Source organism: Pseudomonas helmanticensis, assembly GCF_900182985.1.
GTDB lineage: Bacteria > Pseudomonadota > Gammaproteobacteria > Pseudomonadales > Pseudomonadaceae > Aquipseudomonas > Aquipseudomonas helmanticensis.
Genome location: NZ_FXUY01000002.1, coordinates 288,360 through 344,900 on the forward strand (window position 1 = coordinate 288,360; position 56,541 = coordinate 344,900).

61 protein-coding genes, 6 tRNA genes and 3 rRNA genes (2 of these 70 running past the window's edge) are annotated in these 56,541 nt (G+C 55.3%); 11 read left to right on the forward strand and 59 right to left on the reverse strand.

The features are described from left to right. The 6 genes from QOL84_RS23960 to QOL84_RS23985 all read left to right on the forward strand — a co-directional run. Positions 1-553: the 3' portion of a YjfI family protein gene (locus QOL84_RS23960; RefSeq protein ID WP_227698851.1), read on the forward strand. The gene continues 29 nt to the left of window position 1, outside the view; only the last 553 of its 582 coding nucleotides appear in the window; the start codon falls outside the window, past its left edge; it ends in the stop codon at positions 551-553. Between the two features lie 17 nt (positions 554-570). Further along, entirely contained in the window at positions 571-1,269 is a 699-nt protein-coding gene (locus tag QOL84_RS23965) for a PspA/IM30 family protein (RefSeq protein ID WP_129395724.1), read from the forward strand. Between the two features lie 174 nt (positions 1,270-1,443). After that, on the forward strand, positions 1,444-2,094 hold the full coding sequence (locus QOL84_RS23970; RefSeq protein ID WP_129395725.1) for a DUF2491 family protein: 651 nt from the start codon (positions 1,444-1,446) through the stop codon (positions 2,092-2,094). 14 nt (positions 2,095-2,108) lie between these two features. Beyond that, the gene (locus QOL84_RS23975) at positions 2,109-2,534 is read left to right on the forward strand and encodes a DUF350 domain-containing protein (protein ID WP_283438838.1); all 426 of its coding nucleotides are present in this window, start codon (positions 2,109-2,111) and stop codon (positions 2,532-2,534) included. A gap of 17 nt (positions 2,535-2,551) precedes the next feature. Further along, complete coding sequence (locus QOL84_RS23980; protein ID WP_283438839.1) at positions 2,552-3,256, forward strand: DUF1190 domain-containing protein; 705 nt, start codon at positions 2,552-2,554, stop codon at positions 3,254-3,256. 2 nt (positions 3,257-3,258) lie between these two features. Continuing rightward, complete coding sequence (locus QOL84_RS23985) at positions 3,259-4,416, forward strand: glutathionylspermidine synthase family protein (protein ID WP_283438840.1); 1,158 nt, start codon at positions 3,259-3,261, stop codon at positions 4,414-4,416. Between the two features lie 174 nt (positions 4,417-4,590). Here the strand turns inward: QOL84_RS23985 and QOL84_RS23990 are convergent, their stop codons facing one another. Together QOL84_RS23990 and QOL84_RS23995 are read right to left on the reverse strand one after the other, a co-directional pair. Next, positions 4,591-5,115, reverse strand: a complete 525-nt coding sequence (locus QOL84_RS23990) for a single-stranded DNA-binding protein (protein ID WP_008081898.1) — start codon at positions 5,113-5,115, stop codon at positions 4,591-4,593. A 9-nt stretch (positions 5,116-5,124) separates the two neighbouring features. Continuing rightward, on the reverse strand, positions 5,125-6,522 hold the full coding sequence (locus QOL84_RS23995) for an MFS transporter (protein WP_129395729.1): 1,398 nt from the start codon (positions 6,520-6,522) through the stop codon (positions 5,125-5,127). A 191-nt stretch (positions 6,523-6,713) separates the two neighbouring features. Here QOL84_RS23995 and uvrA point away from each other — a divergent pair, with 191 nt between their 5' ends. Continuing rightward, positions 6,714-9,548 (forward strand): excinuclease ABC subunit UvrA, encoded by a 2,835-nt coding sequence (gene uvrA, locus QOL84_RS24000; RefSeq protein ID WP_283438841.1) that lies wholly within the window; start codon positions 6,714-6,716, stop codon positions 9,546-9,548. Between the two features lie 65 nt (positions 9,549-9,613). Here uvrA and bfr read toward each other — a convergent pair whose 3' ends face one another. From bfr to QOL84_RS24275, 55 genes are all read right to left on the reverse strand, one after another. Further along, complete coding sequence (bfr, locus tag QOL84_RS24005; protein WP_007918444.1) at positions 9,614-10,081, reverse strand: bacterioferritin; 468 nt, start codon at positions 10,079-10,081, stop codon at positions 9,614-9,616. A 149-nt stretch (positions 10,082-10,230) separates the two neighbouring features. Then, the gene (locus tag QOL84_RS24010) at positions 10,231-11,685 is read right to left on the reverse strand and encodes a catalase (RefSeq protein ID WP_283438842.1); all 1,455 of its coding nucleotides are present in this window, start codon (positions 11,683-11,685) and stop codon (positions 10,231-10,233) included. Between the two features lie 240 nt (positions 11,686-11,925). Further along, positions 11,926-12,312: a 50S ribosomal protein L17 gene (rplQ, locus tag QOL84_RS24015; RefSeq protein WP_007918448.1), complete on the reverse strand. Its 387-nt coding sequence runs from the start codon at positions 12,310-12,312 to the stop codon at positions 11,926-11,928. Between the two features lie 42 nt (positions 12,313-12,354). Next, complete coding sequence (locus tag QOL84_RS24020) at positions 12,355-13,356, reverse strand: DNA-directed RNA polymerase subunit alpha (protein WP_003186012.1); 1,002 nt, start codon at positions 13,354-13,356, stop codon at positions 12,355-12,357. 22 nt (positions 13,357-13,378) lie between these two features. Continuing rightward, positions 13,379-13,999 (reverse strand): 30S ribosomal protein S4, encoded by a 621-nt coding sequence (gene rpsD, locus QOL84_RS24025; RefSeq protein ID WP_003176404.1) that lies wholly within the window; start codon positions 13,997-13,999, stop codon positions 13,379-13,381. A gap of 18 nt (positions 14,000-14,017) precedes the next feature. Then, positions 14,018-14,407 carry a 30S ribosomal protein S11 gene (gene rpsK, locus QOL84_RS24030; protein ID WP_002555466.1) on the reverse strand — a complete coding sequence of 130 codons (390 nt, stop codon included), beginning with the start codon at positions 14,405-14,407 and terminating at the stop codon, positions 14,018-14,020. Positions 14,408-14,437: 30 nt separating this feature from the next. Further along, complete coding sequence (gene rpsM, locus QOL84_RS24035) at positions 14,438-14,794, reverse strand: 30S ribosomal protein S13 (protein WP_009045849.1); 357 nt, start codon at positions 14,792-14,794, stop codon at positions 14,438-14,440. Positions 14,795-14,923: 129 nt separating this feature from the next. Next, on the reverse strand, positions 14,924-15,040 hold the full coding sequence (gene rpmJ, locus QOL84_RS24040) for a 50S ribosomal protein L36 (RefSeq protein WP_002555468.1): 117 nt from the start codon (positions 15,038-15,040) through the stop codon (positions 14,924-14,926). Positions 15,041-15,067: 27 nt separating this feature from the next. Next, complete coding sequence (gene secY, locus QOL84_RS24045; RefSeq protein WP_003228718.1) at positions 15,068-16,396, reverse strand: preprotein translocase subunit SecY; 1,329 nt, start codon at positions 16,394-16,396, stop codon at positions 15,068-15,070. After that, on the reverse strand, positions 16,397-16,834 hold the full coding sequence (rplO, locus tag QOL84_RS24050) for a 50S ribosomal protein L15 (protein ID WP_003228720.1): 438 nt from the start codon (positions 16,832-16,834) through the stop codon (positions 16,397-16,399). Positions 16,835-16,837: 3 nt separating this feature from the next. Further along, a complete protein-coding gene (gene rpmD, locus QOL84_RS24055) occupies positions 16,838-17,014 on the reverse strand; it encodes a 50S ribosomal protein L30 (protein ID WP_003176408.1) in 177 nt (58 codons plus the stop codon). A gap of 2 nt (positions 17,015-17,016) precedes the next feature. Next, entirely contained in the window at positions 17,017-17,517 is a 501-nt protein-coding gene (rpsE, locus tag QOL84_RS24060) for a 30S ribosomal protein S5 (RefSeq protein WP_064392263.1), read from the reverse strand. Positions 17,518-17,520: 3 nt separating this feature from the next. Continuing rightward, positions 17,521-17,871: a 50S ribosomal protein L18 gene (gene rplR / locus QOL84_RS24065; protein ID WP_003186037.1), complete on the reverse strand. Its 351-nt coding sequence runs from the start codon at positions 17,869-17,871 to the stop codon at positions 17,521-17,523. Between the two features lie 10 nt (positions 17,872-17,881). After that, a complete protein-coding gene (gene rplF / locus QOL84_RS24070; RefSeq protein ID WP_003176412.1) occupies positions 17,882-18,415 on the reverse strand; it encodes a 50S ribosomal protein L6 in 534 nt (177 codons plus the stop codon). Positions 18,416-18,427: 12 nt separating this feature from the next. Further along, positions 18,428-18,820: a 30S ribosomal protein S8 gene (gene rpsH / locus QOL84_RS24075; RefSeq protein WP_007918458.1), complete on the reverse strand. Its 393-nt coding sequence runs from the start codon at positions 18,818-18,820 to the stop codon at positions 18,428-18,430. Positions 18,821-19,029: 209 nt separating this feature from the next. Continuing rightward, complete coding sequence (gene rpsN, locus QOL84_RS24080) at positions 19,030-19,335, reverse strand: 30S ribosomal protein S14 (protein WP_007918460.1); 306 nt, start codon at positions 19,333-19,335, stop codon at positions 19,030-19,032. Positions 19,336-19,348: 13 nt separating this feature from the next. Beyond that, positions 19,349-19,888, reverse strand: a complete 540-nt coding sequence (gene rplE / locus QOL84_RS24085) for a 50S ribosomal protein L5 (protein ID WP_003176415.1) — start codon at positions 19,886-19,888, stop codon at positions 19,349-19,351. 20 nt (positions 19,889-19,908) lie between these two features. Further along, positions 19,909-20,223 carry a 50S ribosomal protein L24 gene (gene rplX, locus QOL84_RS24090; protein ID WP_003176416.1) on the reverse strand — a complete coding sequence of 105 codons (315 nt, stop codon included), beginning with the start codon at positions 20,221-20,223 and terminating at the stop codon, positions 19,909-19,911. Between the two features lie 11 nt (positions 20,224-20,234). Beyond that, the gene (gene rplN, locus QOL84_RS24095; RefSeq protein WP_002555479.1) at positions 20,235-20,603 is read right to left on the reverse strand and encodes a 50S ribosomal protein L14; all 369 of its coding nucleotides are present in this window, start codon (positions 20,601-20,603) and stop codon (positions 20,235-20,237) included. A gap of 23 nt (positions 20,604-20,626) precedes the next feature. Further along, positions 20,627-20,893 carry a 30S ribosomal protein S17 gene (rpsQ, locus tag QOL84_RS24100; protein WP_003176419.1) on the reverse strand — a complete coding sequence of 89 codons (267 nt, stop codon included), beginning with the start codon at positions 20,891-20,893 and terminating at the stop codon, positions 20,627-20,629. Between the two features lie 2 nt (positions 20,894-20,895). Then, on the reverse strand, positions 20,896-21,087 hold the full coding sequence (rpmC, locus tag QOL84_RS24105; RefSeq protein ID WP_002555481.1) for a 50S ribosomal protein L29: 192 nt from the start codon (positions 21,085-21,087) through the stop codon (positions 20,896-20,898). Continuing rightward, the gene (rplP, locus tag QOL84_RS24110; RefSeq protein ID WP_007896757.1) at positions 21,087-21,500 is read right to left on the reverse strand and encodes a 50S ribosomal protein L16; all 414 of its coding nucleotides are present in this window, start codon (positions 21,498-21,500) and stop codon (positions 21,087-21,089) included. The genes rpmC and rplP overlap by 1 nt, the downstream gene beginning before the upstream one ends. A 12-nt stretch (positions 21,501-21,512) precedes the next feature. Continuing rightward, the gene (rpsC, locus tag QOL84_RS24115; RefSeq protein WP_003176422.1) at positions 21,513-22,199 is read right to left on the reverse strand and encodes a 30S ribosomal protein S3; all 687 of its coding nucleotides are present in this window, start codon (positions 22,197-22,199) and stop codon (positions 21,513-21,515) included. A gap of 13 nt (positions 22,200-22,212) precedes the next feature. Continuing rightward, a complete protein-coding gene (rplV, locus tag QOL84_RS24120) occupies positions 22,213-22,545 on the reverse strand; it encodes a 50S ribosomal protein L22 (RefSeq protein WP_003103908.1) in 333 nt (110 codons plus the stop codon). Between the two features lie 11 nt (positions 22,546-22,556). After that, positions 22,557-22,832: a 30S ribosomal protein S19 gene (rpsS, locus tag QOL84_RS24125; RefSeq protein ID WP_003228731.1), complete on the reverse strand. Its 276-nt coding sequence runs from the start codon at positions 22,830-22,832 to the stop codon at positions 22,557-22,559. Positions 22,833-22,848: 16 nt separating this feature from the next. Further along, positions 22,849-23,673 (reverse strand): 50S ribosomal protein L2, encoded by an 825-nt coding sequence (gene rplB / locus QOL84_RS24130; protein WP_003228734.1) that lies wholly within the window; start codon positions 23,671-23,673, stop codon positions 22,849-22,851. Positions 23,674-23,687: 14 nt separating this feature from the next. Then, on the reverse strand, positions 23,688-23,987 hold the full coding sequence (rplW, locus tag QOL84_RS24135) for a 50S ribosomal protein L23 (RefSeq protein ID WP_002555488.1): 300 nt from the start codon (positions 23,985-23,987) through the stop codon (positions 23,688-23,690). After that, the gene (gene rplD, locus QOL84_RS24140) at positions 23,984-24,586 is read right to left on the reverse strand and encodes a 50S ribosomal protein L4 (RefSeq protein ID WP_007918468.1); all 603 of its coding nucleotides are present in this window, start codon (positions 24,584-24,586) and stop codon (positions 23,984-23,986) included. The genes rplW and rplD overlap by 4 nt, the downstream gene beginning before the upstream one ends. Before the next feature lie 12 nt (positions 24,587-24,598). Then, a complete protein-coding gene (gene rplC / locus QOL84_RS24145; RefSeq protein WP_003228738.1) occupies positions 24,599-25,234 on the reverse strand; it encodes a 50S ribosomal protein L3 in 636 nt (211 codons plus the stop codon). 80 nt (positions 25,235-25,314) lie between these two features. Then, positions 25,315-25,626 carry a 30S ribosomal protein S10 gene (gene rpsJ, locus QOL84_RS24150; protein WP_003186070.1) on the reverse strand — a complete coding sequence of 104 codons (312 nt, stop codon included), beginning with the start codon at positions 25,624-25,626 and terminating at the stop codon, positions 25,315-25,317. Between the two features lie 158 nt (positions 25,627-25,784). Then, complete coding sequence (gene tuf / locus QOL84_RS24155; RefSeq protein ID WP_007918472.1) at positions 25,785-26,978, reverse strand: elongation factor Tu; 1,194 nt, start codon at positions 26,976-26,978, stop codon at positions 25,785-25,787. A 31-nt stretch (positions 26,979-27,009) separates the two neighbouring features. Further along, a complete protein-coding gene (gene fusA, locus QOL84_RS24160) occupies positions 27,010-29,115 on the reverse strand; it encodes an elongation factor G (protein WP_129395732.1) in 2,106 nt (701 codons plus the stop codon). 30 nt (positions 29,116-29,145) lie between these two features. After that, entirely contained in the window at positions 29,146-29,619 is a 474-nt protein-coding gene (gene rpsG / locus QOL84_RS24165; protein WP_007916467.1) for a 30S ribosomal protein S7, read from the reverse strand. A 107-nt stretch (positions 29,620-29,726) separates the two neighbouring features. After that, positions 29,727-30,098: a 30S ribosomal protein S12 gene (rpsL, locus tag QOL84_RS24170; protein ID WP_003186084.1), complete on the reverse strand. Its 372-nt coding sequence runs from the start codon at positions 30,096-30,098 to the stop codon at positions 29,727-29,729. A gap of 216 nt (positions 30,099-30,314) precedes the next feature. Then, positions 30,315-34,514 carry a DNA-directed RNA polymerase subunit beta' gene (gene rpoC / locus QOL84_RS24175; protein ID WP_007916472.1) on the reverse strand — a complete coding sequence of 1,400 codons (4,200 nt, stop codon included), beginning with the start codon at positions 34,512-34,514 and terminating at the stop codon, positions 30,315-30,317. Between the two features lie 64 nt (positions 34,515-34,578). Then, positions 34,579-38,652, reverse strand: a complete 4,074-nt coding sequence (rpoB, locus tag QOL84_RS24180) for a DNA-directed RNA polymerase subunit beta (RefSeq protein ID WP_129395733.1) — start codon at positions 38,650-38,652, stop codon at positions 34,579-34,581. A gap of 221 nt (positions 38,653-38,873) precedes the next feature. Then, on the reverse strand, positions 38,874-39,239 hold the full coding sequence (gene rplL, locus QOL84_RS24185; protein ID WP_053124318.1) for a 50S ribosomal protein L7/L12: 366 nt from the start codon (positions 39,237-39,239) through the stop codon (positions 38,874-38,876). Positions 39,240-39,317: 78 nt separating this feature from the next. Further along, positions 39,318-39,818 (reverse strand): 50S ribosomal protein L10, encoded by a 501-nt coding sequence (gene rplJ, locus QOL84_RS24190; RefSeq protein WP_007916479.1) that lies wholly within the window; start codon positions 39,816-39,818, stop codon positions 39,318-39,320. Between the two features lie 198 nt (positions 39,819-40,016). Beyond that, complete coding sequence (gene rplA / locus QOL84_RS24195; protein ID WP_007916481.1) at positions 40,017-40,712, reverse strand: 50S ribosomal protein L1; 696 nt, start codon at positions 40,710-40,712, stop codon at positions 40,017-40,019. Continuing rightward, positions 40,712-41,143, reverse strand: a complete 432-nt coding sequence (gene rplK / locus QOL84_RS24200) for a 50S ribosomal protein L11 (RefSeq protein WP_003228756.1) — start codon at positions 41,141-41,143, stop codon at positions 40,712-40,714. Before rplK ends, rplA begins: the two co-directional genes overlap by 1 nt. A 117-nt stretch (positions 41,144-41,260) precedes the next feature. Then, positions 41,261-41,794, reverse strand: a complete 534-nt coding sequence (gene nusG / locus QOL84_RS24205) for a transcription termination/antitermination protein NusG (RefSeq protein ID WP_007916492.1) — start codon at positions 41,792-41,794, stop codon at positions 41,261-41,263. 9 nt (positions 41,795-41,803) lie between these two features. Beyond that, positions 41,804-42,172: a preprotein translocase subunit SecE gene (gene secE / locus QOL84_RS24210; RefSeq protein WP_009045851.1), complete on the reverse strand. Its 369-nt coding sequence runs from the start codon at positions 42,170-42,172 to the stop codon at positions 41,804-41,806. A gap of 45 nt (positions 42,173-42,217) precedes the next feature. Further along, positions 42,218-42,293 (reverse strand) — tRNA-Trp (locus tag QOL84_RS24215). Positions 42,294-42,346: 53 nt separating this feature from the next. Next, a complete protein-coding gene (tuf, locus tag QOL84_RS24220; RefSeq protein ID WP_053124324.1) occupies positions 42,347-43,540 on the reverse strand; it encodes an elongation factor Tu in 1,194 nt (397 codons plus the stop codon). 84 nt (positions 43,541-43,624) lie between these two features. Continuing rightward, positions 43,625-43,700, reverse strand: a tRNA-Thr gene (locus QOL84_RS24225). Positions 43,701-43,726: 26 nt separating this feature from the next. Then, a tRNA-Gly gene (locus tag QOL84_RS24230) sits at positions 43,727-43,800 on the reverse strand. A gap of 25 nt (positions 43,801-43,825) precedes the next feature. Next, positions 43,826-43,910, reverse strand: a tRNA-Tyr gene (locus QOL84_RS24235). A 143-nt stretch (positions 43,911-44,053) separates the two neighbouring features. Continuing rightward, a complete protein-coding gene (locus QOL84_RS24240; protein WP_283438604.1) occupies positions 44,054-44,485 on the reverse strand; it encodes a hypothetical protein in 432 nt (143 codons plus the stop codon). Between the two features lie 7 nt (positions 44,486-44,492). Beyond that, the gene (locus QOL84_RS24245; RefSeq protein WP_283438603.1) at positions 44,493-45,245 is read right to left on the reverse strand and encodes a pantothenate kinase; all 753 of its coding nucleotides are present in this window, start codon (positions 45,243-45,245) and stop codon (positions 44,493-44,495) included. After that, a complete protein-coding gene (gene birA, locus QOL84_RS24250) occupies positions 45,235-46,188 on the reverse strand; it encodes a bifunctional biotin--[acetyl-CoA-carboxylase] ligase/biotin operon repressor BirA (RefSeq protein ID WP_283438843.1) in 954 nt (317 codons plus the stop codon). The genes QOL84_RS24245 and birA overlap by 11 nt, the downstream gene beginning before the upstream one ends. Positions 46,189-46,319: 131 nt before the next feature. Next, positions 46,320-46,435, reverse strand: a 5S ribosomal RNA gene (rrf, locus tag QOL84_RS24255). Positions 46,436-46,603: 168 nt separating this feature from the next. After that, positions 46,604-49,495, reverse strand: a 23S ribosomal RNA gene (locus QOL84_RS24260). A 234-nt stretch (positions 49,496-49,729) separates the two neighbouring features. Next, positions 49,730-49,805 (reverse strand) — tRNA-Ala (locus tag QOL84_RS24265). Positions 49,806-49,815: 10 nt separating this feature from the next. Beyond that, positions 49,816-49,892, reverse strand: a tRNA-Ile gene (locus tag QOL84_RS24270). 123 nt (positions 49,893-50,015) lie between these two features. Then, positions 50,016-51,552, reverse strand: a 16S ribosomal RNA gene (locus tag QOL84_RS24275). Together the 16S, 23S and 5S rRNA genes with 2 tRNA genes alongside form the textbook arrangement of a ribosomal RNA operon. A gap of 667 nt (positions 51,553-52,219) precedes the next feature. Between QOL84_RS24275 and rhtA the strand changes: the two genes are divergently transcribed. Together rhtA and QOL84_RS24285 are read left to right on the forward strand one after the other, a co-directional pair. Beyond that, positions 52,220-53,107 (forward strand): threonine/homoserine exporter RhtA, encoded by an 888-nt coding sequence (rhtA, locus tag QOL84_RS24280; RefSeq protein WP_283438844.1) that lies wholly within the window; start codon positions 52,220-52,222, stop codon positions 53,105-53,107. Between the two features lie 170 nt (positions 53,108-53,277). Beyond that, positions 53,278-53,559: a hypothetical protein gene (locus tag QOL84_RS24285; protein ID WP_129394828.1), complete on the forward strand. Its 282-nt coding sequence runs from the start codon at positions 53,278-53,280 to the stop codon at positions 53,557-53,559. Positions 53,560-53,568: 9 nt separating this feature from the next. Here QOL84_RS24285 and QOL84_RS24290 read toward each other — a convergent pair whose 3' ends face one another. After that, a complete protein-coding gene (locus QOL84_RS24290) occupies positions 53,569-54,138 on the reverse strand; it encodes a TetR/AcrR family transcriptional regulator (protein ID WP_129394829.1) in 570 nt (189 codons plus the stop codon). Positions 54,139-54,228: 90 nt separating this feature from the next. On the opposite strand from QOL84_RS24290, the gene QOL84_RS24295 reads away from it, so the two are divergent. Together QOL84_RS24295 and QOL84_RS24300 are read left to right on the forward strand one after the other, a co-directional pair. Continuing rightward, positions 54,229-54,957, forward strand: coding sequence for an SDR family oxidoreductase (locus QOL84_RS24295; protein ID WP_283438845.1), 729 nt, complete (start codon positions 54,229-54,231; stop codon positions 54,955-54,957). A gap of 36 nt (positions 54,958-54,993) precedes the next feature. Beyond that, a complete protein-coding gene (locus QOL84_RS24300) occupies positions 54,994-55,584 on the forward strand; it encodes a 2-hydroxychromene-2-carboxylate isomerase (protein WP_129394831.1) in 591 nt (196 codons plus the stop codon). A 65-nt stretch (positions 55,585-55,649) separates the two neighbouring features. Here QOL84_RS24300 and QOL84_RS24305 read toward each other — a convergent pair whose 3' ends face one another. After that, positions 55,650-56,541, reverse strand: the 3' portion of a protein-coding gene (locus QOL84_RS24305) for an aminopeptidase P family protein (RefSeq protein ID WP_283438846.1). It continues 917 nt past the right edge of the window; 892 of the gene's 1,809 nt are visible here — the last part of the coding sequence; its start codon lies off the right edge, out of view; it ends in the stop codon at positions 55,650-55,652.

The following is a 56,541-nucleotide window of genomic DNA, read 5'->3' on the forward strand; positions in this document are numbered from 1 at the left end:
CGCCGGTTATGTGAAACACGAGACTTGGGTGCTTCCCGAAAACCGAAGCTTGCTCAAGCAAATGGAGCAACAGCTACGCCAACCGATTCTGGCTGGCTCTTTCATGTCGGAGAATTACATGAGCGCAGGCAACAACTGGAATATCGATAGCCTCTTCAACGCCCTCAAGGCCCTGGACGAGGTGGCTTCGCAAGAAATCACGCTGTCGCTGATCCAGAGCTCCGAACCCAGCATCAAGCTGGAAATGAATGAATTCGGCGGTCTGCCGATTCACATCGCCGTGGCCGGCCAGCAGATCATCGTCGACACCGTGCTGGTGGACATCGATTCGATCACTGACGTGCGCGCCTTCAACGACGCCGTGCTGCGCAGCCGGGAAATGTTCCCGCTGTCGTCGATCGGTATCGAGTCGATGCCGAACGGGCAGACCGTTTACAACATGTTTGGCGCCCTCAGCGCCGACTCGAGCCTGACCAACGTGGTGACCGAGGTGAAAACCCTGGTCGACAACGTGCAGCGCGCGAGTGAAGCCTTCGAACACTTCTTCAAGTAATCAACAGGGAATATCCAATGACTCAGTCCATCTGGAGCAAGTTGTTCACCGCACTGCGCGGCGGCGCCAATGAAGTCGGCGAAGCCATCGTCGACCAGCAGGCCCTGCGTATCCTCGATCAGGAAATTCGCGACGCCGACACCGCGCTGTCGAATGCCCGTCGCGAACTGGTCACGATCATGGCCAAGCACAAACTGGCCGCCGACCGCGTGAGCGAGTACGACGCCAAGATCAAGGATCTCGAAGCCAAGGCTGTCGCAGCCCTGAGTGCCGGTCGCGAAGACCTGGCGCTGGAAGTGGCCGAAGCGATCTCGACGCTGACCAACGACCTCGATGCCGAGAAAAAACAAAGCGATGAGTTCGGCACCTACGCCGAGAACATGCGCAAAGACATCAACAAGGCCGAAGCCCGTATCAAGAGCCTGCGCCAGCAAGTGGACATGGCCAAGGCGCGTGAAAGCGTGCAGAAAGCCCAGGTCAGTGCATCGATTGCCAGCGGCGGCGCCAACGGCAAACTGGAAACCGCGGTGGGCACCCTCAACCGCCTGCAAGCCAAGCAGCAGCAACGCGCTGCCGAGCTGAGTGCGGCCGACGAGCTGGCGGATGCATCGTCCGGCAACGACCTCGATCGCAAACTGCGCGACGCCGGCATCACGCCGAACGAAGGCAGCGCCAACGCGATTCTTGAGCGCCTGAAGCAGAAGTCCGCTCAGTAACACCGCAACCTACCCTGTGTAGGAGCCGCCGAAGGCTGCGATCTTTTGATCTTGTCTTTAAAAACAAAATCAAAAGATCGCAGCCTTCGGCAGCTCCTACATGGGATCCCGGCCCGGTACACTAGCGACGTTTTTTGCCGACGAACACCTCCACCCGCTTCAAGGAACGTACCCATGGGATGGTTTAAAGATTTGCTGGGCACCAGTAACTGGCAGACCGCTGCGCCAACGCCAACCGTTGCCAGTGGCCCACTCGGGATGGCCCAGGGCAAAGCCGTCAGGTTCGATACGACTCTGGCGCTGCTGCTCGACGGTTCGACCTCGGTGCGCGTGCCCTTCGACCAAGCGATCTGGAGCGCCGGCTGGGTCGACCTTGGCCAGTCCAACAAACTGCACCGCTATTACATGAACGACGAGGATTTCTGGGTTCAGATCCACGTCACCGGTGACGACCAGATCGAGTCGGTCACCCTGTTCAACTACCTCAGCTACGTGACAGTCAACAGTGACGCCGAACTGCAGCGCCTCGCCGGCCCAAGCAGCCCGATCGGCCTGCCGACCTACAGCCACGAAGGTGTCGAGTACACCCGTGAATGGGGCACTGAACAAGACCAGACAGAACTCGTACCGATGACCGAACAAGTGATCAATCCGGACGAGAGCTACACCATCGAACATCATTCGATGCTTTACGCCCGCGACACCGGCCTGACCGATCGCCGCGAATTGCTGCTGTTCTCCGTCGAACAGGACGAAGAAGGCACCGTCAGCCTGAGCACCTCACTGGGCATCTCGCTGTACACGACTGATATCGGCACCATTTAAAAAGGAAGTTTTTCATGCTGGAAGTGCTGGCCGTTTCCCTCAACAAGACCGCATTGGTCGGTTTCGTCGTCTACCTGATCGGCGCCGTCTTGCTGTTCATGCTGTTTCAATTCGTCTACACGCGCATCACCCCGCACAAGGAATTCGAGCTGATCCGCGCCGGCAACAGCGCCGCCGCAATTGCTTTATCTGGTGCGATCATCGGTTTTGCGATTCCGGCCAGTAACGTGATCGCCTTTTCGGTCAACGTCGTCGACTTCGTGCTTTGGGCGGTGATCGCGGCGGTTGTACAACTGCTGGCGTTTCTCGCCACAGGCCTGGTCCTCAAAGGCACTTCGCAACGCATCGCCAACGGTGAAGTGGCTTCCGGCATTTACGTCGCTGCGGTGGCGATCAGCGTCGGCATGCTCAATGCCGCGTGCATGACACCGTCCAACTGACCGGCAGGAAGCCCTCGATGAAACGCAGTAAATACGTTCAGTTGTCCCTCGCCGCTTCGGTGGCCCTGGCCATTTCCGGCGAAGCGGCAGCAATCGATCAGCCACGCAGCTTCCAGAGTGTCGAGCAGTGTGTCGATGCCGAAGTCGCCGCCGATGTCTGCTCGAACGCCTACGTCGCCGCCCTGACCGAACACCGGCGCATCGCCCCGGCGTACGATGACAAGGCCGAGTGCGACGCCGACTTTGCCGCCGACTGGTGCCAGAAAAACTCGTCCGGCAAATTCGTGCCGAAACTGGGCGGCTTCAAGATCCGCCAGAACGCTGAAGCGCCGCAGAATCTTGATGCGCTTGCCGATGCGCAAATGCCCGCCGGTGACGCCAACGCCGCCCAGGCTGCACAGGCTGCACAGGCCACGAGCCACTCTTCCGGCAGTTCGACCAGCGGCCTGCTCACCGGATGGCTGATCGGCAATGCGATGAGTAACAATTCCAATCGCACGGTTTATCGCGATCGCGACACACGCCAGACCTACAACACCTCGACGCAGTACCGCAAAGTCGAATCGGCACCGGTCACGCGCAGCCAGCCTGACTACGAGAGCAGCAAGAGCAAGCCGGTGAACGTCGCGTCCTCGACTTCCCGTGGTGGTTTCGGCAGTCAGTCCAGTGCCCGTAGCGGTTGGGGTGGCTGGGGCAGCAGTTCCGGTCGTTCGAGCAGCTGATCATGAAAAAGATCCACTGCGCCGAGCGCCCCGACTGGAAACAGACCGCCGAGAGCCTCGGCTTCATGTTCCATACCATCGACGACGAACCGTACTGGGACGAAAGCGCCTACTACCAGTTCTCGCTGGCGCAGATCGAAAACGATCTCGAGGATCCGACCACCGAACTGCACGAGATGTGCATGGACCTGGTCGACCGCGTCGTGCGCAGCGAAGAGTTGCTCGACCGCTTGAGCATCCCGCCGTCGTACTACGACATGATCCGCACCTCCTGGCTGGAAGGTCATCCGCATCTGTACGGGCGCATGGACTTTTCCTATAGCGGTAACGGCCCGGCGAAACTGCTGGAGCTCAACTACGACACGCCGACCAGCCTCTACGAAGCGGCGGCGTTCCAGTGGGGCTGGCTTGAGCAAAGTATCGAACGCGGTACGCTGCCGCGCCATGCCGACCAGTTCAACAGCATCGACACCAAACTGCATCAGGCTTTTGCCGAGTTGCAACTGAAGCGGCCGTTCTACTTTGCGTCGATGCGGGACTCGGTCGAGGACAAAGGCACCACCGATTACCTGCGATTGATCGCCGAGAAAGTCGGTATCGAATCGCGGCACATCGACATCGAAGACATCGGCCTGACGGCTGAAGGTCGCTTTGTTGATCTGCAAGATCGCTGGATCCCGCACCTGTTCAAGCTGCACGCCTGGGAATTCATCTTCCAGGAGCCGTTCGGTGCGGCGATTGCCGAGTGCGACACGCAGTTTTTCGAACCGGCATGGAAGGCGATCCTGTCGAACAAAGGCGTATTGCCGTTGCTGTGGGAAATGCACAAGGGCCATCCGAACCTGCTGGCCGCGCATCTTGATCCAGATCCGGCCAGTGCTGTGCCCAAGGGCTGGGTACGCAAGCCGTACTTTTCCCGCGAAGGCGCCAACATTGAACTGCAGACGGCTGACGGTCTGATCGTCAAAGAGGACGGGCCGTACACCGATGCGCCATTTATCCTGCAGGAGTTTGCGCCGCTGCCAAAGTTTGGCGACAGCTACACGCTGATCGGCTCGTGGGTGATTGGCGATCAGGCGGCGGGGATTGGTGTGCGGGAAGACAACAGTTTGATCACCAAGGACTCCAGCCGCTTCCTGCCGCACCTGATTCTTGACTGAAACGCCCTCCGTGTAGGAGCTGCGGCACGCTGCGATCTTTTGATCTTTTAAAAACAACATCAAATGATCGCAGCGTGCCGCAGCTCCTACAGGGCGCGTGTTTTATGCAGGCACAAAAAAGGCCCGTCGCTTGATGCGACGGGCCTTTTTATTTGCAGCGGTTACAACATCGGATCAGAACGGAATATCGTCATCAAAGCTGTCGAAATCCGGAGCTGGCTGCGGTGCGGCCTGCTGTGGAGCCGGGGCCGAACGCTGTTGCGGAGCCGACTGCTGCGGACGCGGAGCCTGCTGGCGTGGAGCCGGTGCGGACTGCTGGTAGTTGTTGCCGCCACCTTGTTGGTCGCCCTGTTGTGGACGGCCGCCGAGCAGTTGCATGGTGCCTTGCATGTCGACCACGATTTCGGTGGTGTAACGCTTGATACCGTCTTTTTCCCACTCGCGGGTCTGCAACTTGCCTTCGATGTAGACCTGCGAACCTTTACGCAGGTATTCGCCGGCGATTTCCGCAACCTTGCCGAACATCGAAACACGGTGCCACTCGGTCTTCTCGACCTTCTGACCGGTTTGCTTGTCGGTCCACTGTTCGCTGGTTGCCAGACTCAGGTTGGTCACGGCGTTACCGTTAGGCAGGTAGCGAACTTCGGGATCCTGGCCGCAAGTGCCGACCAATATGACTTTGTTAACCCCACGGGCCATAACGTTCTCCTAGGCTTCGCAAGCAGCCTCGGCCGGGTTGTTCACCAGGCGTTCGAGGGTGTCGCGATCCACTAATTCTTTGTCCAGTTTGATGTAAACAGCCGCTTCGTCAGCAACTATCACTGCATCGGTTACCCCTACAAGGGCCTTGAGGCGCTCGACCAGACCCGCTTCGCGGATCGCCTCGGGCGACAACGGCAAGCGCAGGCTCGTCACGTAGGGAGGTTCACGCATGGTAACAGCAAAGGCCAGCCAGATGGCAGCCAGACCCGCGCATCCAAGGAACACAACCGACAGACCGCCATGCTGAAACAACCAGCCGCCGAGTATCCCGCCGAGTGCCGAACCGAGGAACTGACTGGTGGAATACACGCCCATGGCCGTGCCCTTGCCACCCGCCGGTGAAACCTTGCTGATCAGCGACGGCAATGAAGCCTCCAGCAGATTGAACGCGGTGAAAAACACCACCGTGCCGATCACCAGAGCCCGCAGGCTGTCGCCGAACTGCCAGAAGAATAGCTCAGTCAGCATCAGCGTCAGGACGGCGCCGAGCAAAACTCGTTTCATTTTGCGTTTCTTCTCGCCATAGATGATGAACGGGATCATGGCGAAGAACGAAATCAGCAACGCGGTGAGGTAGACCCACCAGTGCTGCTCCTTGGGCAAACCGGCTTTTTCCACCAGCGCCAAAGGCAGTGCGACGAAGCTCGACATCAACATGGCATGTAACACAAAGATGCCCAGATCGAGTCGCAGCAGGTCTGGATGCTTGAGTGTCGGCATCAGCGCCTGACGCGCCACACCGGACTCGCGATGCGTCAGCGGCCCTGTGGATTTCGGCACCATGAACATGACGATGACGATTCCCACCAATGCCATGCCACCGGTGGCCAGGAACAACCCGGACAAGCCGAACGCACGGGTCAGCAAAGGCCCGACGACCATGGCCACGGCGAACGACAGACCAATCGTCATGCCGATCATCGCCATGGCTTTGGTGCGGTGTTGCTCGCGGGTAAGGTCGGAAAGCAAGGCCATCACCGCAGCAGAAATGGCGCCGGCACCTTGCAGGATTCGTCCGGCAATCACGCCCCAGATCGAATCGGCTTGCGACGCGAGGACGCTACCGAGGGCGAAGACGATCAGCCCGAGGTAAATCACCGGTCGACGGCCAATGCGGTCAGAAATGATCCCGAACGGAATCTGGAAAATTGCCTGGGTCAGGCCGTAGGCGCCGATGGCCAAACCGATCAGGGCCGGGGTCGCACCCGCCAGATCCATGCCGTAGGTCGCCAGTACCGGCAACACCATGAACATGCCAAGCATACGGAAGGCGAACACCAGGGCCAGACCGCTCGCCGCGCGGGTCTCGCTGCCACTCATGCGTTCGCTGTGGGGATCGTGCATGGAAAAACCTCGTGTGAACCGGCGGCGATTCTACCAGTCCCATCGAAAGACGGGGTAGATCGCGACGCTTTGACGCGTATAGATGAAACTCTCTTCATCCAGGGTAAAAAACCCTTCGTTTGATAGTGTGCATCCATCCAGTATTTGGCCGTATACTCCTACGTTTTCGACGCCCGCCGAGCGAGGCCACTTTGGACAAGATCCTGATACGTGGGGCCCGTACCCACAACCTGAAGAACATCGACCTGACCCTGCCACGGGACAAGCTGATCGTCATCACCGGCCTGTCTGGATCCGGCAAGTCGTCCCTGGCCTTCGACACACTGTACGCCGAAGGTCAGCGCCGCTATGTCGAATCGCTGTCGGCCTACGCCCGCCAGTTCCTGTCGATGATGGAAAAACCCGACGTCGATACCATCGAAGGCCTGTCGCCGGCGATCTCCATCGAACAGAAGTCGACCTCGCACAACCCGCGCTCCACGGTCGGCACCATCACCGAAATCTACGACTACCTGCGCCTGCTCTATGCACGCGTTGGTACGCCGCGCTGCCCGGATCACGACATTCCGCTGGAGGCGCAAACCGTCAGCCAGATGGTCGACCTGGTGCTGGCTCAGCCCGAAGGCAGCAAATTGATGCTGCTGGCGCCGGTGATCCGCGAGCGCAAAGGTGAACACCTGTCGGTCTTCGAAGAGCTGCGCGCGCAAGGTTTCGTCCGCGCACGGGTCAACGGCCGGATCTGCGAACTCGACGAACTGCCGAAACTGGATAAGCAAAAGAAGCATTCGATCGATGTGATCGTCGACCGCTTCAAGGTGCGCGCAGACCTGCAGCAACGTCTGGCCGAGTCTTTCGAGACCGCGCTGAAACTGGCGGACGGCATCGCCCTGGTCGCACCGATGGACGATGAACCGGGCGAAGAGATGATCTTCTCCGCGCGCTTCGCCTGCCCGATCTGCGGCCACGCGATCAGCGAACTGGAACCCAAGCTATTTTCCTTCAACAACCCGGCCGGCGCCTGCCCGACGTGCGATGGCCTGGGGGTGAAGCAATTCTTCGACATCAAACGACTGGTCAACGGCGAGCTGACGCTGGCCGAAGGCGCGATTCGCGGCTGGGACCGGCGCAACGTCTATTACTTCCAGATGTTGGGGTCACTGGCTTCGCATTATGGTTTTAGCCTGGAAGTGCCGTTCAACGATCTGCCGGCCGATCAGCAGAAGTCCATCCTGCACGGCAGCGGCTCGCAGAACGTCGACTTCAAATACCTGAACGACCGTGGCGATATCGTCAAACGCTCGCACCCGTTCGAAGGCATCGTGCCAAACCTGGAGCGTCGCTACCGCGAGACCGAGTCGGCGAGCGTGCGCGAAGAGCTCGCCAAGTTCCTCAGCACTCAGTCGTGCCCGGATTGCCGTGGTACCCGTTTGCGTCGTGAAGCGCGGCATGTGTGGGTTGGCGAGAAGACACTGCCAGCAGTGACCAACCTGCCGATCGGTGACGCTTGCGAGTATTTCGGCCAGCTGAAGATGACCGGTCGACGCGGCGAAATCGCCGACAAGATCCTCAAGGAAATCCGCGAGCGTCTGCAGTTTCTGGTTAACGTCGGTCTCGACTACCTGTCGCTGGATCGCAGTGCTGACACGCTGTCCGGTGGCGAGGCGCAGCGGATTCGTCTGGCCAGTCAGATCGGCGCGGGTCTGGTCGGCGTTCTGTACATTCTCGATGAACCGTCGATTGGTTTGCACCAACGCGACAACGACCGACTTCTCGGCACGCTCAAGCATCTTCGCGATATCGGCAACACGGTAATCGTGGTCGAGCACGACGAGGATGCAATTCGCCTGGCCGATTACGTTGTGGATATCGGCCCGGGCGCAGGCGTGCATGGTGGGCAAATCGTTGCCGAAGGTACCCCGGCCGAAGTCATGGCGCACCCGGATTCCCTGACCGGCAAATACCTGTCGGGCCGGGTGAAGATTGAAGTGCCGGCCAAACGCACGCCACGTAACAAGAAGCTCAATCTGTCGCTTAAAGGCGCGCGCGGCAATAACCTGCGCAATGTTGATCTGGACATTCCTATCGGCTTGCTGACTTGCGTGACCGGCGTGTCCGGCTCAGGCAAATCGACGCTGATCAACAACACGCTGTTCCCGCTGAGCGCCACAGCACTCAACGGCGCAACCACTCTGGAAGCGGCAGCTCACGACAGCATCAAAGGCCTTGAGCATCTGGACAAAGTCGTCGACATCGACCAGAGCCCGATCGGTCGTACACCGCGCTCCAACCCGGCAACTTATACCGGTTTGTTTACACCGATCCGCGAGCTGTTCGCTGGCGTGCCCGAGTCGCGCTCCCGTGGTTATGGCCCGGGGCGTTTCTCGTTCAACGTCAAGGGCGGTCGCTGCGAAGCGTGCCAGGGCGATGGCCTGATCAAGGTGGAAATGCACTTCCTACCGGACATCTACGTGCCGTGCGACGTGTGCAAGAGCAAGCGCTACAACCGTGAAACCCTCGAGATCAAATACAAGGGCAAGAGCATCCACGAAACCCTCGAGATGACCATCGAGGAAGCCCGGGTGTTCTTCGACGCGGTGCCGGCACTGGCGCGCAAACTGCAGACTTTGATGGATGTTGGTCTGTCGTACATCAAGCTCGGTCAGTCGGCGACCACGTTGTCGGGTGGTGAGGCACAGCGGGTCAAGCTGTCTCGCGAGCTGTCCAAGCGTGACACCGGCAAGACCCTGTACATCCTCGATGAGCCGACCACCGGTTTGCACTTCGCGGATATCCAGCAGTTGCTCGATGTACTGCATCGTCTGCGTGACCACGGCAACACGGTGGTGGTGATCGAGCACAATCTCGACGTTATCAAGACGGCCGACTGGCTGGTCGACCTCGGGCCGGAGGGTGGCTCCAAGGGTGGCCAGATCATTGCCACCGGTACGCCGGAAGAAGTGGCCGAGATGAAGCAATCTCACACCGGCCACTACCTCAAGCCACTGCTGATCCGTGATCGGGCTTAAACGACGAGCATGAAAAAGCCCCTGTCACTTCAACAGTGACAGGGGCTTTTTTGTATCTGCTGCAATCAGGACGTGTGGGATTGCAGGTAGTTCTCGAGACCTATCAGCTTGATCAGGCCCAACTGCTTTTCCAGCCAGTAGGTGTGATCTTCTTCGGTATCATTGAGCTGAACCCGCAGGATCTCGCGGCTGACGTAGTCTTTGTGCTGCTCGCACAACTCAATGCCTTTGCACAGCGCGGCGCGAACTTTGTACTCGAGGCGCAGATCTGCTTCGAGCATCTCCGGCACCGTGGTGCCGACGTCGAGGTCATCCGGACGCATGCGTGGCGTGCCTTCAAGCATCAGAATCCGGCGCATCAACGCATCAGCGTGACCCGCTTCTTCTTCCATCTCGTGGTTGATTCGCTCGTAGAGCTTGGTGAACCCCCAGTCCTCATACATCCGCGAATGAACGAAATATTGGTCACGCGCGGCCAGTTCGCCGGTCAGCAACGTGTTGAGGTAATCGATTACGTCTGGGTGGCCTTGCATCGCCCTACATCTCCCTACTTGAAAGTCTGTAGTTTGAACCAAGCTGACTGGAAGGTCACCCGTTACGCGCAATAAAAGCGAAGATATTCTTAGAAAAGCAGCCTAAATAACGCAAAAACCGCCCAAATGAGGGCGGTTCTGCTTCTCGTTTAGACTTCGTTAAGCTGTACGTTGAGCAGCTTTGCGATTGCTTCTCCATACGCCGGATCGGCTTTGTAGAAATGCTGCAATTGGCGGTCGACTACATCACTGGAAACGCCTGCCATTGCACCGGCGATGTTGCTCACCAGCAAAGCTTTCTGTTCGTCGCTCATCAACCGAAACAGCGCACCGGCATGGCTGTAGTAATCGGTGTCTTCGCGGTGATCGTAGCGATCGGCCGCACCGCTTAGAGCCAGCGCAGGCTCAGCGTAGTGCGGAGCTTGTTTCGGCGTTTCTATGTAGCTGTTCGGCTCATAGTTCGGTGCTGCGCCGCCATTACTGCCGAATGCCATTGAACCGTCGCGCTGGTAAGTGTTTACCGGGCTACGTGGCGCGTTCACCGGCAATTGCTGGTGATTGGTGCCGACGCGGTAGCGATGGGCGTCAGCGTAAGCGAATACGCGACCTTGCAGCATGCGGTCTGGCGACAGACCTACACCTGGCACCATGTTGCTCGGGCCAAACGCTGCCTGCTCGACTTCAGCGAAGTAGTTCTGCGGGTTGCGGTTCAGTTCCAGTTCGCCGACTTCGATCAACGGGAATTCTTTCTGCGACCAGGTTTTGGTTACGTCGAAAGGGTTCTCGTAGTGTGCCGCCGCTTGAGCCTCGGTCATGATCTGGATGCACACGCGCCATTTCGGGAAATCACCGCGCTCGACCGCTTCAAACAGGTCACGTTGGGCGTAATCCGGATCGGTGCCAGCAATACGAGCAGCATCCGCTGGTGCGAGGTTCTTGATGCCCTGTTTGGTCTTGTAGTGCCACTTCACCCAGTGACGCTCGCCTTGAGCGCTGATCAGGCTGTAAGTGTGGCTGCCAAAGCCGTGCATGTGACGGTAACCGTCAGGAATGCCACGATCGGAGAAGAGGATGGTCACCTGATGCAGCGCTTCAGGCGAATGCGACCAGAAGTCCCACATCATTTGCGCACTTTTCAGGTTGCTCTGCGGCAGACGCTTTTGCGTGTGGATGAAATCAGGGAATTTCAGCGGATCACGAATGAAGAAGACCGGCGTGTTGTTGCCAACAATGTCCCAGTTACCTTCCTCGGTGTAGAACTTGAGGGCAAAACCGCGAGGGTCGCGCTCGGTATCGGCCGAACCACGCTCGCCACCCACGGTGGAAAAGCGCAGGAACGTCGGGGTTTGCTTGCCAACCGATTCGAACAGCTTGGCGCTGGTGTAATCGGTGATATCACGAGTGACGGTAAACGTGCCGTAAGCGCCCGAGCCTTTGGCGTGTACGCGACGCTCTGGAATATTTTCACGGTTGAAGTGTGCGAGCTTCTCAAGCAGATGGAAATCGTCGAGAAGCAACGGGCCACGCGGGCCGGCGGAGCGAGAATTCTGATTATCAGCGACAGGTGCGCCACTGGCGGTCGTAAGCGTTTTGATCTGGCTCATACGGTCTTCTTCCTCTGTCAGTCTTGAAACTGCCGGCTAATCGGCTTGATGGGAAGTATTGATCATCAATGTGACAGCCACAAATTCATTAACTTGTGCGTATCGATAGAAAATTACTAATTATGTTTCCCAGCACATAGTGACAACAGAGCAGGGTCAGAAGCTTGTACGAACAGCGCATTTTCTTGCAGACACAAAAAACCGGGCACTAGGCCCGGTTCTTTGTTTCAGACTGACGTCTTACTCGGCGGATACAGCTTCGCCAGCAGTAGCACGATCAACCAACTCGACGTACGCCATAGGCGCGTTGTCGCCAGTGCGGAAACCGCACTTGAGGATGCGCAGGTAGCCACCCTCACGGGTAGCGTAACGCTTGCCCAGGTCGTTGAAGAGCTTACCAACGATAGCTTTCGAACGAGTACGGTCGAAAGCCAGACGGCGGTTAGCCAGGCTGTCTGTCTTGGCCAGAGTGATCAGCGGCTCAGCAACGCGACGCAGTTCTTTGGCTTTTGGCAGAGTAGTTTTGATCAGCTCGTGCTCGAACAGCGACACCGCCATGTTTTGAAACATGGCCTTGCGGTGCGAGCTGGTGCGGCTCAGGTGACGACCACTTTTACGATGACGCATGGTTCATTCCTTACCAAACACTACGTTCGGTGATTACGACGATCAGGCAGTCGCCTTGTCGTCCTTCTTAAGACTTGCAGGCGGCCAGTTGTCGAGGCGCATGCCGAGGGACAGACCGCGGGAGGCCAGAACGTCCTTGATTTCAGTCAAGGATTTCTTGCCCAGGTTCGGAGTCTTCAACAGCTCCACTTCGGTGCGCTGAATCAGGTCACCGATGTAGTAGATGTTTTCCGCCTTAAGGCAGTTAGCCGAACGTACAGTCAGTTCCAGATCGTCAACCGGGCGAAGCAGGATCGGATCGATCTCGTCTTCCTGCTCGACAACCACTGGCTCACTGTCACCTTTGAGGTCGACGAACGCAGCCAACTGCTGTTGCAGAATGGTTGCAGCGCGGCGAATAGCCTCTTCAGGATCCAGAGTACCGTTGGTTTCCAGATCAATAACCAGCTTGTCCAGGTTGGTACGCTGCTCGACACGGGCGTTTTCCACCACGTATGCGATACGGCGAACCGGGCTGAACGAAGAGTCAAGCTGCAAGCGACCGATGCTGCGGCTTTCGTCTTCATCGCTCTGACGCGAGTCTGCTGGTTCATAACCACGACCACGAGCTACGGTGAGCTTCATGTTCAGGGCGCCGTTAGACGCCAGGTTAGCGATTACGTGATCGGGATTAACGATCTCGACATCATGATCCAGCTGAATATCGGCAGCGGTAACCACCCCCGAACCCTTCTTCGACAAGGTCAGCGTAACTTCGTCACGACCGTGCAGCTTGATGGCCAGACCTTTAAGGTTCAACAGGATTTCAATTACGTCTTCCTGTACACCTTCGATGGCGCTGTACTCGTGGAGCACACCGTCAATCTCGGCCTCGACTACTGCGCAGCCGGGCATTGAGGACAACAGGATGCGTCGCAGCGCGTTGCCCAGGGTGTGGCCAAAACCACGCTCGAGAGGCTCGAGAGTGATCTTGGCGCGGGTTGGACTGACAACCTGCACATCAATATGGCGGGGTGTCAGGAACTCATTTACCGAAATCTGCATGGATGCACCTATTTTCTAGCCCTTACTTGGAGTAGAGCTCGACAATCAGGCTTTCGTTGATGTCGGCGGACAGATCACTGCGAGCAGGAACGTTCTTGAAAACGCCCGACTTCTTCTCAGTGTCTACTTCTACCCATTCTACGCGGCCACGTTGGGCACACAGATCGAGAGCTTGGACAATGCGAAGTTGGTTTTTTGCTTTCTCGCGAACTGCAACCACGTCACCAGCACGAACCTGATACGACGGAACGTTTACGGTCTGGCCGTTAACGCTGATCGACTTGTGCGATACCAGTTGACGGGATTCGGCACGAGTCGAACCAAAGCCCATACGATATACAACGTTGTCCAGACGGCATTCGAGCAGTTGCAGCAGGTTTTCACCGGTTGCACCTTTCTTGCCAGCAGCTTCTTTGTAGTAGCCGCTGAACTGACGCTCGAGAACGCCGTAGATACGACGGACCTTCTGCTTTTCACGCAGTTGGGTGCCGTAGTCGGACTGGCGACCGCGGCGTTGGCCGTGGATACCAGGTGCTGCTTCAATGTTGCACTTCGATTCGATCGCGCGCACGCCGCTCTTCAGGAAGAGATCGGTGCCTTCGCGACGAGCGAGTTTGCATTTTGGACCAATGTAACGAGCCATTCTTTACAATCTCCTGGATTACACGCGGCGCTTCTTCGGCGGACGGCACCCGTTGTGCGGGATTGGCGTCACGTCGGTGATGCTGGCGATCTTGTAGCCACAGCCGTTCAAAGCGCGGACTGCGGATTCACGACCTGGACCTGGACCTTTGACGTTGACGTCGAGGTTTTTCAGGCCATATTCCAGCGCAGCTTGACCAGCACGTTCAGCAGCTACTTGAGCAGCAAACGGGGTGGACTTGCGGGAACCGCGGAAACCCGAACCACCAGAGGTAGCCCAAGAAAGCGCGTTACCTTGACGGTCGGTGATGGTCACGATTGTGTTGTTAAAAGAAGCATGGATGTGGGCGATGCCATCAACCACTGTCTTTTTAACTTTTTTACGAGGACGAGCAGCAGGTTTTGCCATGATTAATTTCCTGTCGATTCGCGTGGGCGATTACTTGCGGATCGGCTTACGCGGACCTTTACGGGTACGCGCGTTAGTCTTGGTACGCTGACCGCGTACTGGAAGACCACGACGATGACGCAGACCACGGTAGCAACCGAGGTCCATCAAACGCTTGATTTTCATGTTGATTTCGCGACGCAGGTCACCTTCAGTGGTGAACTTCGCCACTTCGCCACGCAATTGCTCAATCTGCTCGTCGCTCAGATCTTTGATCTTTGCGGCTGGGTTTACCCCAGTCTCTGCGCAAATTTTCTGCGCAGTAGTGCGACCAACACCATAGATGTAGGTCAGCGAGATAACAGTGTGCTTGTTATCTGGAATGTTAACGCCTGCAATACGGGCCATTCAGTGGGACTCCAATTGACAGCTACCTACGCCCCGGAAGCCAAGAAATAGGGCGCGAGATAATATCGCTGTAATAACAAATAATCAACCCGGCAGCGCACTAGCTGCCGGGCTTCAAGCGGATCACACTCAGCCTTGGCGCTGTTTGTGACGCGGTTCCGCGCTGCAAATTACTCGAACAACACCTTCGCGGCGAATAATCTTGCAGTTACGGCACAGCTTTTTCACCGATGCACGAACTTTCATCACCAACTCCTCGAACCTTATGGGTACTCAGCGCAACATGCCGCTGCCGTAACCCTTCAGGTTGGCTTTCTTCATCAGGGATTCGTACTGGTGCGAAACGAGGTGCGATTGTACTTGGGACATGAAGTCCATCACAACCACGACCACGATCAGCAACGAGGTCCCGCCAAGGTAGAACGGAACGTTTGCTGCAACCACCAGGAACTGGGGCAACAGGCACACGGCCGTCATGTAAAGAGCACCGAACATGGTCAAGCGAGTCAGAACGCCATCAATGTAGCGCGCAGACTGCTCACCTGGACGGATGCCCGGAATAAAGGCACCGGACTTCTTCAGGTTTTCCGCTACGTCTTTCGGATTGAACATCAACGCCGTATAGAAGAAGCAGAAGAAAATAATCCCTGCACTAAACAGCAGAATATTCAACGGCTGACCAGGAGCGATCGACTGCGAGATGTCCTGCAACCAGCCCATACCTTCAGACTGACCAAACCAGGCACCCAGCGAAGCCGGGAACAGCAAAATGCTGCTCGCGAAAATAGCTGGAATAACACCAGCCATGTTCACTTTCAGCGGCAAGTGGCTTGTCTGCGCAGCAAAAACCTTACGGCCCTGCTGACGCTTGGCGTAGTGAACAGCGATACGACGCTGACCACGCTCAATGAACACCACAAAACCGATAATCGCTACTGCCAGCAAACCGATGGCAACCAGGGCGAAGATGTTGATATCACCCTGACGTGCAGACTCGAAAGACTGCCCGATTGCTCTCGGAAGACCGGCGACGATACCCGAAAAAATCAACATCGAGATACCGTTACCTACACCACGCTCAGTAATCTGCTCACCCAGCCACATCATGAACATCGCACCAGCCACAAAAGTGGATACTGCGACGAAATGGAAGCCAAAGTCACCAGTGAACGCAACGCCCTGCCCCGCCAGACCAATGGACATGCCAATAGCCTGAACGAGAGCGAGGACGACGGTGCCGTAGCGGGTGTACTGGCTGATCTTGCGACGGCCAGCTTCACCTTCCTTCTTCAACTGCTCCAACTGCGGGCTGACGGCGGTCATCAGTTGCATGATGATCGATGCCGAAATGTACGGCATGATCCCCAGTGCAAAGATGCTCATCCGTTCCAGCGCGCCGCCGGAGAACATGTTGAACAAGCTAAGAATGGTCCCCTCATTCTGTCGAAACAGGTCTGCGAGTCGGTCCGGGTTGATACCTGGAACCGGGATGTGTGCGCCTATTCGGTAGACGATAATCGCCAGGAACAGAAAACGCAGACGAGCCCAGAGTTCAGACATACCGCCTTTGCCGAGCGCAGAGAGAGCACCTTGCTTAGCCATTTATTCCTCGAACTTGCCGCCAGCTGCTTCGATAGCCGCACGCGCACCTTTGGTGGCGCCGATTCCCTTGCCGATAGTGACAGCGCGAGTCACTTCACCGGACAGCATGATTTTCACACGCTGTACGTTGACGTTGATCACGTTGGCATCTTTCAGGGACTGCACGGTGACGATGTCGCCTTCCACTTTAGCCAGTTCGGACAAACGCACTTCTGCGCGATCCATGGCCTTCAGGGAAACGAAACCGAACTTCGGCAGGCGACGATGCAGCGGCTGTTGACCGCCTTCAAAGCCTGGAGCAATGGTGCCACCGGAGCGGGAGGTTTGACCTTTGTGGCCACGGCCACCAGTCTTACCCAAACCGCTACCGATACCACGGCCCGGACGATGCTTTTCGCGACGGGAACCCGGCGCTGGACTCAGATCATTGAGTTTCATCGATTAACCCTCGACACGCAGCATGTAGTAAGCCTTGTTGATCATCCCGCGATTCTCGGGAGTATCCTGGACTTCTACAGTGTGACCGATGCGACGCAGACCCAGACCCTTAACGCACAATTTGTGGTTAGGGATGCGGCCGGTCATGCTTTTGATCAGCGTTACTTTAACGGTAGCCATGATCAGAAGATCTCCTTGACAGTCAGACCACGCTTCGCAGCGATGGACTCAGGAGATTGCATGGCTTTCAGACCCTTGAAAGTGGCGTGAACCACGTTTACCGGGTTAGTCGAGCCGTAGCACTTGGCCAGAACGTTCTGAACGCCAGCAACTTCGAGGACAGCACGCATAGCGCCGCCAGCGATGATACCGGTACCTTCAGAAGCAGGCTGCATGTACACCTTCGAAGCGCCGTGACCGGACTTCATTGCGTACTGCAGAGTTGTGCCGTTCAGGTCAACTTGAATCATGTTGCGGCGAGCAGCTTCCATTGCCTTCTGGATCGCAGCAGGCACTTCACGTGACTTGCCACGGCCGAAGCCAACACGCCCTTTACCATCACCAACCACGGTCAACGCGGTGAAAGTGAAGATACGGCCGCCTTTAACGGTTTTGGCTACGCGGTTAACTTGAACCAGCTTCTCAATGTAGCCTTCGTCGCGCTTTTGGTCGTTATTTGACATAACTTAGAACTCCAGCCCAGCTTCACGAGCAGCATCAGCCAGCGCTTTAACGCGGCCGTGGTACTTGAAGCCAGAGCGGTCGAAAGCCACTTGCGAGACGCCAGCGGCCTTAGCACGCGTAGCGACCAGCTGGCCAACCTTTGTGGCCGCGTCGATGTTGCCAGTGGCGCCATCACGCAGTTCTTTATCCAAAGTCGAGGCACTTGCCAGGACTTTGTTGCCGTCGGCCGAGATGACCTGGGCGTAGATGTGCTGCGACGAGCGGAACACGCAGAGACGCACGACTTCTAGTTCGTGCATTTTCAGGCGTGCTTTGCGAGCGCGACGCAGTCGAGTAACTTTTTTGTCGGTCATTTGCTATGCCCTACTTCTTCTTGGCTTCTTTACGACGGACGACTTCGTCCGCGTAGCGCACACCTTTGCCTTTGTACGGCTCTGGTGGACGGAAGTCGCGGATCTCAGCGGCCACTTGACCTACCAGCTGCTTATCGATGCCCTTGATCAGGATATCGGTCTGGCTAGGAGTCTCAGCGGTGATGCCTTCCGGCAGTTCGTAATCCACTGGGTGCGAGAAGCCAAGGGCAAGGTTCAGAACCGTGCCTTTTGCTTGCGCCTTGTAACCAACACCGACCAGCTGGAGCTTACGCTCGAAGCCTTGGCTTACGCCTTGGACCATGTTGTTTACCAACGCACGCGTGGTACCGGCCATTGCGCGAGTTTGTTGATCGCCATTGCGAGCAGCGAAACGCAGCTCACCAGCTTCTTCAACGATCTCAACGGACGAATGGATGTTCAGTTCGAGAGTGCCCTTGGCACCCTTCACCGAAAGCTGTTGGCCTGCGAATTTTACTTCGACACCGGCTGGCAGCTTAACGGGGTTCTTAGCGACGCGAGACATGCTTATCCCCCCTTAGAACACAGTGCAAAGAACTTCGCCGCCGACACCGGCAGCGCGCGCAGCACGATCCGTCATCACACCTTTGTTGGTGGAGACGATAGACACGCCAAGACCGCCACGAACTTTCGGCAGATCTTCAACGGACTTGTACTGACGCAGGCCTGGACGACTAACGCGCTTCACTTCTTCGATAACCGGACGGCCTTCGAAGTACTTCAGCTCGATGGACAACGACGGCTTAGCGTCGGTGGTGATCTGAAAATCCGCGATGTAACCTTCGTCCTTCAGGACTTTTGCTACAGCCACCTTCAACGTGGAAGACGGCATGCTTACGACAGACTTTTCAGCCATCTGGGCATTACGGATTCGAGTTAGCATGTCCGCTAACGGGTCCTGCATACTCATGGGCTAGACGCTCCTAATACAGAAAAATTAGCCTTGCGGCTACTACTTGTCGCCGAGAACTTCCGGGCATGAAAAACACGGGCTCAGGCGAGCCGGTCATTCTAGACACACCCCAGAAATGAATCAAGCCCCAAAAGGGGCTTGATTCAGATTCAAGGCCACCGATGGTCAGGTTCTTGCGAACCCGAACATCGAGACTTTGACAGCAATTACCAGCTGGCTTTAACCAGACCTGGCACGTCACCACGCATTGCAGCTTCACGCAGCTTGTTACGGCCAAGGCCGAACTTGCGGTAAACGCCGTGCGGACGACCAGTCAGGCGGCAACGGTTACGCATGCGCGCAGCGCTTGCGTCACGTGGTTGCTTCTGCAGAGCTACGGTAGCTTCCCAACGTGCTTCTGGACTTGCGTTCAGATCAACGATGATAGCTTTCAGCGCTGCACGCTTGGTGGCGTACTTGGCAACAGTGAGCTGACGCTTCAGCTCACGGTTTTTCATGCTCTTCTTGGCCATTTTCCTACTCCAATCAGTTGCGGAACGGGAATTTGAAAGCACGCAGCAGAGCGCGGCCTTCATCATCGTTCTTGGCAGTGGTGGTCAGGGTAATGTCCAGACCGCGGAGAGCATCGATCTTGTCGTAGTCGATTTCCGGGAAAATGATCTGCTCTTTCACGCCCATGCTGTAGTTACCACGACCATCGAAGGACTTGGCATTCAGGCCGCGGAAGTCGCGAACCCGAGGCAGGGAGATCGACAGCAGACGATCCAGGAACTCATACATACGCTCACGGCGCAGAGTCACTTTGACGCCGATCGGCCATCCTTCACGGACTTTAAAGCCAGCGATGGATTTACGAGCGTAGGTCACGACGACTTTTTGGCCGGTGATCTTTTCCAGGTCAGCAACAGCATGCTCGATGACTTTCTTGTCACCAACAGCTTCGCCCAGACCCATGTTCAGGGTGATCTTTGTAACGCGTGGAACTTCCATCACGTTCGAAAGCTTAAGTTCTTCCTTAAGCTTCGGTGCGATTTCCTTCCAGTAAATCTCTTTTAGTCGTGCCATGGTCTTCTACCTAGCAGTGTTCAAGCATCAACCGCTTTTTGGGTCGACTTGAAGACACGAATTTTCTTGCCGTCTTCTACTTTGAAACCAACGCGGTCAGCCTTGTTGGTTTCGCCGTTGAAAATGGCGACGTTAGAAGCGTCCAGTGGAGCTTCTTTTTCGACGATACCGCCTTGTACGCCCGACATCGGGTTAGGCTTGGTATGACGCTTGACCAGGTTCAGACCGCCAATAACCAAACGGTTATTAGCAAGAACCTTAAGCACCTTACCGCGCTTACCTTTGTCTTTGCCGGCGATCACGATGATCTCGTCGTCACGACGAATCTTTTGCATGTCGGATCTCCTTACAGCACTTCTGGGGCGAGCGAGACGATCTTCATGAACTTCTCAGTACGAAGTTCACGGGTCACTGGCCCAAAGATACGGGTGCCGATCGGCTCTTGCTTGTTGTTCAGAAGAACAGCAGCGTTGCCATCAAAGCGGATAATGGAGCCATCAGCACGACGTACGCCGTGACGAGTGCGGACTACAACAGCAGTCATCACTTGGCCTTTTTTCACTTTACCGCGAGGAATTGCTTCCTTCACGGTAACTTTGATGATGTCACCGATACCAGCGTAACGACGATGGGAGCCACCCAGCACCTTGATGCACATAACGCGGCGAGCGCCGCTGTTATCGGCCACATCGAGCATGGATTGAGTCTGAATCATATAATTTCTCCGACCCCTAGTCCTTAGACTTCCACAGCGCGTTCGAGAACATCAACCAGCGCCCAAGACTTGGTCTTGGCCAAAGGACGAGTTTCACGAATAGTGACTTTGTCGCCGATGTGGCACTGATTGGTTTCGTCGTGCGCGTGCAGCTTAGTCGAACGCTTAACGTATTTACCGTAGATCGGGTGCTTAACGCGACGCTCGATCAGTACGGTGATGGTTTTGTCCATCTTGTCGCTGACAACACGGCCAGTCAGCGTACGGACAGTTTTTTCGGCTTCAGCCATGATTACTTACCTGCCTGCTGGTTGAGCACAGTCTTCACGCGAGCGATGTCACGCTTAACTTGCGAGAGCAGATGAGACTGCCCCAACTGGCCAGTTGCTTTCTGCATACGCAGATTGAACTGGTCGCGCAGCAAGCCGAGCAGTTGCTCGTTCAGCTGCTGTGCGGATTTTTCACGAAGTTCATTCGCTTTCATCACATCACCGTCCGTTTAACAAAGGCGGTGGCGAGCGGCAGCTTTGCAGCAGCCAGGGCAAAAGCCTCACGCGCCAGCTCTTCAGAAACACCCTCGATTTCATACAGGACTTTGCCTGGCTGAATCTGGGCAACCCAGTACTCCACACTACCCTTACCTTTACCCATACGAACTTCGAGGGGCTTTTTGGAAATAGGCTTGTCCGGGAATACACGGATCCAGATCTTGCCGCCACGTTTAACGTGACGGGTCAGTGCACGACGCGCTGACTCGATCTGACGAGCGGTGAGACGACCACGAGCTACAGACTTCAGCGCGAACTCGCCGAAGCTGACTTTGCTACCGCGCTGAGCCAGACCACGGTTGTGGCCTGTCATCTGCTTGCGGAACTTCGTACGCTTAGGTTGCAACATTTGGCGTACCCCTTACTTAGCAGCTTTTTTACGAGGCGCTGGTGCTTGTGGTTTCAGCTCTTCTTGGCGACCACCAATTACTTCGCCTTTGAAGATCCAAACCTTTACACCGATCACACCGTAAGTGGTGTGAGCTTCGTAGTTGGCATAGTCGATGTCGGCACGCAGGGTGTGCAATGGCACACGACCTTCGCGATACCATTCAGTACGTGCGATTTCAGCACCGCCGAGACGACCGCTCACTTGGATTTTGATGCCTTTGGCACCAATGCGCATGGCGTTCTGAACGGCGCGCTTCATAGCGCGACGGAACATTACACGACGCTCCAGCTGCTGAGCTACGCTCTGCGCAACCAGCATACCGTCGAGTTCCGGCTTGCGGATCTCTTCGATATTGATGTGCACAGGCACACCCATTTGCTTGGTCAGGTCCTGACGCAGTTTCTCAACATCTTCACCTTTCTTCCCGATAACGATACCTGGACGAGCGGTGTGGATGGTGATACGTGCAGTTTGGGCCGGACGATGGATATCGATACGGCTTACGGACGCGCTTTTTAGTTTGTCTTGGAGATACTCACGCACTTTCAGATCTGCGAACAAGTAGTCCGCATAAGTCCGACCGTCTGCGTACCAGACGGAGGTGTGCTCCTTGACGATTCCCAGGCGAATGCCAATGGGATGTACTTTCTGACCCATCTCTTCGACTCCGTTACTTGTCAGCAACCTTGACAGTGATATGGCAAGACCGCTTGACGATGCGATCAGCACGGCCTTTGGCACGTGGCATGATGCGCTTCAGCGAACGCCCTTCGTTGACGAAAACGGTGCTGACCTTAAGGTCATCAACGTCTGCGCCTTCGTTATGCTCGGCGTTGGCTACGGCCGACTCCAGCACTTTCTTCATGATCTCGGCGGCTTTCTTACTGCTGAAAGCCAACAAGTTGAGCGCTTCGCCCACCTTCTTCCCGCGGATCTGGTCGGCGACCAAGCGGGCTTTCTGGGCGGAGATTCGAGCGCCCGACAACTTAGCGGCTACTTCCATTTCCTAACCCCTTAACGCTTGGCTTTCTTGTCAGCCACGTGCCCACGATATGTGCGGGTACCGGCGAACTCGCCCAGTTTATGGCCGACCATGTCTTCGTTCACGAGAACTGGGACGTGCTGACGACCGTTATGTACGGCGATGGTCAGACCGACCATCTGTGGCAGGATCATCGAACGACGCGACCAAGTCTTAATTGGTTTGCGATCGTTCTTTTCCGCCGCCACTTCGATCTTCTTCAGTAGGTGAAGATCAATAAAAGGACCTTTTTTCAGAGAACGTGGCACTGTCGTATCCCTCTATTTACTTGCGACGACGGACGATCATTTTGTCGGTACGCTTATTACCACGAGTCTTCGCGCCCTTAGTCGGGAAGCCCCATGGCGATACCGGATGACGACCACCAGAGGTACGACCTTCACCACCACCATGCGGGTGGTCAACCGGGTTCATGGCAACACCACGAACGGTTGGGCGAACGCCACGCCAGCGTTTGGCACCAGCTTTACCCAGCGAACGCAGGCTGTGCTCGGAGTTCGAGACTTCGCCCAGGGTCGCACGGCATTCAGCCAGGACTTTACGCATTTCACCGGAACGCAGACGCAGGGTAACGTACACGCCTTCACGAGCGATCAGCTGAGCCGAAGCACCAGCGGAACGAGCGATCTGTGCGCCTTTACCTGGCTTCAGTTCGATGCCGTGTACGGTAGAACCGACTGGAATGTTGCGCAGTTGCAGAGCGTTGCCTGGCTTGATTGGAGCCAGAGCGCCTGCGATCAGCTGGTCGCCAGCACTCACGCCTTTAGGGGCGATGATGTAGCGGCGCTCGCCGTCTGCGTAGCAGAGCAGTGCGATGTGAGCAGTACGGTTTGGATCGTATTCGATACGCTCGACAGTGGCGACGATGCCATCTTTGTCGTTGCGACGGAAATCAACCATACGATAATGCTGCTTATGACCACCACCGATGTGACGCGTGGTAATACGGCCATTGTTGTTACGACCACCAGTCTTCGATTTTTTCTCGAGCAGCGGTGCGTGAGGAGCGCCTTTATGCAGCTCCTGGTTGACCACCTTGACCACAAAACGGCGGCCAGGGGAAGTCGGTTTGCATTTAACGATTGCCATGATGCACCCCTTCCTTACTCAGCACTGCTGCTGAAATCGAGATCTTGGCCTGGCTGAAGGGAGATAACTGCCTTCTTCCAGTCATTACGCTTGCCCAGACCGCGAGCTGTGCGCTTGCTCTTACCCAGAACGTTCAGGGTAGTAACACGCTCAACTTTCACGCTGAACAGGCTTTCGACGGCCTTCTTGATTTCCAGCTTGGTTGCGTCAGTAGCAACCTTGAAAACGAACTGGCCTTTCTTGTCTGCCAGAACCGTAGCCTTCTCGGAAACGTGCGGGCCAAGCAGAACTTTAAATACGCGTTCCTGGTTCATCCCAGCAGCTCCTCGAATTTCTTCACGGCCGACACGGTGATCAACACCTTGTCGTATGCGATCAGACTAACTGGATCGGAACCTTGAACGTCACGTACATCTACGTGCGGCAGGTTGCGAGCAGCCAGGTACAGGTTCTGATCAACAGCGTCCGACACGATCAAAACGTCGGTCAGGCTCATGTTGTTCAGTTTGCCCAGCAGGTCTTTGGTTTTCGGAGTTTCAACAGCGAAATCCTGAACCACGACCAGACGATCAGTACGCACCAGCTCAGCAAGGATGGAACGCATTGCTGCGCGATACATCTTCTTGTTCAGCTTCTGGGAGTGATCTTGTGGACGAGCTGCGAAAGTGGTACCGCCGCCACGCCAGATTGGGCTACGGATAGTACCGGCACGAGCACGGCCAGTACCTTTCTGACGCCATGGGCGCTTGCCGCCACCACGAACGTCGGAACGGGTCTTTTGCTGCTTGGTACCTTGACGGCCGCCGGCCATGTAGGCCACGACTGCTTGGTGAACCAGCGTCTCATTGAACTCGCCGCCAAACGTCAGTTCGGAAACTTCGATCGCTTGAGCGTCATTTACATTTAATTGCATGTCAGCTTCCCCTTAACCGCGAGCCTTGGCTGCTGGACGTACAACCAGGTTGCCGCCAGTAGCGCCAGGAACAGCACCCTTGACCAACAACAGATTGCGTTCAGCGTCCACGCGCACTACTTCCAGGGACTGCACGGTCACGCGCTCAGCGCCCATATGACCGGACATTTTTTTGCCCTTGAATACACGACCAGGAGTCTGGCACTGGCCGATAGAGCCTGGGACGCGGTGGGATACGGAGTTACCGTGGGTGTTATCTTGCCCGCGGAAATTCCAACGCTTGATCGTACCCTGGAAGCCTTTACCCTTGGACTGACCGGTTACATCAACCAGTTGACCAGCGGCGAAGATTTCAGCGTTGATCAGATCGCCAGCCTGGTACTCGCCTTCTTCAAGACGGAATTCCATGGTGGTGCGACCAGCGGCAACGTTCGCCTTGGCGAAGTGGCCAGCCTGAGCTGCTGTTACACGCGAAGCACGACGCTCGCCGACAGTGACTTGCACTGCACGATAGCCATCGGTCTCTTCAGTTTTGAACTGGGTGACGCGATTCGGTTCGATCTCAATGACCGTGACCGGAATGGAGACACCTTCTTCGGTGAAAATACGGGTCATACCGCATTTACGACCGACTACACCAATAGTCATGTTGTAAACCTCATGAGTGTACGGGGCTTTCACCCGCTATGGCCGCCCATTTCAGAGCGTTACACGACTAAGACCGAGTCTTAGCCGAGGCTGATCTGCACTTCCACACCGGCCGCAAGATCAAGCTTCATAAGTGCATCAACGGTTTTATCCGTTGGCTGGACGATGTCCAGAACACGCTTATGAGTGCGGATTTCGTACTGGTCGCGCGCGTCTTTGTTGACGTGCGGAGAAACCAGAACGGTGAACCGCTCTTTACGGGTAGGCAGTGGAATTGGACCACGCACTTGAGCACCAGTACGTTTCGCGGTTTCCACGATTTCCTGGGTTGATTGGTCGATCAGGCGATGGTCAAAAGCCTTCAACCTGATACGGATTTGCTGATTTTGCATTGGATTTCAGACTCCGGCTGCTATTCCCACCGAGCGCAATACGCCCGTTAAAAGGAGGCGCAATTCTATAGACGCCCCAGATAGGTGTCAACTCAATAAAAAAGCCCCCGCTGAGCGGGGGCTTTTTCAAATCATCAAGCAATCTCTATAAAAGAGAATTAAGCGATGATTTTGGCTACGACGCCAGCGCCGACGGTACGACCGCCTTCACGGATAGCGAAACGCAGACCGTCTTCCATTGCGATGGTTTTGATCAGGGTAACAGTCATCTGAATGTTGTCACCTGGCATTACCATTTCAACGCCTTCTGGCAGCTCGCAGTTACCAGTCACGTCAGTAGTACGGAAGTAGAACTGTGGACGGTAGCCTTTGAAGAACGGAGTGTGACGACCGCCTTCTTCCTTGCTCAGAACGTAAACTTCTGCAGTGAAAGTGGTGTGCGGCTTAACCGAACCCGGCTTAACCAGAACCTGACCACGCTCAACGTCGTCACGCTTGGTACCACGCAGCAGAACGCCGCAGTTCTCGCCAGCACGACCTTCGTCGAGCAGCTTGCGGAACATTTCAACACCGGTGCAAGTAGTAACGGTGGTGTCACGCAGACCAACGATTTCCAGCGGATCTTGAACGCGAACGATACCGCGCTCGATACGACCGGTCACAACAGTACCGCGACCCGAGATCGAGAATACGTCTTCGATTGGCATCAGGAACGGCTTGTCGGTGACACGAACTGGTTCTGGGATGTAGCTGTCCAGAGTCTCAACCAGCTTCTTGACGGCAGTGGTGCCCATCTCGTTGTCGTCTTTGCCTTCCAGAGCCATACGAGCCGAACCGATGATGATTGGAGTGTCATCGCCCGGGAAGTCGTAGGTGGACAGCAGGTCGCGAACTTCCATCTCAACCAGTTCCAGCAGTTCAGCGTCATCTACCAGGTCAGCCTTGTTCAGGAAAACCACGATGTACGGAACGCCAACCTGACGGGACAGCAGGATGTGCTCACGGGTTTGCGGCATCGGACCATCAGCGGCCGAGCAAACCAGAATAGCGCCGTCCATTTGAGCAGCACCGGTGATCATGTTCTTCACATAGTCAGCGTGACCTGGGCAGTCAACGTGAGCGTAGTGACGGATCTTCGAGTTGTACTCAACGTGTGCGGTGTTGATGGTGATACCGCGAGCTTTCTCTTCCGGTGCGCTGTCGATCTTGTCGAAGTCAACGATTGCGGAACCGAAAACTTCGGAGCAAACGCGAGTCAGAGCAGCAGTCAGAGTGGTTTTACCGTGGTCAACGTGACCGATGGTGCCAACGTTGACGTGCGGTAGGGAACGATCAAATTTTTCTTTAGCCACGACAATTAACTCCTAGCCTAAAGGGGCTGAATCAGCCTTGTTTTTTGGTTACGGATTCGACGATGTGCGACGGAGCCGTATCGTATTTTTTGAATTCCATAGAGTAGCTTGCGCGACCCTGGGACATGGAACGAACGTCGGTCGCATAACCGAACATCTCACCCAGCGGAACCTCGGCACGGATAACCTTGCCGGACACTGTGTCTTCCATACCCTGGATCATGCCGCGACGACGGTTAAGGTCGCCCATGACATCACCCATATAGTCTTCAGGCGTAACAACCTCTACAGCCATGATCGGCTCAAGCAACTCACCACCGCCCTTCTGGGCCAGTTGCTTGGTCGCCATGGAGGCAGCCACTTTAAACGCCATCTCGTTGGAGTCGACGTCGTGGTAAGAACCATCGAACACGGTAGCCTTCAGGCCGATCAGCGGATAGCCGGCAACAACGCCGTTCTTCATCTGCTCTTCGATGCCCTTCTGGATAGCCGGGATGTATTCCTTAGGAACCACACCACCTACTACTTCGTTCACGAATTGCAGACCTTCCTGACCTTCGTCAGCAGGAGCAAAACGGATCCAGCAGTGGCCGAATTGACCACGACCGCCGGACTGACGAACGAACTTGCCTTCGATTTCGCAGTTCTTCGTGATGCGCTCACGATAGGAAACCTGAGGCTTGCCGATGTTGGCTTCGACGTTGAACTCACGGCGCATCCGGTCAACCAGGATGTCCAGGTGCAGCTCGCCCATGCCGGAGATGATCGTTTGACCAGTCTCTTCATCAGTTTTAACGCGGAAAGACGGGTCTTCCTGAGCAAGTTTGCCCAGAGCGATACCCATTTTTTCCTGGTCATCCTTGGTCTTTGGCTCTACGGCAACCGAAATAACCGGCTCCGGGAAGTCCATGCGAACCAGAATGATTGGCTTGTCAGCGTTGCAGAGGGTTTCACCAGTGGTGACGTCCTTCATGCCGATCAGGGCCGCGATGTCGCCAGCGCGCACTTCCTTGATCTCTTCACGGGCGTTTGCGTGCATTTGCACCATACGACCCACGCGCTCTTTTTTACCTTTAACCGAGTTGATCACGCCGTCGCCGGAGTTCAACACGCCCGAGTAAACACGGACGAAGGTCAAGGTACCCACGAATGGGTCGGTAGCGATCTTGAACGCCAGAGCCGAGAACGGCTCCGAATCGTCTGCATGACGCTCCAGCTCGATTTCCTCGTTATCCGGGTCAGTACCCTTGATAGCAGGAATGTCGGTTGGTGCAGGCAGGAAGTCGATAACGGCGTCGAGAACCAGGGGAACACCCTTGTTCTTAAAAGACGAACCGCAAACAGCCAGAACGATTTCGCCGGCGATAGTACGCTGACGCAAAGCAGCTTTGATCTCTACGATCGTCAGCTCTTCGCCTTCCAGGTACTTGTTCATCAGCTCTTCGTTGGCTTCGGCAGCAGCCTCAACCATGTTGTTGCGCCACTCTTCAGCCAGCTCTTGGAGCTCAGCAGGAATGTCCTTGCGAACAGGGACCATACCTTTATCAGAGTCGTTCCAGTAGACAGCTTGCATGTTGATCAGATCGATCTGACCCTGGAAGTTGTCTTCGGAACCGATGGCCAACTGAATTGGCACCGGAGTGTGACCCAGACGCTGTTTGATCTGAGCGATCACGCGCAGGAAGTTCGCACCAGCACGGTCCATCTTGTTTACGTAAACAAGACGTGGAACGCCGTATTTGTTGGCTTGACGCCATACGGTTTCCGACTGAGGCTCAACACCCGAAGTACCGCAGAACACAACCACAGCGCCGTCGAGTACGCGCAGGGAACGTTCAACTTCAATGGTGAAGTCAACGTGGCCCGGGGTATCGATTACGTTGAAGCGATGCTCGTCCTTGTACTGCTTCTCGGAACCTTTCCAGAAGGCGGTGATGGCAGCAGAAGTAATGGTAATACCACGCTCCTGCTCCTGCACCATCCAGTCTGTGGTCGCGGCGCCATCATGCACCTCGCCCATTTTGTGACTTTTGCCGGTGTAAAAAAGGACGCGCTCGGTGGTGGTGGTTTTACCAGCATCCACGTGAGCGACGATACCGATGTTACGGTAGCGACTAATCGGAGTAGTACGAGCCATAAAGCCCTCGCAAAATTAGTGAAGCTAAAATTAGAAGCGGTAGTGCGAGAAAGCTTTGTTGGCTTCAGCCATACGGTGCACGTCTTCACGCTTCTTAACAGCAGCACCTTTACCTTCAGCAGCATCCAGCAGTTCGCCAGCCAAACGCAGAGCCATAGACTTCTCGCCACGCTTACGTGCGAAGTCTACCAACCAGCGCATTGCCAGAGCGTTACGACGGGAAGGACGAACCTCGACCGGAACCTGGTAAGTAGCACCACCAACGCGGCGCGACTTCACTTCGACCAGCGGAGCGATGGCGTCGAGTGCTTTTTCGAAGAGTTCCAGGGGATCGGTGCCAGCCTTACGGGTCGCAACGGTTTCCAGGGCACCATAAACGATACGCTCGGCAACGGCTTTCTTGCCGCTTTCCATAACGTGGTTCATGAATTTGGCGAGGATCTGGCTTCCGTATTTCGGATCGTCCAGAATCTCACGCTTTGCTGCTACGCGACGTCTTGGCATGATAAGCCCTCAAGCGGTCTTCAGGTTAGCTCGGGACAGATCCAATGGATGCGTGCCCGACCTTACTCTTATCGACTCAATAAAATGAAAATCTGCAAAACGGCCGATTACTTCGGACGCTTGGTACCGTACTTCGAACGACCCTGGTTACGACCTTTAACGCCGGAAGTATCCAAGGAGCCGCGAACGGTGTGGTAACGAACACCTGGCAAGTCTTTTACACGACCGCCGCGGATCAGTACCACGCTGTGCTCTTGCAGGTTGTGACCTTCACCACCGATGTACGAGGAAACCTCGAAACCGTTGGTCAGGCGCACACGGCATACTTTACGCAGTGCCGAGTTAGGTTTTTTCGGCGTAGTGGTGTACACACGGGTGCACACGCCACGACGTTGCGGGCAGTTCTGCAGCGCAGGTACGTCGGATTTCTCGACGATACGCTTACGCGGCTGACGTACCAGCTGGTTGATAGTTGCCATCTACTAGCTCCACTGTTGTCTTGCGACGCTATTGTCTTGCAAGAAAAGCAAAATGGCAGGAACGAATTCCCGCCAAATTTAGGGGATCAAGAGTCTAAAGAGGATCTTGTCCCCAGTCAAGGCAAGGCCCCGACCTCCCCGCCCCTCGAACCTCGACAAATTGTCTCGATTCGATGAACGGAGCGATCAGGGCCTTACGCTCATTTATCGCAGAACTCAGTTACCGCTCGAGTTCAGCGCTTCGGTCAGTGCAGCTTCCACTTCACTGGCGCTTACGCGCAACGGCTTGTCTGCTTCACGGCGACGCTTGCGCTCGCTGTGATATGCCAGGCCGGTACCTGCCGGGATCAGACGACCCACGACAACGTTTTCTTTCAGGCCGCGCAGGTAATCGCGCTTGCCGGTGACTGCCGCTTCGGTCAGTACACGAGTGGTTTCCTGGAAGGAAGCCGCCGAGATGAACGATTCGGTGGACAACGACGCCTTGGTGATACCGAGCAGAACGCGAGTGTACTTGGAGACGAACTTGTCTTCGCCGCCCAGACGCTCGTTCTCTACCAGTACGTGAGTCAGTTCCATCTGGTCGCCCTTGATGAAGCTGGAATCGCCGGATTCAGCGATTTCAACTTTACGCAGCATCTGACGCAGGATGGTCTCGATGTGCTTGTCGTTGATCTTCACGCCTTGCAGACGGTAAACGTCCTGGATCTCGTTCACGATGTACTTGGCCAGCGCGCTCACACCCAGCAGACGCAGGATGTCGTGCGGATCGCTTGGACCGTCGGAGATAACTTCGCCGCGGTTTACCTGTTCGCCTTCGAACACGTTCAGGTGACGCCACTTCGGAATCAGCTCTTCGTACGGATCGGTACCGTCGTTCGGGGTAATAACCAGACGGCGCTTGCCTTTGGTTTCTTTACCGAACGCGATGGTGCCGCTGACTTCAGCCAGAATCGACGCTTCTTTCGGACGACGAGCTTCGAACAAGTCGGCAACACGCGGCAGACCACCGGTGATGTCACGGGTCTTCGAAGTTTCTTGCGGGATACGCGCGATAACATCACCGATCGCGATCTTCGCACCGTCCGCAACACCGACCAGGGCGTTGGCCGGCAGGAAGTACTGAGCGATAACGTCAGTGCCTGGCAGCAACAGATCCTTGCCGTTGTCGTCAACCATCTTCACTGCCGGACGAATTTCTTTGCCCGCAGCTGGACGATCTTTCGCGTCGAGTACTTCAATGTTGGTCATACCGGTCAATTCGTCAGTCTGACGCTTGATCGTGATGCCTTCTTCCATGCCCACGTAGGTCACGGTACCTTTCATTTCGGTAACGATCGGGTGAGTGTGCGGATCCCACTTGGCCACGATTGCGCCAGCGTCGACCTTGTCACCTTCTTTAACCGAAATCACAGCACCGTACGGCAGCTTGTAACGCTCGCGCTCACGACCGAAGTCGTCAGCGATGGCCAGCTCACCGGAACGGGACACAGCAACCAGGTGACCATCCACTCGCTCAACGTGCTTCAAATTGTGCAGACGAACGGTACCGCCATTCTTCACCTGAACGCTGTCCGCAGCGGAAGTCCGGCTTGCCGCACCACCGATGTGGAACGTACGCATCGTCAGCTGGGTACCCGGCTCACCGATGGACTGGGCAGCGATAACGCCGACCGCCTCACCGATGTTCACCTGGTGACCACGAGCCAAGTCACGGCCGTAGCACTTGGCGCAAATGCCATAGCGGGTTTCGCAGCTGATCGGCGAACGCACGATCACTTCGTCGATGCTGTTCAGCTCGATGAACTCGACCCACTTTTCGTCTACCAGAGTACCGGCAGGAACGATTACGTCCTCGGTGCCTGGCTTGAACACGTCACGGGCAATAACACGACCCAATACGCGCTCACCCAACGGCTCTACAACGTCACCGCCTTCAATGTGCGGAGTCATCAGCAGACCGTGTTCGGTGCCGCAATCGATCTCGGTTACAACCAGATCCTGCGCCACGTCTACCAGACGACGAGTCAGGTAACCGGAGTTCGCCGTTTTCAACGCGGTATCCGCCAGACCTTTACGAGCACCGTGAGTGGAGATGAAGTACTGAAGTACGCTCAAACCTTCACGGAAGTTCGCAGTAATCGGCGTTTCAATGATGGAACCGTCCGGCTTGGCCATCAGACCACGCATACCGGCCAGCTGACGAATCTGTGCTGCGGAACCCCGCGCACCCGAGTCAGCCATCATGTACATCGAGTTGAAAGACTCTTGATCGACTTCAACGCCATGACGGTCGATAACCTTCTCTTTCGAGAGGTTGGCCATCATTGCCTTGGAAACTTCGTCGTTCGCTTTCGACCAAAGGTCGATCACTTTGTTGTACTTCTCGCCCTGGGTTACCAGGCCGGAGGCGTACTGACTCTCGATCTCTTTCACTTCGTCGGTGGCTGCACCGATGATGCGGGCTTTTTCGTCCGGGATAACGAAGTCGTTAACACCGATGGAAACGCCGGAGATGGTCGAGTAAGCGAAACCGGTGTACATCAACTGGTCAGCGAAGATCACGGTCTCTTTCAGACCAACCACGCGGTAGCACTGGTTGATCAGCTTGGAGATCGCCTTTTTCTTCATCGGCAGGTTGACGACGTCGTACGACAGACCTTTTGGCACAACCTGGAACAGCAGCGCACGGCCGACAGTGGTGTCGACGATACGGGTACCGCTCACGCTGTTGCCGTCACGGTCGTTGACGGTTTCGTTGATACGTACTTTAACCTTGGCGTGCAGTGCGGCTTCGCCGGCACGGAACACACGGTCAACTTCCTGCAGATCCGCGAACACACGACCTTCGCCTTTGGCGTTGATCGCTTCACGAGTCATGTAGTACAGACCCAATACAACGTCCTGCGACGGAACGATGATTGGCTCACCGTTGGCTGGCGACAGAATGTTGTTGGTCGACATCATCAACGCACGCGCTTCCAGCTGGGCTTCCAGTGTCAGCGGTACGTGCACGGCCATTTGGTCGCCGTCGAAGTCGGCGTTGTACGCGGCGCAGACCAGAGGGTGCAGCTGGATAGCCTTACCTTCGATCAGTACCGGTTCAAACGCCTGGATACCCAGACGGTGAAGGGTCGGTGCACGGTTGAGAAGAACCGGGTGTTCGCGAATCACTTCAGCGAGAACGTCCCAAACCTCTGGCAGTTCGCGCTCGACCATTTTCTTGGCCGCTTTGATGGTGGTCGCGAGACCACGCATTTCGAGCTTGCCGAAAATGAACGGTTTGAACAGCTCGAGAGCCATCTTCTTCGGCAGACCGCACTGGTGCAGACGCAGGGTCGGACCTACGGTAATTACCGAACGACCGGAGTAGTCAACACGCTTACCGAGCAAGTTCTGACGGAAACGACCTTGCTTACCCTTGATCATGTCAGCCAGGGATTTCAGAGGACGCTTGTTCGAACCAGTGATAGCGCGGCCACGACGACCGTTGTCGAGCAGAGCATCGACAGCTTCCTGCAACATACGCTTTTCGTTGCGCACGATGATGTCCGGAGCGGACAGATCCAGCAGGCGCTTCAAACGGTTGTTACGGTTGATCACTCGACGATACAGATCGTTGAGGTCGGAAGTCGCGAAACGACCGCCATCCAGCGGGACCAGTGGACGCAGATCTGGCGGCAGAACCGGCAGAACGGTCAGCACCATCCACTCTGGCAGGTTGCCGGAACCCTGGAAGGCTTCCATCAACTTCAGACGCTTGGACAGCTTCTTGATCTTGGTTTCGGAGTTGGTTTGCGGAATTTCTTCACGCAGACGGCCAATCTCGTGCTCCAGGTCGATAGCGTGCAGCAGTTCACGGACAGCTTCAGCACCCATACGGGCGTCGAAGTCATCACCGAACTCTTCCAGCGCTTCGAAGTACTGCTCGTCGTTCAGCAGCTGACCTTTTTCAAGGGTGGTCATGCCTGGATCGATAACGACATAGCTCTCGAAGTAGAGAACGCGTTCGATATCACGCAGGGTCATGTCCATCAGCAAGCCGATACGCGACGGCAGCGATTTCAGGAACCAGATGTGGGCAACCGGCGAAGCCAGTTCGATGTGCGCCATGCGCTCACGACGAACCTTGGCCAATGCAACTTCAACGCCGCACTTCTCGCAGATCACACCACGGTGCTTCAAGCGCTTGTACTTACCGCACAGGCACTCGTAATCCTTTACCGGGCCAAAGATCTTGGCGCAGAACAGGCCGTCACGCTCAGGTTTGAACGTACGGTAGTTGATGGTTTCCGGCTTTTTAACTTCACCGAACGACCACGAGCGGATCATCTCAGGCGAGGCCAATCCGATACGGATGGCGTCGAACTCTTCGACTTGACCCTGGTTTTTCAGCAAATTCAGTAGGTCTTTCAAGGCCTTTCCTCCTGGCGGAGCAGAGAGCGGGCAATCCTGCCCCGCTCTCGATTCGCGTCACGTGTTATTCGGTTTCCAGATCGATATCGATGCCGAGGGAACGAATTTCCTTGATCAACACGTTGAAGGACTCGGGCATGCCCGGCTCCATACGGTGATCGCCATCCACGATGTTTTTGTACATCTTGGTACGGCCGTTCACATCGTCCGACTTCACTGTGAGCATTTCTTGCAGAGTGTAAGCAGCACCGTATGCTTCCAGTGCCCAGACCTCCATCTCCCCGAAACGCTGACCACCGAACTGTGCCTTACCACCCAGCGGCTGCTGGGTAACCAGGCTGTACGAACCGGTAGAACGCGCGTGCATCTTGTCGTCTACCAAGTGGTTCAGCTTCAGCATGTACATGTAGCCAACGGTAACTGGACGCTCGAACTTGTTGCCGGTACGGCCGTCAGTCAGCTGCATCTGGCCGCTTTCCGGCAGGTCTGCCAGTTTCAGCATGGCCTTGATTTCGCTTTCCTTGGCGCCGTCGAACACTGGGGTGGCCATTGGAACACCGCCACGCAGGTTCTTCGCCAGATCCAGGATTTCCTGATCGGAGAAGCTGTCCAGATCTTCGTTACGACCGCCGATCTGGTTGTAGATCTCGTCCAGGAAGGTACGCAGTTCAGCGACTTTACGCTGCTCTTCGATCATCCGGTTGATCTTCTCGCCCAGACCTTTGGCCGCGAGGCCCAGGTGGGTTTCAAGGATCTGACCAACGTTCATACGCGAAGGTACGCCCAGCGGGTTGAGAACGACGTCGACCGGGGTGCCATTGGCATCGTGCGGCATGTCTTCAACCGGCATGATCACAGAGACCACACCTTTGTTACCGTGACGACCGGCCATCTTGTCGCCCGGCTGGATGCGGCGACGGATTGCCAGGTAAACCTTGACGATTTTCAGCACACCTGGAGCCAGGTCATCGCCCTGCTGCAGTTTGCGCTTCTTGTCTTCGAACTTGTCGTCCAGCAGACGGCGACGATCAACGATGTAGGCTTGAGCCTTCTCGAGCTGCTCGTTCAGAGCATCTTCAGCCATGCGCAGTTTGAACCACTGACCATGCTCAAGACCGTCGAGTACTTCGTCGGTGATGTCCTGACCTTTCTTCAGACCAGCGCCGCCTTCAGCCTTGCGGCCTACCAGAGCGGAACGCAGACGTTCGAAAGTCGCGCCTTCAACGATACGGAACTCTTCGTTCAGATCCTTGCGGATCTCGTCGAGCTGAGTCTTCTCGATCGACAGTGCACGAGCATCACGCTCAACGCCGTCACGGGTGAAGACCTGTACGTCGATCACCGTACCTTTGGTACCGGTAGGTACACGCAGGGAGGTGTCTTTAACGTCGCTGGCTTTTTCACCGAAGATGGCACGCAGCAGTTTTTCTTCCGGAGTCAGTTGGGTCTCGCCTTTCGGAGTGACCTTACCGACCAGGATGTCGCCTGCGCCAACTTCAGCACCTACGTAAACGATCCCGGCTTCGTCCAGCTTGTTCAGTGCAGCTTCACCCACGTTAGGGATGTCTGCAGTGATTTCCTCTGGCCCAAGCTTGGTGTCACGTGCCACACAGGTCAGTTCCTGAATGTGGATCGTGGTAAAGCGATCTTCTTGAACAACTCGCTCCGACAGGCAGATGGAGTCTTCGAAGTTGTAACCGTTCCAGGCCATGAACGCGATGCGCATGTTCTGACCCAGCGCCAGCTCACCCATGTCAGTGGACGGGCCGTCAGCCATGATGTCGCTGCGCTGAACCCGATCACCTTTACGCACCAGCGGACGCTGGTTGATGCAGGTGTTCTGGTTGGAGCGCGTGTATTTGGTCAGGTTGTAGATGTCGACACCAGCTTCACCGGTTTCAACTTCGTCATCAGCAACACGAACCACGATACGGCTGGCATCGACGGAGTCGATCACGCCGCCACGACGAGCCACGACGCAAACGCCGGAGTCACGGGCTACGTTACGCTCCATGCCGGTACCGACCAGCGGCTTGTCAGCGCGCAGGGTTGGTACAGCTTGACGCTGCATGTTCGAACCCATCAACGCACGGTTGGCGTCATCGTGTTCGAGGAACGGGATCAGCGACGCTGCAACCGAAACTACCTGCTTCGGCGATACGTCCATCAAGGTGACGTCTTCCGGCGCCTTGACGGTGAACTCGTTTAAGTGACGAACAGCTACCAGTTCGTCAATCAGCATTTTCTTGTCGTTCATCGTGGCCGAAGCCTGAGCGATCACGTGATCGGCTTCTTCGATGGCAGACAGGAACACGATCTCGTCGGTGACCAGAGCGTCTTTCACCACACGGTACGGGCTCTCGAGGAAGCCGTACTGGTTAGTGCGAGCGTACGCAGCCAAGGAGTTGATCAGACCGATGTTCGGACCTTCCGGCGTTTCAATCGGGCATACACGACCGTAGTGAGTCGGGTGTACGTCACGAACTTCAAAGCCTGCGCGTTCACGAGTCAGACCACCAGGGCCGAGTGCGGAGACACGACGCTTGTGGGTGATCTCGGACAGCGGGTTGTTCTGGTCCATGAACTGCGAGAGCTGGCTGGAACCGAAGAACTCTTTCACCGCCGCAGCCACTGGCTTGGCGTTGATCAGGTCTTGCGGCATCAAGCCTTCGCTTTCAGCCATCGACAGACGCTCTTTGACCGCACGCTCAACACGTACCAGGCCAACGCGGAACTGGTTCTCGGCCATTTCGCCTACGCAGCGAACACGACGGTTACCCAGGTGGTCGATGTCATCGACGATGCCTTTACCGTTACGGATGTCGACCAGAGTCTTCAGTACCGCGACGATGTCTTCCTTGCACAGCACGCCCGAACCTTCGATCTCGGTACGACCGATACGACGGTTGAACTTCATCCGGCCGACCGCAGACAGGTCATAGCGCTCAGGGCTGAAGAACAGGTTGTTGAACAGGGTTTCGGCAGCGTCTTTGGTTGGTGGCTCGCCCGGACGCATCATGCGATAGATCTCGACCAGCGCTTCCAATTGGTTGCTGGTGGAGTCGATCTTCAGCGTATCGGAGACGAACGGACCGCAGTCGATGTCGTTGGTGTACAGAGTTTCGATGCGAACAACGCCGGACTTGGCAATTTTTGCCAGGACTTCAGTGTTCAGCTCGGTGTTGCACTCTGCCAGGATTTCGCCGGTAGCCGGATGCACGATGACCTTGGCGGTAGTGCGACCGAGGACGTAGTCCAGAGGCACTTCCAGGGTCTTGAGGCCGGCTTTTTCGATCTGGTTGATGTGGCGCGCGGTAATACGGCGGCCAGCTTCAACGATGACTTTGCCTTTCTCGTCCTGAATATCCAGAACCGCAATTTCACCACGCAGACGCGAAGCAATCAGTTCCAGGCTGAGGGTTTCGCCGCTCAGGTGGAAAACGTTGGTGGTGTAGAAAGCGTCCAGCACTTCTTCAGTGGTATAGCCGAGCGCACGCAGCAGCACCGATGCCGGCAGCTTGCGACGACGGTCGATACGCACGAACACGCAGTCTTTCGGGTCGAACTCGAAGTCCAGCCACGAGCCGCGGTAAGGAATGATGCGCGCGGAGTACAGCAGTTTGCCGGAGCTATGCGTCTTGCCGCGGTCGTGGTCGAAGAACACGCCCGGGGAACGGTGCAGCTGGGAAACGATTACACGCTCGGTACCGTTGATTACGAAGGTACCGTTCTCAGTCATCAGGGGGATTTCACCCATGTAGACTTCTTGCTCTTTGATGTCCTTGATCGCTTTGTTCGACGATTCTTTGTCGAAAATGATCAGGCGCACTTTTACCCGCAAAGGTACGGCGAAAGTTACACCGCGCAATACGCATTCTTTGACATCAAATGCCGGTTCGCCCAGGCGATAACCGACGTACTCCAGCGCAGCATTGCCGGAGTAGCTGATGATCGGGAAAACGGATTTGAAGGCCGCATGCAGGCCCACGTCGCGGAACTGATCTTTAGTCGCTCCCGCTTGCAAGAATTCACGATACGAATCCAGCTGGATGGCCAGGAGGTAAGGCACATCCATGACGTCCGGCAACTTGCTAAAGTCCTTGCGGATACGTTTTTTCTCAGTATATGAGTAAGCCATCAGCGTTCCCCAGCTTGGTCACCTGCTTGTTTGGCCCCTCCCGACGGGAGCAGCCAGAAAATCGTGCAAACCCCATGGTTTGCGCCACCGCATCGGGTGGTTACAGCGCCTTTATCAGCACCGACCCAGTCGGCTGCCAATAACGGAAAAAGGCCGGTGGCAAGAGCCACCAGCCATCAGCCTGTCGCTTGACGCTCGGGCTGGAGGTGCAAAGTCGAAAGTTACTTAACTTCGACTTCAGCGCCTGCTTCTTCCAGCTTCTTCTTCGCGTCTTCAGCAGCTTCTTTCGAAACGCCTTCAGCGATAACCTGAGGAGCGGTGTCAACCTTCTCCTTGGCTTCTTTCAGACCCAGACCGGTCAGTTCACGTACAGCCTTGATCACGTTGACTTTCTTCTCGCCAGCGCCTTTCAGGATAACGTTGAACTCGGTTTGCTCTTCAACAACAGCGGCAGCAGCAGCTGGACCAGCAGAAGCAGCGGCAGCGGATACGCCGAACTTCTCTTCCATTGCCTTGATCAGCTCAACGATTTCCAGAACCGATTTTTCGCCGATTGCGTCGATGATTTGTTCGTTAGTCAGAGACATGACTTATTTCCTGAATTGGGGGATAGCCTGGAGGCCATCGAAATAAACAAAAATACGCGAGAGAGGAAACGCTCAGCCTTAGGCTGCAGCAGCTTCTTTCTGGTCGCGAAGTGCCGCCAGAGTACGAGCCAATTTGCTGGTAGCGCCTTGAATCACGCTCATCAGCTGAGAAATTGCTTCGTCACGGGTCGGCAGGCTTGCCAGAACGTCGATCTGATTAGCTGCGAGGAACTTGCCCTCGAACGCAGCTGCCTTGATCTCGAACTTGTCCTGACCTTTAGCGAACTCTTTGAACAGACGAGCAGCAGCACCCGGGTGTTCATTGGAGAATGCGATCAAGGTCGGGCCGGTGAACACGTCGTTGAGAACACTGTATTCAGTGTCAGCAACAGCGCGCTTGAGCAGGGTGTTACGTACAACACGTACGTAAACGCCAGCTTCACGAGCCTCTTTACGGAGTCCGGTCATTGCGCCTACTGTTACGCCACGTGCATCAACCACGACAGCGGACAGAGCGACTTTGGCAGCCTCGTTGACTTCAGCGACGATGGCCTTCTTGTCTTCGAGATTAATTGCCACGGGTTTAACTCCTGCTTGTTACCGTTTCATTCGATCGAAACCGAATGTCGTTTTGGTGTCTGATTCGGTAAGGAACCGGGAGCACCATCTGCGTAGGCTGGTGGTTTAAGACTTGCGTCGCCTACGGTCTTGGATAGCCCCCGCCAGGCAGGGACCCCAATATTTCAACTGGCGCGAATAATCGCGCCAATTTTTGTCTTACGCGTCCAGCGAGCTCTGGTCGATAACCAGACCTGGGCCCATGGTGGTGCTCAGGGTAACGCGCTTGACGTAGATACCTTTCGAGGAAGCTGGCTTGATACGCTTCAGATCAGCGATCAGGGCTTCAACGTTTTCCTTCAGCTTGACGGCGTCGAAGCCCATCTTGCCAACGGAAGTGTGAATGATGCCGTTTTTGTCGGTGCGATAACGAACCTGACCAGCTTTAGCGTTCTTGACCGCAGTAGCTACGTCTGGAGTTACGGTACCAACCTTAGGGTTAGGCATCAGACCACGTGGGCCGAGGATCTGGCCCAGCTGACCTACAACGCGCATGGCATCCGGGGATGCGATCACTACGTCATAGTTCAGGTCGCCGCCTTTCATTTCGGCAGCCAGGTCGTCCATACCTACACGGTCAGCGCCGGCAGCCAGAGCGGCCTCGGCAGCTGGACCCTGGGTGAATACAGCAACGCGAACAGTCTTGCCAGTGCCGTGCGGCAGCACAGTAGCGCTACGAACAACCTGGTCGGATTTACGCGGGTCTACACCCAGGTTTACAGCAACGTCAAACGACTCGCTGAACTTGACAGTCGACAGCTCGGCCAGCAGGGCAGCGGCGTCTACAATGTTGTAGGCCTTGCCTGCTTCGATTTTGCCGGCGATAGCCTTTTGACGCTTGGTCAGCTTAGCCATTACACACCCTCCACGTTAAGGCCCATGCTACGAGCAGAACCGGCGATAGTACGCACGGCTGCATCCATATCAGCTGCAGTCAGATCCGCGTTTTTGGTTTTCGCGATTTCTTCCAGCTGAGCACGGGTAACAGTGCCGACCTTAACGGTGTTCGGACGAGCGGAACCGCTGGTCAGACCGGCCGCTTTCTTCAGCAGAACCGAAGCAGGGGTGGATTTGGTTTCAAAAGTGAAGCTACGGTCGCTGTAGACAGTGATGATCACTGGAGTCGGCAGACCTGCTTCAAGACCCTGAGTACGGGCGTTGAAAGCCTTGCAGAATTCCATGATGTTCACGCCGTGCTGACCCAGAGCAGGACCAACAGGTGGGCTTGGGTTAGCCTGAGCGGCCTTCACTTGCAGCTTGATGTAAGCGGTAATTTTCTTGGCCATGAGGCACTCCAATTACGGGTTCGAACGCCTCGAAAGGCTCCCCGGTTACTTGCGCGTTTATCCCAGTGACGACAAAACCCCACAGCCTAGGGCTGCGGGGTTGGGATGCTTGTCCAGTTAGACCTTTTCGACCTGACTGAACTCCAACTCTACCGGGGTAGAGCGACCGAAAATGAGCACTGCCACTTGGATCCGGCTCTTTTCGTAGTTAACTTCTTCAACGACGCCATTGAAATCAGCAAATGGACCATCATTGACTCGCACCGTTTCACCTGGCTCGAAGAGCGTCTTCGGCTTAGGCTTGTCGCTACCATCAGCAACACGACGCAGAATTGCTTCCGCCTCTTTATCGGTGATTGGTGCCGGCTTATCAGCAGTACCGCCAATAAAACCCATCACCCGAGGTGTATCCTTGACCAAGTGCCAAGTACCCTCATTCATATCCATCTGAACCAGCACATAGCCTGGAAAGAACTTTCGTTCGCTTTTGCGCTTCTGGCCATTACGCATTTCAACCACTTCTTCAGTGGGAACCAGAATCTCGCCGAAGCCATCTTCCATGCCAGCCAGCTTTACGCGCTCGACGAGCGAGCGCATTACATGCTTCTCGTAACCCGAGTAAGCATGCACAACATACCAACGCTTAGCCACGGGACACCCTTAGCCGACAATCAAGGAAACAAGCCAGCCGAGCAGGGAATCAAGCCCCCACAACAGCAACGCCATAACCAGAACAACAGCCACCACAATAAGGGTGGTCTGCGTGGTTTCTTGGCGAGTTGGCCACACGACTTTACGAATTTCGGTGCGAGCTTCCTTAACCAGTACAAAGAAAGACTTGCCCTTCGCTGTCTGCAGGCCTACAAAGGCAGCTACAGCAGCAATGGCAAGCAATGCGAGTACGCGGTACAGGATCGGCGAAGCAGAGTAATACTGATTGCCAACAACGCCAACAACCACCAAAGCGACTACTACAAGCCACTTGAGCAGATCGAAGCGAGAGCCTTGAGCTTCAGCTTTAGGAGTCATCTATGAAGATCCTGTGAAAAGAAAGCCAGACACACCAAGTGAATCTGGCAGGTCAGGAGGGAATCGAACCCCCAACCTACGGTTTTGGAGACCGTCGCTCTGCCAATTGAGCTACTGACCTAAAACAAAATCAGGCCGACCATTATGCCGGCCCGAAAAAGACATTACAACAACTTACTCGATGATTTTGGCCACGACACCAGCGCCGACGGTACGACCGCCTTCACGGATAGCGAAACGCAGACCGTCTTCCATCGCGATGGTTTTGATCAGGGTAACAGTCATCTGAATGTTGTCACCTGGCATCACCATTTCAACGCCTTCTGGCAGCTCGCAGTTACCAGTCACATCAGTAGTACGGAAGTAGAACTGTGGACGGTAGCCTTTGAAGAACGGAGTGTGACGACCGCCTTCTTCCTTGCTCAGAACGTAAACTTCTGCAGTGAACTTCGTGTGCGGCTTAACCGAACCCGGCTTAACCAGAACCTGACCACGCTCAACGTCGTCACGCTTGGTACCACGCAGCAGAACGCCGCAGTTCTCGCCAGCACGACCTTCGTCGAGCAGCTTGCGGAACATTTCAACACCGGTGCAAGTAGTAACGGTGGTGTCACGCAGACCAACGATTTCCAGCGGATCTTGAACGCGAACGATACCGCGCTCGATACGACCGGTCACAACAGTACCGCGACCCGAAATCGAGAATACGTCTTCGATTGGCATCAGGAACGGCTTGTCGGTGACACGAACTGGTTCTGGGATGTAGCTGTCCAGAGTCTCAACCAGCTTCTTGACGGCAGTGGTGCCCATCTCGTTGTCGTCTTTGCCTTCCAGAGCCATACGAGCCGAACCGATGATGATTGGAGTATCATCGCCCGGGAAGTCGTAGGTGGACAGCAGGTCGCGAACTTCCATCTCGACCAGTTCCAGCAGTTCAGCGTCGTCTACCAGGTCAGCCTTGTTCAGGAAAACCACGATGTACGGAACGCCAACCTGACGGGACAGCAGGATGTGCTCACGGGTTTGCGGCATCGGACCATCAGCGGCCGAACAAACCAGAATAGCGCCGTCCATTTGAGCAGCACCGGTGATCATGTTCTTCACATAGTCAGCGTGACCTGGGCAGTCAACGTGAGCGTAGTGACGAATTTTCGAGTTGTACTCAACGTGCGCGGTGTTGATGGTGATACCGCGAGCTTTCTCTTCTGGGGCGCTGTCGATCTTGTCGAAGTCAACGATTGCCGAACCGAAAACTTCGGAGCAAACGCGAGTCAGAGCAGCAGTCAAAGTGGTTTTACCGTGGTCAACGTGACCAATGGTCCCAACGTTGACGTGCGGCAGGGAACGATCAAATTTTTCCTTAGCCATCGATATCACCCTTAACAGAAGAATTGAGCAAACAACATTAGCCATTAAAACAAAGGCAGATATTTTCATATCTGCCTTGTTATATGGAGCTCTTGAGCGGATTTGAACCGCTGACCTCACCCTTACCAAGGGTGTGCTCTACCAACTGAGCTACAAGAGCGAAACACTTTGCACAACCTGCAAACTTGGAGCGGGTAGCGGGAATCGAACCCGCATCATCAGCTTGGAAGGCTGAGGTTCTACCACTAAACTATACCCGCGGAGCTTGCAGCTCACGCTTAAATCTGGTGGAGGGAGAAGGATTCGAACCTTCGAAGTCGTAGACGTCAGATTTACAGTCTGATCCCTTTGGCCGCTCGGGAACCCCTCCTAATCAGGCCGGCATTCTATACTATGCCAAACCCCTGTCAAGCATTTTCTCATTTAAAAACCTGAGGTTAGCTGCGTTGACATCACCTCACGTTGAAAACCTGTTTGGGTCTTCGCTGTGGAGCGGGCGCCATTCTATGCAAACTATTCGACAGGCGCAACCCCCTCACACAGCATTATTTTATGTTTTAACTCATTGAATTCCTTGGAAAGGTTCTGCAGTTGCACATCCCCTAACAAACGCTGGCTCTCAGGTGCAACAGACAGCCAATAACCGGCTCCTGGAGCATCCTTCGACGACGGCTGTACATTAACGCCCATTTCAGCCAAACGCTGCTGCAGCGCCGAAATCGACTCCTGTCGAGAGAAACCGCCCAGAAAGAGACACTCCTGACGCCGCACGCCCTGCTTCTCCCTAACGTCACCAGTCGTCTCGCTCAGCAAGCGAATATCCTGCTGCGACCCCCGATACAAACTAAGAGGCGTCACGTCCTTTGCCCGCAACGGCGCCTCCTGCTGATGCCAGACATAATAAAAAACATTGAGAACCAGAAGCAGGAGGAACAACCAACGCATACAAACCTCAGGTCAAAGGACACGCCATAGCCAACCCCACAAACACCAGGTCGGGAACGATTCTGGCCTCGGGAGCAACACCTGCAACCAAATCGGCGTCACCACCGGTTATAAAGACAGCGAAGTCAGCCCCCCAATAGGAGCGCGCCATTTCCAGCTGCGTCAGTACGAACCCACGCAACATCAATGAACACCCACGCTCTACCGCCTCAACGGTAGTCCGCCCTGGTGCGTTGCTGGACAGCGCCCGCTCGGCAGCCAAATCCCCATAACGAATCTTTCTGGTATGAGTACGCAACTGGTTACGCATCAACGGCATTCCAGGACAAATAAAGCCACCCAGATGCTCGCCATCAGCCGCGATGAAATCTGCGGTTACCGCCGTACCGAAATCGAGTACCAGGCAGGCCCCTCCTGAAGCGAGGTGAAACCCGCCCAGCATCGCCAGCCATCGATCAAGCCCAAGGCGCTCGTAGTCTTCGTAACCATTTCTAACACCAGACATTTCACGAGCGGACTCCGCGCGAATCACCGAAATACCGAACTCCCGCTCGATAATGTCGATCAGCGCGCCGGTTTCTTCGCCAGTCCTCACACTGACCAAGCGACATTTGCCCAGGGAAAGCCGATCAATCGCTCGCAAACTCTCAAGCAGCGCCAAATCCGAGTCGACCACCCCTTCGGAGATCAGGCCGCCAACCGCGGCATTCAGCACACGCCATTTTATAAAGCTGTTCCCGCAGTCGAGCTCAAGAATCATCACGCAACCTCAGGCTCAGCTCACCACCACTAAATACTTTCTCCACGCCGTTCACCCTCAAGCGCAGAGCACCTTGATTGTCGATTCCGAGCACTACGCCATCTATATGGTTGGCACCAGCAATCAATGACACCGATCGCTCCTGCCACAAGTGATTCACTTCCCATTCCTCCCGGAGAACCGAAAATCCCCCCGCCTGATGACGCCGAATGTAGGCGTCCAGCTGCTTACTCAGCTCGGCCACCAAGGCATTTCGATCGCAGTTATTGCCAGACTCAAGTCGAATCGAGGTCCATTGCTGATCGACTTCATCAGCAGTCTGCATATTCACATTGATACCAATCCCCAGCACCACATGACAGACATCCGCCGGGTCGCCAATAAGCTCAAGCAGAATGCCGGCGATTTTTTTGTTACCCACCAAGACATCATTGGGCCACTTCAAACCGGCATTTACCACGCCAAAGCTCCGCAAAGTCTGCATCACAGCCAACCCTACAACAAGGCTGAGCCCTTCGAGCTGGCGCATTCCACCATCGATTCGAAGAACAAGGCTGTAATATAGATTTTCAGCAAACGGACTGACCCATTTACGACCTCTGCGGCCGCGCCCGGAAACTTGCCGCTCAGCGAGCACCAAAAACGGTGCTGAATTGCCTTGGCCAATAGAGCGCAATGCTTCGGCATTAGTCGAGTCGACCGAATCCAGAATGGTCACCGGCCAATTTGGTGCCATTGTCGATAGCTTTAGAGAGTCGAGCAGCATCAATGGCGATGCCAACTGATAACCCCGACCGCGGACTTTATGGATAGACAAGCCGAGTTCAGCCTCAAGATGCTGAAGCTGTTTCCATACTGCACTTCGACTTATTCCCAGGGCCTCGCCCAGATCCTGACCAGAATGGAAACGCCCATCCTTCAGAAGATTCAACAACGTCAGCATGCAGGTCTCGCCTCACAATGAGGCCGAATAATAGCCATGCCCCGAGCCGTTGCATAGAAATCAAGCAAGCGCTTTTCTTGCGGGCAAAACAAAACCCCAACTGCTTTCGCAATTGGGGTTTCGGAATTTAATCTTGACGATGACCTACTCTCACATGGGGAAACCCCACACTACCATCGGCGATGCATCGTTTCACTGCTGAGTTCGGGATGGGATCAGGTGGTTCCAACGCTCTATGGTCGTCAAGAAATTCGGGTACCGAATCGTGGCCAGATGGCCTCGCTTCAGCAAATTGGGTATGTGATAGCTTTCGGTGTTTGTGAACATCGAACTTTCGGTTCGTTTCGTCTTCACACACCGCAATCTGGTCTCTTTCGCTTTTCAGCTCGGAGCATGCAAATTGCTTGGGTGTTATATGGTCAAGCCTCACGGGCAATTAGTATTGGTTAGCTCAACACCTCACAGCGCTTACACACCCAACCTATCAACGTCGTAGTCTTCGACGGCCCTTCAGGGAACTCAAGGTTCCAGTGAGATCTCATCTTGAGGCAAGTTTCCCGCTTAGATGCTTTCAGCGGTTATCTTTCCCGAACATAGCTACCCGGCAATGCCACTGGCGTGACAACCGGAACACCAGAGGTTCGTCCACTCCGGTCCTCTCGTACTAGGAGCAGCCCCTCTCAAATCTCAAACGTCCACGGCAGATAGGGACCGAACTGTCTCACGACGTTCTAAACCCAGCTCGCGTACCACTTTAAATGGCGAACAGCCATACCCTTGGGACCGGCTTCAGCCCCAGGATGTGATGAGCCGACATCGAGGTGCCAAACACCGCCGTCGATATGAACTCTTGGGCGGTATCAGCCTGTTATCCCCGGAGTACCTTTTATCCGTTGAGCGATGGCCCTTCCATACAGAACCACCGGATCACTAAGACCTACTTTCGTACCTGCTCGACGTGTCTGTCTCGCAGTCAAGCGCGCTTTTGCCTTTATACTCTACGACCGATTTCCGACCGGTCTGAGCGCACCTTCGTACTCCTCCGTTACTCTTTAGGAGGAGACCGCCCCAGTCAAACTACCCACCATACACTGTCCTCGATCCGGATAACGGACCTGAGTTAGAACCTCAAAGTTGCCAGGGTGGTATTTCAAGGTTGGCTCCACGCGAACTGGCGTCCACGCTTCAAAGCCTCCCACCTATCCTACACAAGCAAATTCAAAGTCCAGTGCAAAGCTATAGTAAAGGTTCACGGGGTCTTTCCGTCTAGCCGCGGATACACTGCATCTTCACAGCGATTTCAATTTCACTGAGTCTCGGGTGGAGACAGCGCCGCCATCGTTACGCCATTCGTGCAGGTCGGAACTTACCCGACAAGGAATTTCGCTACCTTAGGACCGTTATAGTTACGGCCGCCGTTTACCGGGGCTTCGATCAAGAGCTTCGCGTTAGCTAACCCCATCAATTAACCTTCCGGCACCGGGCAGGCGTCACACCCTATACGTCCACTTTCGTGTTTGCAGAGTGCTGTGTTTTTAATAAACAGTCGCAGCGGCCTGGTATCTTCGACCGGCATGAGCTTACGGAGCAAGTCCTTCACCCTCACCGGCGCACCTTCTCCCGAAGTTACGGTGCCATTTTGCCTAGTTCCTTCACCCGAGTTCTCTCAAGCGCCTTGGTATTCTCTACCCAACCACCTGTGTCGGTTTGGGGTACGGTTCCTGGTTACCTGAAGCTTAGAAGCTTTTCTTGGAAGCATGGCATCAACCACTTCGTGTTCTAAAAGAACACTCGTCATCAGCTCTCGGCCTTAAGATCCCGGATTTACCTAAGATTCAGCCTACCACCTTAAACTTGGACAACCAACGCCAAGCTGGCCTAGCCTTCTCCGTCCCTCCATCGCAATAACCAGAAGTACAGGAATATTAACCTGTTTTCCATCGACTACGCTTTTCAGCCTCGCCTTAGGGACCGACTAACCCTGCGTCGATTAACGTTGCGCAGGAAACCTTGGTCTTTCGGCGTGGGTGTTTTTCACACCCATTGTCGTTACTCATGTCAGCATTCGCACTTCTGATACCTCCAGCAAGCTTCTCAACTCACCTTCACAGGCTTACAGAACGCTCCTCTACCGCATCACCCGAAGTGATACCCGTAGCTTCGGTGTATGGTTTGAGCCCCGTTACATCTTCCGCGCAGGCCGACTCGACTAGTGAGCTATTACGCTTTCTTTAAAGGGTGGCTGCTTCTAAGCCAACCTCCTAGCTGTCTAAGCCTTCCCACATCGTTTCCCACTTAACCATAACTTTGGGACCTTAGCTGACGGTCTGGGTTGTTTCCCTTTTCACGACGGACGTTAGCACCCGCCGTGTGTCTCCCATGCTCGGCACTTGTAGGTATTCGGAGTTTGCATCGGTTTGGTAAGTCGGGATGACCCCCTAGCCGAAACAGTGCTCTACCCCCTACAGTGATACATGAGGCGCTACCTAAATAGCTTTCGAGGAGAACCAGCTATCTCCGAGCTTGATTAGCCTTTCACTCCGATCCACAGGTCATCCGCTAACTTTTCAACGGTAGTCGGTTCGGTCCTCCAGTTAGTGTTACCCAACCTTCAACCTGCCCATGGATAGATCGCCCGGTTTCGGGTCTATTCCCAGCGACTAGACGCCCTATTAAGACTCGCTTTCGCTACGCCTCCCCTATTCGGTTAAGCTCGCCACTGAAAATAAGTCGCTGACCCATTATACAAAAGGTACGCAGTCACCCAACAAAGTGGGCTCCCACTGCTTGTACGCATACGGTTTCAGGATCTATTTCACTCCCCTCTCCGGGGTTCTTTTCGCCTTTCCCTCACGGTACTAGTTCACTATCGGTCAGTCAGTAGTATTTAGCCTTGGAGGATGGTCCCCCCATATTCAGACAAAGTTTCTCGTGCTCCGTCCTACTCGATTTCATGACTAAGAGATTTTCGCGTACAGGGCTATCACCCACTATGGCCGCACTTTCCAGAGCGTTCCGCTAATCTCAAAGCCACTTAAGGGCTAGTCCCCGTTCGCTCGCCACTACTAAGGGAATCTCGGTTGATTTCTTTTCCTCAGGGTACTTAGATGTTTCAGTTCCCCTGGTTCGCCTCTTGCACCTATGTATTCAGTACAAGATAACCATCTTATGATGGCTGGGTTCCCCCATTCAGACATCTCCGGATCAAAGTCTGTTTGCCGACTCCCCGAAGCTTTTCGCAGGCTACCACGTCTTTCATCGCCTCTGACTGCCAAGGCATCCACCGTATGCGCTTCTTCACTTGACCATATAACCCCAAGCAATCTGGTTATACTGTGAAGACGACATTCGCCGAAAATTCGAATTTCTCAATTAAGAGAACTCACAAATTTTACCTTAGCCTGATCCGTTACCAGTGAAAGTAACGTTCAGTCTATCTTTCTATCACATACCCAAATTTTTAAAGAACGATCTAATCAAAAGACTAGAAATCAATATTCTCAAGGGAATACTCATTTCTAAACTTTCAGAAGCAGTTATATGGTGGAGCCAAACGGGATCGAACCGTTGACCTCCTGCGTGCAAGGCAGGCGCTCTCCCAGCTGAGCTATGGCCCCATAACAAAATTGGTGGGTCTGGGCAGATTCGAACTGCCGACCTCACCCTTATCAGGGGTGCGCTCTAACCAACTGAGCTACAGACCCAATTTCGAGCGCGTAACTGTTAGCTTGGAGCTATCAGCTTGGAGCTTAAAGCTGCTTCTATCGTCTTCTTCAATGAATCAAGCAATTCGTGTGGGAACTTATGGAGCAGCTGATGTCGTCGATTAAGGAGGTGATCCAGCCGCAGGTTCCCCTACGGCTACCTTGTTACGACTTCACCCCAGTCATGAATCACACCGTGGTAACCGTCCTCCCGAAGGTTAGACTAGCTACTTCTGGTGCAACCCACTCCCATGGTGTGACGGGCGGTGTGTACAAGGCCCGGGAACGTATTCACCGTGACATTCTGATTCACGATTACTAGCGATTCCGACTTCACGCAGTCGAGTTGCAGACTGCGATCCGGACTACGATCGGTTTTATGGGATTAGCTCCACCTCGCGGCTTGGCAACCCTTTGTACCGACCATTGTAGCACGTGTGTAGCCCAGGCCGTAAGGGCCATGATGACTTGACGTCATCCCCACCTTCCTCCGGTTTGTCACCGGCAGTCTCCTTAGAGTGCCCACCATTACGTGCTGGTAACTAAGGACAAGGGTTGCGCTCGTTACGGGACTTAACCCAACATCTCACGACACGAGCTGACGACAGCCATGCAGCACCTGTCTCAATGTTCCCGAAGGCACCAATCCATCTCTGGAAAGTTCATTGGATGTCAAGGCCTGGTAAGGTTCTTCGCGTTGCTTCGAATTAAACCACATGCTCCACCGCTTGTGCGGGCCCCCGTCAATTCATTTGAGTTTTAACCTTGCGGCCGTACTCCCCAGGCGGTCAACTTAATGCGTTAGCTGCGCCACTAAGAGCTCAAGGCTCCCAACGGCTAGTTGACATCGTTTACGGCGTGGACTACCAGGGTATCTAATCCTGTTTGCTCCCCACGCTTTCGCACCTCAGTGTCAGTATCAGTCCAGGTGGTCGCCTTCGCCACTGGTGTTCCTTCCTATATCTACGCATTTCACCGCTACACAGGAAATTCCACCACCCTCTACCATACTCTAGCTCGACAGTTTTGAATGCAGTTCCCAGGTTGAGCCCGGGGATTTCACATCCAACTTAACGAACCACCTACGCGCGCTTTACGCCCAGTAATTCCGATTAACGCTTGCACCCTCTGTATTACCGCGGCTGCTGGCACAGAGTTAGCCGGTGCTTATTCTGTCGGTAACGTCAAAACAGCAACGTATTAAGTTACTGCCCTTCCTCCCAACTTAAAGTGCTTTACAATCCGAAGACCTTCTTCACACACGCGGCATGGCTGGATCAGGCTTTCGCCCATTGTCCAATATTCCCCACTGCTGCCTCCCGTAGGAGTCTGGACCGTGTCTCAGTTCCAGTGTGACTGATCATCCTCTCAGACCAGTTACGGATCGTCGCCTTGGTGAGCCATTACCTCACCAACTAGCTAATCCGACCTAGGCTCATCTGATAGCGCAAGGCCCGAAGGTCCCCTGCTTTCTCCCGTAGGACGTATGCGGTATTAGCGTTCCTTTCGAAACGTTGTCCCCCACTACCAGGCAGATTCCTAGGCATTACTCACCCGTCCGCCGCTGAATCCAGGAGCAAGCTCCTCTCATCCGCTCGACTTGCATGTGTTAGGCCTGCCGCCAGCGTTCAATCTGAGCCATGATCAAACTCTTCAGTTCAAACATCTTTGGGTTTTTAAGAAACCCTAAACTTGGCTCAGCAATCGTTGGTTACATCTTTGATTTCTCGCGGAGTAACTTGTGATGCTGATAATCTTGTTGACTATCAGTCTGACTCCACAAGCACCCACACGAATTGCTTGATTCAGTTGTTAAAGAGCGGTTGGTTAAGATCTTTCGTCTCAACCGAGGCGCGCATTCTACAGCAGCCTCATTTGCTGTCAAGTGATTATTTTCAGAAGTTTTCGAAGAATTCTTCAACAACTTCAACCACTTGCGCTTCCGATCTCTCGTTAGCGGGAGGCGAATTCTACAGCGTTACACGCTGCTGTCAACACCTCTTTTTCTCCGCTTTCGACCGAGAAGATCGAAACGTTAAAAGAGCCAAACATCATCACTCTTTCAACTCCTTCCAGGCTTCGATGATCTGAAGCAAGTCGCTGTCGAAAACCGCATAACTCATTGAATCTCAAGGAGTTTTCCGTTTCGACTGCGCCGGAAGTGGGGCGAATTATAGACGTCCAGAATTTGCCGTCAACCGTTAATTACACTTTTCTATCGATACGTCAGAAAAGCCGCCTATATATAGACGCCACGGCAGCGAATGCGCAGTATATTGCCCAACAGCTATAAAAATGCCCGCTCCTACCTTGGATGATGCCTAGTAATGAATGACCAGCCTCGCTCCCTTGCCTCCATGTTGTTTCCGGTTGGCCTGCTATTAATAGCCATGGCATCCATCCAGTCCGGAGCCTCTCTGGCAAAAAGCATGTTCCCGGTCGTAGGCGCACAAGGAACCACAACCCTTCGGCTGATCTTCGCCAGCGTGATCATGCTGATTTTGCTGCGTCCATGGCGCGCCAGGCTTACTGCTAAATCCCTGCGGACGGTGATCGTTTACGGGATGGCGCTAGGCGGCATGAACTTCCTCTTCTATATGTCCCTGCGCACCGTTCCTCTGGGAATCGCTGTGGCCCTGGAATTCACCGGGCCATTGGCCGTTGCCATTTATGCGTCGCGGCGTGCCATCGACTTTCTCTGGATCGCCTTGGCAGCAGCCGGACTGATGCTGTTGATACCCACCGGGGCAACGACTGCCGGGATCGATCTGGTGGGCGCTGGTTATGCACTGGGCGCCGGCGTTTGCTGGGCACTGTACATTCTGTTCGGGCAGAAGGCCGGCGCAGACAATGGCGTAACAACTGCGGCGCTGGGCGTAATGATCGCAGCGCTGTTCGTGGCGCCCATTGGCATTGTGCATGCCGGCGCTGCACTGCTGACGCCCTCGTTGATTCCGATTGCCATCGGCGTCGCGATTCTCTCTACCGCCCTGCCCTATACCCTGGAAATGGTTGCCCTGACTCGAATGCCCGCGCGCACCTTCGGCACACTGATGAGCATCGAGCCGGCATTCGGCGCCCTGTCAGGTCTGTTTTTTCTCCAGGAATACCTGTCACTGTCACAATGGATGGCGATCATGTGCATTATTCTGGCTTCTGTCGGGGCGACCCTGACCATGGGCAGCAACGCGAAGCCCGCCATCGCGGCAGATTGAAACAGGATTTGACCGGGGTCTGGTAATTGACGCTCATTTAGGCCATGTTTAGATCCCGTAACCCATCGCCAGACATGGATTTTTTCGCAAAGGGACGTAGAAACGCTGCAGAAGCGAGCGAACACAGGCAGACCCGAGCATCAGACTCGCGGCCGCTATTAAGGACGGTAATGAAACGAATTTTGATACTGATCGCCGTACTGGCGATTGCGGGTTGTGCTGCGACTTCGGAAACCCAGGTCAAACGCGGCAAGAAGGGTTTGCATATCAACTGTTCAGGACTCTCGTCCTCTTGGGACAAGTGCTACACCAGTGCCGCCAATTCCTGCGCGCCAAAGGGTTACAAGGTCATTGCCAAATCCGGCGATGCCGTCGAGGAGCCGGGTGATTATCCGTTCGGCCTGAATCCCGCCGGCTACACCAGCCGCAGCATGATCGTCATCTGCAAATGACCCTCCGCCCTACTCCGCTCGCTGAACTGCGAGCTGACGGGCGATCTCTTCGTGACTGGATTTCAACACTGTGCGCTGGACGTCCGGTGTGGCCAACATCCGCGCAACCACCAAAGCACCGACGCATTGCGACAGTATCGCCCACGCCAGGCTCTCGCTTTGCAGTATCTGCGCCCAACTCTCCTGAAGACGGCAAATCCAGATTTCTGCCTGCTCGCGCACCTGCACATCCGAGCGGGCAATCTCCGCCCCCAATGTCGGCAACGCACACCCCGACTCAGGCTGCTCGACATGCGCCATGCTCAGGTATTGCTTGAGACAACGCTCAAGCCGTTCGCGGTCTTCATTGCCTTGCCCGCTCAGGCGCTCAAGGCTTTGACCGAGCTCACGTTCGACGATGGCAGAGAACAAAGCATCCTTTGAGGAAAAGTGGCTGTAAAACGCTGCACCACTCAGCCCGATGGCTTTCATCAGCCCATCCACCCCTACCGTGGAAAACCCCGAGCGCTTTGCCGACAACGCACTGCTTTGCAGCAATCGTTCGCGGGTTTCCAACTTGTGACCGGCCGAATAACGCATGTGTTTACCCTGTAATTCACCGCCTTGACGTTGTTCGGATCCTAGCATAACGTTCGTTAACTAAACGATCGTTAACCAAAAGGATTCACCATGAATAACAACAAGGTCGTACTGGTGGTCGGTGCTGGCGACGCCACGGGCGGTGCAATTGCCAAGCGTTTTGCCCGCGAAGGTTTTGTCGCCTGTGTCACTCGACGCAGCGCCGACAAACTCCAACCGCTGGTAGATGCGATCAAGGCCGAAGGTGGCGAGGCTCATGGCTTTGCCTGCGATGCGCGCAAGGAAGAGGACGTCATTGCCCTGATTGAGGACATCGAAACCCGCCTCGGCCCGATTGAGGCATTCGCCTTCAACATCGGCGCTAACGTACCCTGCAGCATCCTCGAAGAGACCGCGCGCAAGTACTTCAAGATTTGGGAGATGGCCTGTTTCTCCGGTTTCCTCAATGCCCGCGAAGTGGCCAAGCGCATGGTCACTCGTCAGCGCGGCACAATATTGTTCACCGGCGCCACCGCAGGTCTTCGCGGCGCGTCGGGATTTGCCGCATTCGCCGGCGCCAAACACGGTATCCGCGCACTGGCGCAAAGCATGGCGCGAGAATTGGGGCCGATGAATATCCACGTCGCCCATGTGGTGGTCGATGGCGCAATCGATACCGACTTCATCCGTAACAGTTTTCCCGAGAAATACGCCACCAAGGATCAGGACGGTATTCTCGACCCCGAGCATATCGCCGAGAACTATTGGTATCTGCACAGCCAGCCACGGGATGCGTGGACCTTTGAGCTGGATCTGCGCCCATGGAATGAACGCTGGTAAGCCTGCCCCCATAACAATAAACAGAGAGCCGTGAGCATGAGCAAAACCGTTGAGTTCTACTTTGACCTGGGCAGCCCTGCCACTTACCTGGCCTACACCCAACTGCCAAGGATCTGCGCTGAAAACGACAGCGCGCTGATCTACATCCCGATGCTGCTCGGTGGTGTTTTCAAAGCCACGGGCAATGCTTCACCGGCGATGATTCCGGCGAAGGGCCGCTACATGTTTGAGGATCTGGACCGCTACGCCAAACGCTACGGCGTCCCGCTGAAATTCAATCCGCACTTCCCGATCAATACACTGATGCTGATGCGCGCCGTAACAGGCATGCAACTGCGCCACCCGGAACGCTTCCCGGCATTTATCGATTGCCTGTTCAAGGCACTTTGGGTTGACGGCCGCAGCCTCGATGAACCGGCAACCGTCGCAGCCGTGCTGACTGAGCACGGTTTTGCTCCAGAGGATGTACTGGCATTGACCAACGACGAGACCGTCAAAGCCGCACTCAAAGACAACACCGAAACCGCGGTTAAACGCGGTGTTTTCGGCGCACCGAGCATGTTTGTTGGCGGGCAATTGTTCTTCGGCCAGGATCGGCTGGATTTTATCGAGGAAGCCTTGCGCTAAACCTCGAGTTACCGGCTGCCAGGGCGACTCTCAAAAGAGTCGCCCTGGCGTTGCACGGCAACAGATCAGATCGCTGCAGTGCGCGTTTCGAGCCATTCCAGCGCCGCGCCGTCAAGCAGCGGGCTCAAGCGTTCGCGTACTTCGGCGTGATAGGCGTTGAACCATTGTTTCTCTTCCTGACTGAGCAGTGACGGCACCAGGCAACGCGTGTCGATCGGGCACAGCGTCAGGGTTTCGAACTTGAGGAACTCGCCAAACTCGCTGCTGCCGGCCTCGCGGTTCATCGCCAGGTTCTCGATACGCACGCCCCAACGGCCCGGACGGTAAGTACCCGGTTCGATCGACGTGATCATCCCCACCTGCATCGCAGTCTGCGGCGCCGGCGCAGCCTGATAGGCAATCACCTGCGGGCCTTCATGGACGTTGAGGAAATAGCCGACGCCGTGACCGGTACCGTGACCGTAATCGACGTTATCCGCCCAGATCGGCGCACGGGCGATGGAATCAAGCAGCGGCGACAGAATGCCTTTCGGGAAATGCGCCCGGGACAGGGCAATCACACCTTTGAGCACGCGCGTGCAGTCGCGCTTCTGCTCTTCAGTCGGCGTCCCCACCGGCACCATCCGCGTGATGTCGGTTGTGCCGCCGAGGTATTGACCCCCCGAGTCGATCAGCAACAAACCATCGCCCTCGATCACCGCGTGCTCTTCTTCGGTGGCGTGGTAGTGCGGCATTGCGCCATTGGCGTTGAACGCGGCAATGGTGTTGAAACTCAGCGAAACATAATCCGGACGACGTTCACGGGCAGCCGTGAGTTTTTCATCGATGGTCAGTTCGGTAATGCGCTCGCGCCCCCAGGCTGATTCCAGCCAGGCGAAGAATTCGCACAACGCTGCGCCGTCCTGCTCCATCGCTTTACGGATGTGCCCAGCGTCGGCTTCACTTTTCTGCGACTTG

Coding starts and splice junctions, on each gene's coding strand:
- QOL84_RS23995 (WP_129395729.1), bottom strand. CDS start 6,522: ATGCACGATCCCCACAGCGAACGCATGAGTGGCAGCGAGACCCGCGCG.
- QOL84_RS23990 (WP_008081898.1), bottom strand. CDS start 5,115: ATGGCCCGTGGGGTTAACAAAGTCATATTGGTCGGCACTTGCGGCCAG.
- rplR (WP_003186037.1), bottom strand. CDS start 17,871: ATGACCGACAAAAAAGTTACTCGACTGCGTCGCGCTCGCAAAGCACGC.
- rplO (WP_003228720.1), bottom strand. CDS start 16,834: ATGAAACTCAATGATCTGAGTCCAGCGCCGGGTTCCCGTCGCGAAAAG.
- rpsM (WP_009045849.1), bottom strand. CDS start 14,794: ATGGCCCGTATTGCAGGCGTTAACATTCCAGATAACAAGCACACTGTT.
- bfr (WP_007918444.1), bottom strand. CDS start 10,081: ATGCAAGGCCACCCAGACGTAATCGATTACCTCAACACGTTGCTGACC.
- rplK (WP_003228756.1), bottom strand. CDS start 41,143: ATGGCCAAGAAAATTACCGCTTACATCAAGCTGCAAGTGAAGGCCGCT.
- QOL84_RS24010 (WP_283438842.1), bottom strand. CDS start 11,685: ATGAGCCAGATCAAAACGCTTACGACCGCCAGTGGCGCACCTGTCGCT.
- rplX (WP_003176416.1), bottom strand. CDS start 20,223: ATGCAAAAGATTCGTCGTGACGACGAGATCATCGTGATCGCCGGCAAA.
- rpsJ (WP_003186070.1), bottom strand. CDS start 25,626: ATGCAAAATCAGCAAATCCGTATCAGGTTGAAGGCTTTTGACCATCGC.
- rplP (WP_007896757.1), bottom strand. CDS start 21,500: ATGTTGCAACCTAAGCGTACGAAGTTCCGCAAGCAGATGACAGGCCAC.
- rplW (WP_002555488.1), bottom strand. CDS start 23,987: ATGAACCAGGAACGCGTATTTAAAGTTCTGCTTGGCCCGCACGTTTCC.
- rplA (WP_007916481.1), bottom strand. CDS start 40,712: ATGGCTAAGCTGACCAAGCGTCAAAAGGCTATCGCCGGCAAAATCGAA.
- rpsG (WP_007916467.1), bottom strand. CDS start 29,619: ATGCCAAGACGTCGCGTAGCAGCAAAGCGTGAGATTCTGGACGATCCG.
- QOL84_RS23985 (WP_283438840.1), top strand. CDS start 3,259: ATGAAAAAGATCCACTGCGCCGAGCGCCCCGACTGGAAACAGACCGCC.
- QOL84_RS24245 (WP_283438603.1), bottom strand. CDS start 45,245: ATGATTCTTGAGCTCGACTGCGGGAACAGCTTTATAAAATGGCGTGTG.
- rhtA (WP_283438844.1), top strand. CDS start 52,220: ATGAATGACCAGCCTCGCTCCCTTGCCTCCATGTTGTTTCCGGTTGGC.
- rpsE (WP_064392263.1), bottom strand. CDS start 17,517: ATGTCAAATAACGACCAAAAGCGCGACGAAGGCTACATTGAGAAGCTG.
- QOL84_RS24020 (WP_003186012.1), bottom strand. CDS start 13,356: ATGCAGATTTCGGTAAATGAGTTCCTGACACCCCGCCATATTGATGTG.
- rpmC (WP_002555481.1), bottom strand. CDS start 21,087: ATGAAAGCGAATGAACTTCGTGAAAAATCCGCACAGCAGCTGAACGAG.
- rplQ (WP_007918448.1), bottom strand. CDS start 12,312: ATGCGTCATCGTAAAAGTGGTCGTCACCTGAGCCGCACCAGCTCGCAC.
- rpsH (WP_007918458.1), bottom strand. CDS start 18,820: ATGAGTATGCAGGACCCGTTAGCGGACATGCTAACTCGAATCCGTAAT.
- QOL84_RS23975 (WP_283438838.1), top strand. CDS start 2,109: ATGCTGGAAGTGCTGGCCGTTTCCCTCAACAAGACCGCATTGGTCGGT.
- QOL84_RS23980 (WP_283438839.1), top strand. CDS start 2,552: ATGAAACGCAGTAAATACGTTCAGTTGTCCCTCGCCGCTTCGGTGGCC.
- fusA (WP_129395732.1), bottom strand. CDS start 29,115: ATGGCTCGTACTACTCCGATTAGTCGCTACCGTAACATCGGTATCGTC.
- rpsD (WP_003176404.1), bottom strand. CDS start 13,999: ATGGCTCGTTACATTGGTCCAAAATGCAAACTCGCTCGTCGCGAAGGC.
- secY (WP_003228718.1), bottom strand. CDS start 16,396: ATGGCTAAGCAAGGTGCTCTCTCTGCGCTCGGCAAAGGCGGTATGTCT.
- QOL84_RS24290 (WP_129394829.1), bottom strand. CDS start 54,138: ATGCGTTATTCGGCCGGTCACAAGTTGGAAACCCGCGAACGATTGCTG.
- tuf (WP_053124324.1), bottom strand. CDS start 43,540: ATGGCTAAGGAAAAATTTGATCGTTCCCTGCCGCACGTCAACGTTGGG.
- secE (WP_009045851.1), bottom strand. CDS start 42,172: ATGACTCCTAAAGCTGAAGCTCAAGGCTCTCGCTTCGATCTGCTCAAG.
- rpsQ (WP_003176419.1), bottom strand. CDS start 20,893: ATGGCTGAAGCCGAAAAAACTGTCCGTACGCTGACTGGCCGTGTTGTC.
- birA (WP_283438843.1), bottom strand. CDS start 46,188: ATGCTGACGTTGTTGAATCTTCTGAAGGATGGGCGTTTCCATTCTGGT.
- rplC (WP_003228738.1), bottom strand. CDS start 25,234: ATGACTATTGGTGTAGTCGGTCGTAAATGCGGTATGACCCGTATTTTC.
- rplF (WP_003176412.1), bottom strand. CDS start 18,415: ATGTCTCGCGTCGCTAAGAACCCCGTTAAGCTGCCAGCCGGTGTCGAA.
- rplD (WP_007918468.1), bottom strand. CDS start 24,586: ATGCAATTAAATGTAAATGACGCTCAAGCGATCGAAGTTTCCGAACTG.
- rplE (WP_003176415.1), bottom strand. CDS start 19,888: ATGGCACGACTAAAAGAGATTTACTGGAAGGAAATCGCACCGAAGCTT.
- QOL84_RS23965 (WP_129395724.1), top strand. CDS start 571: ATGACTCAGTCCATCTGGAGCAAGTTGTTCACCGCACTGCGCGGCGGC.
- rpmJ (WP_002555468.1), bottom strand. CDS start 15,040: ATGAAAGTTCGTGCATCGGTGAAAAAGCTGTGCCGTAACTGCAAGATT.
- QOL84_RS24285 (WP_129394828.1), top strand. CDS start 53,278: ATGAAACGAATTTTGATACTGATCGCCGTACTGGCGATTGCGGGTTGT.
- rplN (WP_002555479.1), bottom strand. CDS start 20,603: ATGATTCAGACTCAATCCATGCTCGATGTGGCCGATAACAGCGGCGCT.
- rpsC (WP_003176422.1), bottom strand. CDS start 22,199: ATGGGTCAGAAAGTACATCCCATTGGCATTCGCCTGGGAATCGTCAAG.
- QOL84_RS24295 (WP_283438845.1), top strand. CDS start 54,229: ATGAATAACAACAAGGTCGTACTGGTGGTCGGTGCTGGCGACGCCACG.
- QOL84_RS24300 (WP_129394831.1), top strand. CDS start 54,994: ATGAGCAAAACCGTTGAGTTCTACTTTGACCTGGGCAGCCCTGCCACT.
- rplL (WP_053124318.1), bottom strand. CDS start 39,239: ATGTCTCTGACTAACGAACAAATCATCGACGCAATCGGCGAAAAATCG.
- rpsK (WP_002555466.1), bottom strand. CDS start 14,407: ATGGCAAAACCTGCTGCTCGTCCTCGTAAAAAAGTTAAAAAGACAGTG.
- rpmD (WP_003176408.1), bottom strand. CDS start 17,014: ATGGCTACCGTTAAAGTAACGCTGATCAAAAGCATGACCGGCCGCATC.
- rpsL (WP_003186084.1), bottom strand. CDS start 30,098: ATGGCAACTATCAACCAGCTGGTACGTCAGCCGCGTAAGCGTATCGTC.
- rplB (WP_003228734.1), bottom strand. CDS start 23,673: ATGGCAATCGTTAAATGCAAACCGACTTCCCCTGGCCGCCGTTTTGTG.
- rpoB (WP_129395733.1), bottom strand. CDS start 38,652: ATGGCTTACTCATATACTGAGAAAAAACGTATCCGCAAGGACTTTAGC.
- rpsN (WP_007918460.1), bottom strand. CDS start 19,335: ATGGCCAAGAAGAGCATGAAAAACCGTGAGCTGAAGCGTCAGCTCACT.
- QOL84_RS23970 (WP_129395725.1), top strand. CDS start 1,444: ATGGGATGGTTTAAAGATTTGCTGGGCACCAGTAACTGGCAGACCGCT.
- rplV (WP_003103908.1), bottom strand. CDS start 22,545: ATGGAAGTAGCCGCTAAGTTGTCGGGCGCTCGAATCTCCGCCCAGAAA.
- QOL84_RS24240 (WP_283438604.1), bottom strand. CDS start 44,485: ATGCGTTGGTTGTTCCTCCTGCTTCTGGTTCTCAATGTTTTTTATTAT.